The 57247-nt window shown below is 70.9% G+C and carries 49 protein-coding genes and 1 pseudogene (1 of these 50 cut by a window edge); 10 read left to right on the forward strand and 40 right to left on the reverse strand.

Annotation, left to right across the window (positions count from 1 at the left end):
• Positions 1-173: 173 nt before the first annotated feature.
• The 14 genes from ABZ858_RS12645 to ABZ858_RS12710 all read right to left on the reverse strand — a co-directional run bounded on the left by ABZ858_RS12645 (position 174) and on the right by ABZ858_RS12710 (position 13997).
• Positions 174-1457, reverse strand: a complete 1284-nt coding sequence (locus ABZ858_RS12645; protein ID WP_361375659.1) for a lytic murein transglycosylase — start codon at positions 1455-1457, stop codon at positions 174-176.
• Positions 1458-1543: 86 nt separating this feature from the next.
• Entirely contained in the window at positions 1544-2410 is an 867-nt protein-coding gene (locus tag ABZ858_RS12650; RefSeq protein ID WP_361375662.1) for a hypothetical protein, read from the reverse strand.
• 46 nt (positions 2411-2456) lie between these two features.
• Complete coding sequence (locus ABZ858_RS12655) at positions 2457-2999, reverse strand: nuclear transport factor 2 family protein (protein ID WP_361375665.1); 543 nt, start codon at positions 2997-2999, stop codon at positions 2457-2459.
• 26 nt (positions 3000-3025) lie between these two features.
• Positions 3026-3793 carry a hypothetical protein gene (locus ABZ858_RS12660; RefSeq protein ID WP_361375668.1) on the reverse strand — a complete coding sequence of 256 codons (768 nt, stop codon included), beginning with the start codon at positions 3791-3793 and terminating at the stop codon, positions 3026-3028.
• Positions 3790-4308: a hypothetical protein gene (locus ABZ858_RS12665; protein WP_361375671.1), complete on the reverse strand. Its 519-nt coding sequence runs from the start codon at positions 4306-4308 to the stop codon at positions 3790-3792. The genes ABZ858_RS12660 and ABZ858_RS12665 overlap by 4 nt, the downstream gene beginning before the upstream one ends.
• The gene (locus ABZ858_RS12670; RefSeq protein WP_361375674.1) at positions 4305-5597 is read right to left on the reverse strand and encodes an MlaD family protein; all 1293 of its coding nucleotides are present in this window, start codon (positions 5595-5597) and stop codon (positions 4305-4307) included. Before ABZ858_RS12670 ends, ABZ858_RS12665 begins: the two co-directional genes overlap by 4 nt.
• On the reverse strand, positions 5594-6835 hold the full coding sequence (locus tag ABZ858_RS12675) for an MCE family protein (protein WP_361376176.1): 1242 nt from the start codon (positions 6833-6835) through the stop codon (positions 5594-5596). Before ABZ858_RS12675 ends, ABZ858_RS12670 begins: the two co-directional genes overlap by 4 nt.
• 125 nt (positions 6836-6960) lie before the next feature.
• Positions 6961-7980: an MCE family protein gene (locus tag ABZ858_RS12680; RefSeq protein WP_361375677.1), complete on the reverse strand. Its 1020-nt coding sequence runs from the start codon at positions 7978-7980 to the stop codon at positions 6961-6963.
• Positions 7980-9080 carry an MCE family protein gene (locus ABZ858_RS12685; RefSeq protein ID WP_361375680.1) on the reverse strand — a complete coding sequence of 367 codons (1101 nt, stop codon included), beginning with the start codon at positions 9078-9080 and terminating at the stop codon, positions 7980-7982. The genes ABZ858_RS12680 and ABZ858_RS12685 overlap by 1 nt, the downstream gene beginning before the upstream one ends.
• The gene (locus tag ABZ858_RS12690; RefSeq protein WP_361375683.1) at positions 9077-10156 is read right to left on the reverse strand and encodes an MCE family protein; all 1080 of its coding nucleotides are present in this window, start codon (positions 10154-10156) and stop codon (positions 9077-9079) included. Before ABZ858_RS12690 ends, ABZ858_RS12685 begins: the two co-directional genes overlap by 4 nt.
• A complete protein-coding gene (locus ABZ858_RS12695) occupies positions 10153-11406 on the reverse strand; it encodes an MCE family protein (protein ID WP_361375686.1) in 1254 nt (417 codons plus the stop codon). Before ABZ858_RS12695 ends, ABZ858_RS12690 begins: the two co-directional genes overlap by 4 nt.
• A 1-nt stretch (position 11407) precedes the next feature.
• Positions 11408-12214, reverse strand: coding sequence for an ABC transporter permease (locus tag ABZ858_RS12700; RefSeq protein ID WP_361375689.1), 807 nt, complete (start codon positions 12212-12214; stop codon positions 11408-11410).
• A 5-nt stretch (positions 12215-12219) separates the two neighbouring features.
• Positions 12220-12984, reverse strand: a complete 765-nt coding sequence (locus ABZ858_RS12705) for an ABC transporter permease (protein ID WP_361375692.1) — start codon at positions 12982-12984, stop codon at positions 12220-12222.
• Positions 12981-13997: an ATP-binding cassette domain-containing protein gene (locus ABZ858_RS12710; RefSeq protein WP_361375695.1), complete on the reverse strand. Its 1017-nt coding sequence runs from the start codon at positions 13995-13997 to the stop codon at positions 12981-12983. The genes ABZ858_RS12705 and ABZ858_RS12710 overlap by 4 nt, the downstream gene beginning before the upstream one ends.
• A gap of 740 nt (positions 13998-14737) precedes the next feature.
• On the opposite strand from ABZ858_RS12710, the gene ABZ858_RS12715 reads away from it, so the two are divergent.
• The 5 genes from ABZ858_RS12715 to ABZ858_RS12735 all read left to right on the forward strand — a co-directional run bounded on the left by ABZ858_RS12715 (position 14738) and on the right by ABZ858_RS12735 (position 20272).
• Complete coding sequence (locus ABZ858_RS12715) at positions 14738-15370, forward strand: hypothetical protein (RefSeq protein ID WP_361375698.1); 633 nt, start codon at positions 14738-14740, stop codon at positions 15368-15370.
• 143 nt (positions 15371-15513) lie between these two features.
• Positions 15514-16146 (forward strand): hypothetical protein, encoded by a 633-nt coding sequence (locus ABZ858_RS12720; RefSeq protein WP_361375701.1) that lies wholly within the window; start codon positions 15514-15516, stop codon positions 16144-16146.
• A complete protein-coding gene (locus tag ABZ858_RS12725; RefSeq protein ID WP_361375704.1) occupies positions 16143-17786 on the forward strand; it encodes a DUF6801 domain-containing protein in 1644 nt (547 codons plus the stop codon). Before ABZ858_RS12720 ends, ABZ858_RS12725 begins: the two co-directional genes overlap by 4 nt.
• A gap of 79 nt (positions 17787-17865) precedes the next feature.
• Positions 17866-18816 carry a hypothetical protein gene (locus ABZ858_RS12730; RefSeq protein WP_361375707.1) on the forward strand — a complete coding sequence of 317 codons (951 nt, stop codon included), beginning with the start codon at positions 17866-17868 and terminating at the stop codon, positions 18814-18816.
• Between the two features lie 244 nt (positions 18817-19060).
• Positions 19061-20272, forward strand: a complete 1212-nt coding sequence (locus tag ABZ858_RS12735; RefSeq protein ID WP_361375710.1) for a helix-turn-helix domain-containing protein — start codon at positions 19061-19063, stop codon at positions 20270-20272.
• Positions 20273-20306: 34 nt separating this feature from the next.
• On the opposite strand, the gene ABZ858_RS12740 is transcribed toward ABZ858_RS12735, so the two are convergent.
• The 3 genes from ABZ858_RS12740 to ABZ858_RS12750 form a co-directional block, all read right to left on the reverse strand.
• Positions 20307-21023, reverse strand: coding sequence for an FAD binding domain-containing protein (locus ABZ858_RS12740; RefSeq protein ID WP_361375713.1), 717 nt, complete (start codon positions 21021-21023; stop codon positions 20307-20309).
• A 184-nt stretch (positions 21024-21207) separates the two neighbouring features.
• Positions 21208-22452, reverse strand: a complete 1245-nt coding sequence (locus tag ABZ858_RS12745; RefSeq protein WP_361375716.1) for a hypothetical protein — start codon at positions 22450-22452, stop codon at positions 21208-21210.
• Complete coding sequence (locus ABZ858_RS12750; protein WP_361375719.1) at positions 22449-23642, reverse strand: ThiF family adenylyltransferase; 1194 nt, start codon at positions 23640-23642, stop codon at positions 22449-22451. The genes ABZ858_RS12745 and ABZ858_RS12750 overlap by 4 nt, the downstream gene beginning before the upstream one ends.
• A gap of 288 nt (positions 23643-23930) precedes the next feature.
• On the opposite strand from ABZ858_RS12750, the gene ABZ858_RS12755 reads away from it, so the two are divergent.
• Positions 23931-25283, forward strand: coding sequence for a M14 family zinc carboxypeptidase (locus ABZ858_RS12755; RefSeq protein WP_361375722.1), 1353 nt, complete (start codon positions 23931-23933; stop codon positions 25281-25283).
• A gap of 104 nt (positions 25284-25387) precedes the next feature.
• On the opposite strand, the gene ABZ858_RS12760 is transcribed toward ABZ858_RS12755, so the two are convergent.
• From ABZ858_RS12760 to ABZ858_RS12790, 7 genes are all read right to left on the reverse strand, one after another.
• The gene (locus ABZ858_RS12760) at positions 25388-27568 is read right to left on the reverse strand and encodes an AarF/UbiB family protein (RefSeq protein WP_361375725.1); all 2181 of its coding nucleotides are present in this window, start codon (positions 27566-27568) and stop codon (positions 25388-25390) included.
• A 2-nt stretch (positions 27569-27570) separates the two neighbouring features.
• Positions 27571-28416: a hypothetical protein gene (locus ABZ858_RS12765; RefSeq protein ID WP_361375728.1), complete on the reverse strand. Its 846-nt coding sequence runs from the start codon at positions 28414-28416 to the stop codon at positions 27571-27573.
• Entirely contained in the window at positions 28413-29249 is an 837-nt protein-coding gene (locus tag ABZ858_RS12770) for a vWA domain-containing protein (protein ID WP_361375731.1), read from the reverse strand. The genes ABZ858_RS12765 and ABZ858_RS12770 overlap by 4 nt, the downstream gene beginning before the upstream one ends.
• 184 nt (positions 29250-29433) lie before the next feature.
• Positions 29434-33132: an AAA domain-containing protein gene (locus ABZ858_RS12775; RefSeq protein WP_361375734.1), complete on the reverse strand. Its 3699-nt coding sequence runs from the start codon at positions 33130-33132 to the stop codon at positions 29434-29436.
• The gene (locus ABZ858_RS12780) at positions 33129-33515 is read right to left on the reverse strand and encodes a hypothetical protein (RefSeq protein WP_361375737.1); all 387 of its coding nucleotides are present in this window, start codon (positions 33513-33515) and stop codon (positions 33129-33131) included. Before ABZ858_RS12780 ends, ABZ858_RS12775 begins: the two co-directional genes overlap by 4 nt.
• A gap of 34 nt (positions 33516-33549) precedes the next feature.
• Positions 33550-34203: a restriction endonuclease gene (locus tag ABZ858_RS12785; protein ID WP_361375740.1), complete on the reverse strand. Its 654-nt coding sequence runs from the start codon at positions 34201-34203 to the stop codon at positions 33550-33552.
• A gap of 56 nt (positions 34204-34259) precedes the next feature.
• Positions 34260-34481, reverse strand: coding sequence for a hypothetical protein (locus tag ABZ858_RS12790; RefSeq protein ID WP_361375743.1), 222 nt, complete (start codon positions 34479-34481; stop codon positions 34260-34262).
• A 444-nt stretch (positions 34482-34925) separates the two neighbouring features.
• Here ABZ858_RS12790 and ABZ858_RS12795 point away from each other — a divergent pair.
• Positions 34926-35672: pseudogene (locus ABZ858_RS12795) on the forward strand (transposase family protein).
• A 6-nt stretch (positions 35673-35678) separates the two neighbouring features.
• On the opposite strand, the gene ABZ858_RS12800 reads toward ABZ858_RS12795, so the two are convergent.
• From ABZ858_RS12800 to ABZ858_RS12830, 7 genes are all read right to left on the reverse strand, one after another.
• Positions 35679-37175, reverse strand: a complete 1497-nt coding sequence (locus ABZ858_RS12800) for an N-6 DNA methylase (protein WP_361375746.1) — start codon at positions 37173-37175, stop codon at positions 35679-35681.
• A 5-nt stretch (positions 37176-37180) separates the two neighbouring features.
• On the reverse strand, positions 37181-38374 hold the full coding sequence (locus ABZ858_RS12805) for a hypothetical protein (protein WP_361375749.1): 1194 nt from the start codon (positions 38372-38374) through the stop codon (positions 37181-37183).
• A complete protein-coding gene (locus tag ABZ858_RS12810) occupies positions 38371-39804 on the reverse strand; it encodes an N-6 DNA methylase (protein WP_361375752.1) in 1434 nt (477 codons plus the stop codon). Before ABZ858_RS12810 ends, ABZ858_RS12805 begins: the two co-directional genes overlap by 4 nt.
• Positions 39801-39986: a hypothetical protein gene (locus tag ABZ858_RS12815; RefSeq protein WP_361375755.1), complete on the reverse strand. Its 186-nt coding sequence runs from the start codon at positions 39984-39986 to the stop codon at positions 39801-39803. The genes ABZ858_RS12810 and ABZ858_RS12815 overlap by 4 nt, the downstream gene beginning before the upstream one ends.
• 277 nt (positions 39987-40263) lie before the next feature.
• A complete protein-coding gene (locus ABZ858_RS12820) occupies positions 40264-41610 on the reverse strand; it encodes a TRAM domain-containing protein (protein ID WP_361375758.1) in 1347 nt (448 codons plus the stop codon).
• Between the two features lie 231 nt (positions 41611-41841).
• Positions 41842-43899 (reverse strand): APC family permease, encoded by a 2058-nt coding sequence (locus tag ABZ858_RS12825; protein ID WP_361375761.1) that lies wholly within the window; start codon positions 43897-43899, stop codon positions 41842-41844.
• Positions 43900-44239: 340 nt separating this feature from the next.
• A complete protein-coding gene (locus ABZ858_RS12830; protein WP_361375764.1) occupies positions 44240-46372 on the reverse strand; it encodes a SpoIIE family protein phosphatase in 2133 nt (710 codons plus the stop codon).
• A gap of 282 nt (positions 46373-46654) precedes the next feature.
• On the opposite strand from ABZ858_RS12830, the gene ABZ858_RS12835 reads away from it, so the two are divergent.
• Both ABZ858_RS12835 and ABZ858_RS12840 read left to right on the forward strand, forming a co-directional pair.
• Positions 46655-47326 carry a TrkA family potassium uptake protein gene (locus tag ABZ858_RS12835; RefSeq protein WP_361375766.1) on the forward strand — a complete coding sequence of 224 codons (672 nt, stop codon included), beginning with the start codon at positions 46655-46657 and terminating at the stop codon, positions 47324-47326.
• Complete coding sequence (locus ABZ858_RS12840) at positions 47326-48003, forward strand: TrkA family potassium uptake protein (protein ID WP_361375769.1); 678 nt, start codon at positions 47326-47328, stop codon at positions 48001-48003. Before ABZ858_RS12835 ends, ABZ858_RS12840 begins: the two co-directional genes overlap by 1 nt.
• A 174-nt stretch (positions 48004-48177) precedes the next feature.
• On the opposite strand, the gene ABZ858_RS12845 is transcribed toward ABZ858_RS12840, so the two are convergent.
• From ABZ858_RS12845 to ABZ858_RS12880, 8 genes are all read right to left on the reverse strand, one after another.
• Positions 48178-48984 (reverse strand): DUF3159 domain-containing protein, encoded by an 807-nt coding sequence (locus ABZ858_RS12845; protein WP_361375772.1) that lies wholly within the window; start codon positions 48982-48984, stop codon positions 48178-48180.
• Between the two features lie 3 nt (positions 48985-48987).
• Positions 48988-49386, reverse strand: a complete 399-nt coding sequence (locus ABZ858_RS12850) for an OB-fold nucleic acid binding domain-containing protein (RefSeq protein WP_361375775.1) — start codon at positions 49384-49386, stop codon at positions 48988-48990.
• Between the two features lie 105 nt (positions 49387-49491).
• Positions 49492-50178: a response regulator gene (locus tag ABZ858_RS12855; protein ID WP_361375778.1), complete on the reverse strand. Its 687-nt coding sequence runs from the start codon at positions 50176-50178 to the stop codon at positions 49492-49494.
• A complete protein-coding gene (locus ABZ858_RS12860) occupies positions 50175-52754 on the reverse strand; it encodes a sensor histidine kinase KdpD (RefSeq protein ID WP_361375781.1) in 2580 nt (859 codons plus the stop codon). The genes ABZ858_RS12855 and ABZ858_RS12860 overlap by 4 nt, the downstream gene beginning before the upstream one ends.
• Positions 52755-52908: 154 nt before the next feature.
• Entirely contained in the window at positions 52909-53601 is a 693-nt protein-coding gene (locus tag ABZ858_RS12865; protein WP_361375784.1) for an ABC transporter ATP-binding protein, read from the reverse strand.
• 215 nt (positions 53602-53816) lie between these two features.
• A complete protein-coding gene (locus tag ABZ858_RS12870) occupies positions 53817-54578 on the reverse strand; it encodes a DUF3710 domain-containing protein (protein WP_361375787.1) in 762 nt (253 codons plus the stop codon).
• A gap of 1 nt (position 54579) precedes the next feature.
• Positions 54580-55158, reverse strand: coding sequence for a dUTP diphosphatase (gene dut, locus ABZ858_RS12875; protein ID WP_361375790.1), 579 nt, complete (start codon positions 55156-55158; stop codon positions 54580-54582).
• Positions 55155-55739 carry a PaaI family thioesterase gene (locus ABZ858_RS12880; protein WP_361375792.1) on the reverse strand — a complete coding sequence of 195 codons (585 nt, stop codon included), beginning with the start codon at positions 55737-55739 and terminating at the stop codon, positions 55155-55157. Before ABZ858_RS12880 ends, dut begins: the two co-directional genes overlap by 4 nt.
• 58 nt (positions 55740-55797) lie before the next feature.
• On the opposite strand from ABZ858_RS12880, the gene ABZ858_RS12885 reads away from it, so the two are divergent.
• Positions 55798-56277, forward strand: a complete 480-nt coding sequence (locus ABZ858_RS12885; RefSeq protein WP_361375795.1) for a DUF3093 domain-containing protein — start codon at positions 55798-55800, stop codon at positions 56275-56277.
• Between the two features lie 84 nt (positions 56278-56361).
• Here the strand turns inward: ABZ858_RS12885 and ABZ858_RS12890 are convergent, their stop codons facing one another.
• Positions 56362-57247, reverse strand: partial view of a hypothetical protein gene (locus tag ABZ858_RS12890; protein WP_361375798.1) — the 3' portion only. Its footprint extends 107 nt past the window's final position; 886 of the gene's 993 nt are visible here — the last part of the coding sequence; its start codon lies beyond the right edge, outside the window; its stop codon occupies positions 56362-56364.

Genomic DNA, 57247 nt, shown 5'->3' on the forward strand with positions numbered 1-57247 from the left:
CCACACGGCGAACCGGCCCGGACTCAGCGCCACACGGCGAACCGGCCCGGACTCAGCGCCACACGGCGAACCGGCCCGGACTCAGCGCCACACGGCGAACCGGCCCGGACTCAGCGCCACACGGCGGGCAGCGCCCGGCTGTCCCGCCGTACGAGCGCCGGGGCCGGGCCGTCTCACGCCGTCGGCTGTCCGGGGGGCGGGCACGTCGGGTCGTCGTCCGTGGCGGGGGTGCCGGTGGACGGGCCGGTGCCGGGCTCTCCGGTGGCGTCCGCGGAGGCGCTCGCCGAGGGGGACGCGCACGGCGTGGTGGTGGGCGAGCCGCTCGGGCCGGAGGTCGGTGAGCCGCCGGGGCTGCCCGTGGGCGACGGGCCGCCGGTCGGGGACCCGGACGGCGAGGTGGTCCCGCCCGAGGGTGACGGGCCGGTGCCCGGGGCGGTCGTCGAGCTGGACGGGGTGGGCGACGGGGCCGAGTGGGACGGCGCCGGGGTGACCGGGTCGGGGCCGATGACGATCCCGCCGCCGCCCTTGCCGCCGCTCCCGTGCCCGCCACCCCCGTGTCCGCCGTCCACGGGCTTCGTCGCCTGCCGGGGGCTGCCCGCGCCGGGCGACCGGGGGATGACGCCCTTGCCGTCGGGCACGCTGTGCACGCCCCGGCGGTAGAAGTCCAGCCAGTAGCGGACCAGTCGGAGGTAGGCGTCCGAGTCGTTGTAGCCGAGGACCGCCTGGTCGAGGTCCGCGGCCCGGCTCAGGTCCCGGCCGCCCGCGCACAGGTAGTGTCCGGCCGCGAGGGCCGCGTCGAAGACGTTGTCCGGGTCGGCGCGGTGGTCGCCGTTGCCGTCCACGCCCCACCGGGCCCAGGTCGAGGGCAGGAACTGCATCGGGCCCACCGCCCGGTCGTACACCTTGTCGCCGTCGAGGGCACCGCCGTCGGTGTCCCGGACCAGGGCGAAACCCCGGCCGTCGAGCGCCGGTCCGGCGATCCGGCCCAGTGTCGTGCCCTGCCGGTCGACCGCGCCGCCGCCCGCCTGGCCCGACTCCACCTTGCCGATGGCGGCGAGCAGTTGCCAGGGCAGCCGGCAGCCCGGGTCCGTGCGGGCGACGGACGCCTCGGCCGCGCGGTAGGCGCGCAGCACGGTGCCCGGGATGCCGGACTCGGCGCGGATCTCGGTGGCCTGCCGCGGGGTCGGCACGGTGCCCTGGGTGATCAGCGGCGGGATCTCGGTGTGGTACGAGCCGTCGCCGGGCGGGACGGACGCGGCGTCCGGGTCGCCCGCGGAGGGCGCGTCCCGCGTGTCGGCGGCCGGTCCGCCGGGCCCGCCGCCCCTGGCCTGCCCCGTCCCCGGCAGGCCGGGTCCCTGCGAGGCGGTGAGGGCCGCCACCGCCACCACGGCGACGGCGGTGGTGCGCAGGCCCTGCCGGGTCCGGACGCGCAGGCGTCGTGAGCGGCGTACGGGCATGGCGGTCACTTCCTGGGGTCGGGGGGTGGGGGGCGGGGTCGGGCGGCTCTGTGCGGAACGGGGCCGGTGCGGTGCCGCCGGGCCCCTCAGCGGCCGAAGGTGTCGATGCCGGAGACGAGCCAGTGCCCGCCCTGGCGTACGACGTCGACGGCGAACATGGCTCCGGCGTACGTGCCCTGGTCCTGCGCCTGTTGCTTGGCCTGGCCGCCGGCGGTGCTGACGCTGCTCTGGTCGGCGTAAACCAGGACCCGCGCCCGGTCGCCGTCGACGCGCTCGACCGCGCTGTCCGTGACGGTGGTGGTGATCACCGCCTTCTGCTGGTCGGCGCGGGTGCGGACGGCGTCGAGCAGGGCTCGGTGCTGGGCCACGGCCTTGCCCGTGAGCAGGGTCTTCGTGGCCTTGTCGTAGGCGTCGGGGTGGGCGTGGTCGTAGGAGAAGAGGGCGGCGACGGCCTTCTCCGTCTGGGTCTTGATCTCGCTGGTGCGGGCGGCGTCGGTCAGGGCGGTGTTGCGTACGGCGGGCCGGTCCCGCAGGCTCTCGGCCCGGGCGTGCGCCCAGCCGGCGAAGCCGCCGAGTACGAGGGTCAGCAGGCACAGCAGGGCGAGCACGACCGGACGGGACGGGCGGGAGCCGCGGGACGGGCGCCGCGAGCGGGTCGGCCGCTTCGCCGGTCCGGCCGCCTTCTCCGCCGTCACCCCCGCCCCCGCCCCCGCCTCCGCCGCCTTCTCCGTCGTCGTGTCGTCCGCGGTGGCGGGGCGGGAGCCGCGGGCCGGGCGGGGTGCGGGGGCGCGTGGGGGCAGGACCGCCAGGCCGGCGGTGCGGGTGGTCGCGGTCCCGGTGTCGTCGGACGCGTCGGTCGGACCGGTCCGGCTGCCGGGCGCGGGGGCCGCCGGGCGGATCTCCCGGGCCTGGCGGCGGCGCTGGCGGTTGATGTGGTGACGGGTCGTCGACATCGGGTGGGTTCCTCTCGTGCGGCCGGCTGCTGCGGGGCGGGACGGGTCAGCCGGTTGACGTGCCGCCCACGGGGGCCTGGGCCAGGGCGCTCAGCTTCCAGCGGCCGCCGGTACGGGTGAGTTCGCCGATCATGCGGCTGTCCTTGTCGGTGCCGGCGCCAGTGGCCGCCTTCACGGTCACCCGCAGCGCGACGAGCACCCGGGCGCGCCCGGCGCGGTCGTCGAGTTCGGTGACGGCGCCCGAGAGCACCCGGGCCGTGGTGACGGTCTTCGCCGCCTGCACCTGAGTGGTGAACTCCTTGCGCCCCGAGACCAGTTGGTCGTGCAGGTCACCGGTCGTGGAGGACTCCCACAGGTCGAGGCCGCGGTCGAGGTCGCGGTGGTCGAGGGTGTTGAGGTTCTGGACGGCCTGCTCGCCGACGGAGAGCACCGCGTCCCGCTGGACGGCGTACGCCGCCGAGTCGTCATGGGCCGCGGCGTACCAGCCCCAGCCCGTCCACGCCGCGAAGACGCCCGCGATCAGGGCGAGTGCGAGGGCCACGGCCGGCAGGGCCCGGAGTCCGGCGAGCGGGCGGACCGTGCGTGTCATGAACTGCTCCCGTCTGCGGCGCGCCGTCAGCGCGTCTGGATGTCGACGATCCGCCACTGGTCGTGCTCCTGCTGGGCGGTGACCGTGAGCTGCGCCGCCGCGGTGGTGGCGGCGGCCTTGCCGCGGCGCGAGGTCTGGTCGAGGAAGACCAGCAACCGGGCGGTGTCGCCGTGCAGTTCGATCACTCCGACGCGCACCGCCTGGGTGCTCAGGGTGACGCGCTGCCTGACGACCTCCGCGCGGATACGGCCGACCAGTTCGGTGTACTGGCGGGCCGCGCGCCCGGTGAGCACGGAGCGCGCGGAACGCTCGCCGGCGTCGAGACCGTCCGGTGTGTACGAGAAGACGCGGGCGAGGTCGTTGCCGACGTCCCCGGCGACCCGGGTGGTGGCTGTGTTGTCGGTCAGGGCGCGGTTCTCGGCCGAGGGCACCGAGCGGAGCTGATGGGAGCCGTAGAAGAAGCCGCAGCCGCCGAGCACGAGCACCGCCGCGGTCACGCCGACCGCGACCCGCCGCAGCACCACGCCCCGTAGGCGCCGCCCGGACGGCTCGTCCGCGTCGGCCCCGGCGCTCTCCGGCGCGCCGGTCTCTCCCGGCGACTCGCTGCCCGATGTGCCGGCCTCCCCCGGAGACTCGCTGCCCGATGCGTCGGCCTCCCCCGGCGACTCGCTGCCCGATGTGCCGGTCTCCCCCGGAGACTCCGCGTCCGGGGTGTGCTCCTCCGGGTCCGTCGTCGCGTCCGCCGGTTCGGCGGCGGTGTTCGCCGGGCTCTCCCCGCGCAGCAGCCGTGTCATCGGGCGTCGTCCTCCTGTGCCGTTCCCGCCATGGGCACCGCGTCCAGTGCCTTGACCTTCCACTGGCCCGCACCCGTGCGGGCCAGGACCGCTTCGAGGCGCTTGCGGTCCGTGGTCGGCGTCTTCGAACCGGCCGGGGTGACGTCCACCCGTACGGTCGCGATGAGTTCGGCCGTGCCGGCCCGGGTGTCCAGCGCGGTGACGGCGGCGTCGGTGACCGTGCCGCGCGCCGAGGCGCCCGCCTTGGCCGGGGTGCGGCCCAGTTCGTCCTGGAGGGGCCCGGTGGCGGCGGCGCTCCAGGCCCGGATGCCGGCCTGTGCCCGTGCCCGGGAGGAGGCGTCGAGCGTGGTGAGCACGGCGATGGCCCGGCGCCCGTCGGCGAGCGCCTCGTCGCGCTGATGGCCGTAGTCGAGCGAGTCGTCGCCGCGGGCCTCGGCGTACGTCCACGCGCCGGTGCCGCAGAACGCCAGCGCGAGTGCCAGCCCGGCCCCGGCGAGGACGCGGGCCCCCCTCATCGGGTGCCCCCGGTGGTTCCGGCGGCCGGGGACAGGAGCCCGGCGAGCCCGCCGGCGGCGGTGCCGCCCACGCCCGGCAGGGCGAGCGCGCCCGGCAGCGGCGCGGCCGGGGAGCCGGTCGCGGACCGCGCGCCGCTGCCCGAGGGCAGGGAGGCCGGCCGGGCCGGATCGGGCACGGGACCGCCCTTGGGCGCGTTCGCCGAGCCGCGTACGCCGACTCCGGTGGAGGCGGCCGCGGTGCAGGAGGCGTCGGTGTTCAGCGGTGGGGCGGTGCCCAGGTCGAGTCCGTTGCGGTAGCGGGTGGCGCCGTAACCGGCGGTGCAGGGCAGAGGTTTGAAGAAGGTGACGGCCATGCCGAGGTTCAGTTTTCCTCCGTCGACGGCGGTGGCCCCGGCGGCCACGGCCGCCGGGTACTTCACGAGGAGTTCCTGGATGCCGTGCTGCCGGGTGACGGCGATCTCGGAGGTGGTGAGCAGGTTGGCGAGGACGACGCCGAGGCTGGGGTCGAGGTCCCGCAGCAGGCCGCTGATCTGGTCGGCGGCGTCGGGGGCGACGGTGAGCAGCCGGCGCAGGTCGGTGTCGGAGCCCTTGAGAGTGGAGGCGAGCTGCTGGGCGCCGGTGGCGAAGTCGCGGACGGCCTGACCCTCCTCGGCCTGGGTGCGCAGCACGGTCTTGCCGTCGTCGATCAGCCGGGTGGTGGCCGGCAGGGAGCGGTCGGCGGCCTCGACGAACTCGCTGCTGTTGTCCAGCAGCACCTGGAGGTCGTCGCCATGGCCCTCGAACGCCTTGCCGAACTCGTCGACGACCGTGCGCAGGTCCTCCAGCGGTACCGACTTGGCGAGGGTGTCGACGCTGGTGAGGACGTCGGTGACGGGTGCGGGGACCTGGGTGTCGGCCTGCACGATCCGGGCGCCGTCACCGAGGTAGGGGCCGCTGTCGCTCTGCGGCCGCAGGTCGATGTACTGCTCGCCGACCGCGGACAGCCCGGCGACCACGGCGTGGGTGTCGGCGGGGATGTGCGGGGCGGACTTCTTGATGCGCAGTTCGGCGACGACACCGTCCGCGGTGAGGTCGATGGGCCCGACACGGCCGACCGACACCCCGCGGTAGGTGACGTCGGAGTGCGTGAACAGTCCGCCGGTGCTGGGGAGTTGGACGTTCACGGTGTAGTAGTCGGCGACCCCGATGTACCGGCCGAGGTCGGCGTAGCGGATGCCGACGTAGCCGAGGACGAGGACGGCGATGACGAGGAAGGCGAGGTTCTTCAGGCGTACGGCGAGGGTGATCACCGGTGCGGGCCTCCGTCCTGGGAGGGCGTGGGGACGGACGGCAGCGGCAGCGGCGGCGAGGCCGCGCCGGACCCGGCCGTACCGCTCGCCTTCCCGGACGGCTGCCTCCCGGACTGCTGCTTTCCTGACGGCTGCTTCCCGTTGGGCTGTCTGCGTGCGGCGGCTCCCGCGCCGGGTTGTGCGGAGGCGGAGGGGGACGGCGAGTTGCCGGCCTGCGGTACGAGCGCCGGGATGATCTGGGTGCCGGGGGTGGCGGCCATGTTCAGGTACACGTTGAGGTAGTCGCCTTTGACGCCGTTCAGCACCTCGTCGGTGAACGGGTAGGTCAGCAGCACCTGGAGCGAGTCGGGCAGGTCGGTGCCCGCGTCGGCGAGGGCTTTCAGGCTGGGCGCGAGGGCCTTGAGGTCGGCGACCATGTCGTCCTTGCTCGCGTTGACGGTGGAGACGGCGACGCCGGAGAGCGTGTCGAGGGAGCGGAGCATGGTGAGCAGGGCGCCGCGCTGCTCGTCCAGGGTCTTGAGGCCGGGCGAGAGGCCGTCGAGGACGGTCCGCACGTCCTCCTTGCGGTGGGCGAGCGTCGCGGAGAGCCGGTTGACGCCGTCGAGGGCGTCGGTGATGTCGCCGCGGTGCCGGTCGAGGTCGGTCACCAGGGTGTTGACCCGGTCGAGTGTGGAGCGGACCTCGGGCTCGCGTCCGCCGATGGCCGCGTTGAGTTCCTTGGTGATCGTCTTGAGCTGGTTGACGCCACCGCCGTTGAGCAGCAGGGACAGCGCGCCGAAGACCTCCTCGACCTCCGTGTTGCGGCCGGTGCGGGCGATCGGGATGACGCTGCCGTCGCGCAGCCGCGCGGTGGTGGTGTCCTTGTCGGGCGCGACGAGCTGGACGTACTTCTCGCCGAGCAGGCTGGACTGCTCCAGGCGGGCGCCGGCGTCGGCGGGCAGGCGCACATCACCGTTGATCTCCATGGTGACGCGGGCCTTCCAGCCGTCGAGGCGGATGGTGGTGACCCGGCCCACGGCGACGTCGTCGACCTTGACGGCGGCCTGCGGGACCAGGCTGAGCACGTCGGCGAGTTCGGCGGTGACGGTGTACGGGTGGGAGCCGAGGTCGGCGCCGCCGGGCAGCGGCAGGTTCTCGATCCCGTCGAAGTGCGGCAGGCCGGTGGAGAACGCGCCGACCGCCAGGGCGAACCCGAGGCCGAGCGCGATCACCCCGCCCACTCCGGCGCCGATCGCCATCCCGCCGGTGAGCAGCCCGCGCCGCACCGGAGCGGACTCCTCGGCCTCCTCCGCCGCGTCCGAGGGCTCCGCCGCGTCCGACGGCTCCGGCTCGGGGTCGTCCTTGGACCACCGTGTGCCGCGTCTCACCGGTCCCCCTCTCCGGAGGCGGCCGAACCCCCGCTGGCCGGCAGCGGCAGCAGCGAGGTGGCCGCGCTGATCTCGTTGAGGTTGGCGCGGCCGTCGATGGTGCGGTGGTCGGCGTCGTAGGCGCCGACGACGTTGCTCGCGGCCAGCGGACCCACGTCCAGTGCCTCGGCGAGCGAGGCCCGCTGCCGGACGAGGGTCTGGGTGATCGGCACCAGCTTGTCCACGTTCTTCTTCAGCTCGCCCCGGTTGTCCTTGATGAACTGCTTGACCTGGCCGAGCGCCTTGCCGAGTTCCGCGAGCGCGCCGGCCAGGTCGTCCTTGTTGTCGGCGAAGAAGCTGACCACGGTGTCCAGGCGTTCCTGGGCGGTGCGGACGTCGGTGTCCTTGTCCTTGAGCATGGTGGTGAAGGTCTGGAGCTGGCTGAGCGTGCTGAACAGGGTGTCGCTGGACCCGTTGAGGGTCTTGGCCGCCTTGCCGAACTGCTCGATGGTGTCGCCGATGGCCTTGCCGTTGCCGTCCAGGTTGGCGGCGCCGGTCTTCAGCAGGTCGGACAGGGCGCCGGTGGAGTTGGCGCCGTCGGGGCCGAGTGCCTTGCTGAGGTCGGTGATCGAGGAGTAGAGCTGGTCGATCTCGACCGGGGTGCGGTTGCCGGCGGCGGGCAGCACCGCGCCGTCGGAAAGGGCGGCCCCGCCGCGGTAGGCGGGGGTGAGCTGCACATAGCGGTCCGCGACGACGCTGGGGGCCACGATCACCGCGTGCGCCCCCTCGGGGACCTTCACGCCGTCGTCGACGTCGAGCTCCACCTTCACCTGGGTGCCCTGCGGGTGCACCGACTTCACCTCACCGACCCGCACCCCGAGGATGCGCAGGTCGGAGCCGGCGTAGATGCCGACGGTCCGGTCGAAGTAGGCGGTCAGGCGGGTGCCGCCGGAGTCCAGGACGCGCGCGACGGCCAGGCCGGCGGCGACCACCACCAGGGCGAGGACGCCCGCGAGGAGTCTTCTGCGCTTGGTCATCACTCACCGTCCCCCTTGGCCTGCGCCGACTGCTTCGGCGGCATGCATCCGGACGTGGGCTGGGACCGGGCGGGCAGGTAGTCGCGGGGCACGACCCCGCACAGATAGCTGTCGAACCAGCGCCCGTTGCCGAGGGTGTTGCCGACCAGGCGGTAGTACGGGCCGACCAGGGCCAGGGTCTTGTCGAGCTGGGTGCTGTTCTTCTGCAGGACGTCGGTGACCCGGCCGAGCGCCTTGAGGGTGGGGCCGAGCTGCTTGTCGTTGTCCGCGATCAGCCCGCTGAGCTGGGTGGAGAGCGCCTCGCTGCCGGTGAGCAGGGCACGGATGGCCTCGCGGCGGTCCTTGAGTTCGCCGAGCAGCGAGCCGCCGTCCTCGATGAGCGTCTCGAAGCTGGACTTCTTGTTCTGCAGCGTCCTGGTGAACCGGTCGCTGCCCTTGAGCAGCTGGGAGAGCTGCTGGTCGCGCTTGGAGACGGACCGGGACAGCGCGGACAGGCCGGTGGCGGCCTCGCGTACGTCGGGCGGCGAGTCCTTGAAAGTCTGCGAGATGGTCTCGAAGCTCTTGGCGAGCTGCTGGGTGTCGATGGCGTCGACGGTGGAGCCGAGGTCCTCGAACGCCTGCGTCACGTCGTACGGCGAGGTGGTGCGGGAGAGCGGGATGCGGCTGCCGGGGTCCTGGCGGGCGGTGCCGAGCGGGTCCAGGGCGAGGTACTTGTCGCCGAGCAGGGTCTTGATGGAGATGGCCGCGGTGGTGCGGTCGCCGATCCAGGCGCCCTCGGTCTCGAAGCTGACCTTGACCTTGTCGCGGTCCAGGGCGACGGCGGTGACCTGGCCGACCTTGACGCCGGCGACGCGTACCTCGTCGCCCTTGTGCAGGCCGGCCGCCTCGCTGAAGTCCGCGCTGTAGGTGGTGCCGCCGCCGATCAGGGGCAGCCGGTTCACGTTGTAGGCGACGACGGCGAGCAGGGCCAGCAGGAACAGGCCGACCAGGGCGACGGCGACCGGGTCGCGTTCCTTGACGGGCTTGAGGCGGGGCCGGCGGGTGGTGCGGGGGCGGGGTGCCGGGTCGTCGGTGCGGCCGGGCCGCAGCAGGAGGCTCATGCGCCGCACCTCGGCTGGGTGACGGCGATCCCGGTCGGCGGCTTCGAGCCGTCGGAGGTGGTCACTCCGCTCACGCGGGCCTCGCAGAGGTAGAGGTTGAACCATGATCCGTAGGAGGACAGGCGGGCCAGGGCCGTCAGCTTGGCGGGGGACTTGGCCAGGAAGTTCTCGATCTGCGGGGTGCCGTCGGCGAGATTGCCGGAGAGCCTGCCCAGTTCGCTGATGTCCTGCTTGAGGGGGGCGCGGCCGTCCTGGAGGAGGCCGGCGGTGACGGTGGTCAGGTCGCCCATGGCGGCGACGGCCCGGCCCAGCGGCTTGCGGTCCTCGTTGAAGCCGCTGACCAGACCGCGCAGGGTGTCGACGAGGTCGTTGAAGCCGGCCTCGCGGTCGTTGAGGGTGGTCAGGACGGTGTTGAGGTTCGTCACGACCTCGCCGATGACCTTGTCCTTGGCGGCGACCGTGGTGCTGAGCGAGCCGATGTGGGTGAGCAGGCTGTCGACGGTGCCGCCCTCGCCCTGGAGGACCTGCACGATGGAGCCGGCCAGTTCGTTGACGTCCTTCGGGGAGAGCCCTTCGAACAGCGGCTTGAACCCGTTGAAGAGCAGGGTCAGGTCGAGGGCGGGCGTGGTGCGGGCCAGCGGGATGGTGTCGCCGGCCGCGAGGGTGCCGGTGAGGTCACCGCTGCCGCGGTCCAGGGCGACGTAGCGCTGGCCGACCATGTTGAGGTACTTCACCGCGGCGGTCGTCGAGCGGGGCAGGTCGCGGTCCTTCTGGACCGTGAAGGTGACCTGGGCGGTGCGCCGGTTCACCACGCGGACGTCGGTGACCTCGCCGACCTTCACGCCCGAGACGCGCACGCTGTCGCCGTCGACGAGGCCGGTGACGTCGGTGAACAGGGCCTTGTAGGAGCGGGTGCCGTCGCCGACGCCGGTGTTGGCGACGCTCAGGCCGAGCACGGTGGTGGCCAGCGCGGTCACCACCAGGAAGACGAGCGACTTCAGCACGGGCCCGGTCAGCGGGCGGCGGCGCGTGTACGCGCTGTCCGGGTGCTTCGTCGCGCGGTCGCGGCTGCTCATCGCACGGTCACCTCCGTGCCGCGCAGCGCGGGTCCGGCGAGCAGGCTGCTCCACTGCGGCAGGTCACCGGGCTGCTTGCCGGCGCCCGGCGCGAGCAACTCGTTGACCAGCTCGTTCTCCTGCGGGGAGTTGGCGGGCCCGAGGTTCTGGCCGGCCGTGGCCGGGACCTGCGCGGCCGGTTTCACGGGGACGCCGAGGTAGGGCACGGGGTAGCACCGCGGGCCGCCGGAGGCGTCGTAGACCGGGGTGTCCCTGCCGGGGACGTAGGCGCCGCGCGAGGGCACGGTGGTCACGTCGACGTGCAGGCCCGGCTGCCCGGTGCCCTTGCCGAGCGCCTGGTCCATCCGGGGCACGAAGTCGGCGAGGGTGCGCAGGGTGCAGGGGAAGGACGAGGAGTACTCGGCGAGCAGGCGCAGGGTGGGCTTCGAGGTGGCGCTCAGCCGGATGATGTCGTCCTTGTTCTGCCGCAGGAAGCTGGTCAGGTCCTGGGCGGTGTGGGTGGTGGCGCCGAAGGTCGCGGCCAGCTGTCCGTCCTTCTCGGCGAGGGTGCCGCTGGTGGTGGTGAAGTCGGTGAGCGCCGTGATGATGTCGGGTGCGGCGTCGGCGTAGACCTGGCTGACCTTCACGAGTTCTTTCAGATCGTCGTTGAGGGCGGGCAGCTCGGGGTTGAACTTGCGCAGGTGGGCGTCGAGTCGGGTGAGGGTCTCGCCGAGCTTGTCGCCGCGTCCGGACAGGGCCTGGGAGACGGCGGACAAGGTGGCGGAGAGCTTCTGCGGCTGGACGGCGGTGAGCATCGGCAGCAGGTTGTCCAGCACCTGCTGGAGTTCGACGGCGTTGGCGGAGCGGTCCTGCGGGATGACGGCTCCGGAGGCCAGCGTCCCCGCGGCGGGGTGCGCGGGCGGCACCAGGGCCACGAACCGCTCGCCGAACAGGGTGGTCGGCAGCATCTGCGCGCTCACGTCGGCCGGGATGTGGCCGAGGGCGCCGGGCTGGAGCGCGAGGGTGAGCCGGGCGCCGTGGTCGGTGGCGTCGATGCGGCGGACCTCGCCGACGACCACGCCGCGCAGCTTGACCTCGGCGCCCAGGTGCATCTCGTTGCCGACGGTGCCGGTCTCCACGACCACCGGGTCGCTGTCGGTGAACTTCTTGTCGTAGACGGCGACGGCGAGCCAGATCAGCAGGACGGGCACGAGCACGAAGGCCACTCCCGCGAGCCGGCGGCGTACCCTCTCGCCTCTTGGATCGCTCATCTCACCCCGCCACCTTCACGGTCGTGGTGGCGCCCCACAGGGCGAGCGACAGGAAGAAGTCGGTGACGCTGATCAGCACGATGGCGTTGCGCACCGAGCGGCCCACGGCGACGCCGACGCCGGCCGGGCCGCCGGTGGCGTGGTAGCCGTGGTAGCAGTGGGCGATGATCACAATCACGCTGAAGATCAGCACCTTGAGCACGGACAGCAGGACGTCGGTGGGCGACAGGAACAGGTTGAAGTAGTGGTCGTAGGTGCCGCTGGACTGCCCCTTGAACAGGACGGTCACGGCGCGGGAGGCCACGAAGGAGGAGAGCAGCCCGATCGCGTACATCGGGACGATGGCGACGAACCCGGCGATGATGCGGGTGGTGACCAGATACGGCAGGGAGCGGATGCCCATGCTCTCCAGGGCGTCCACCTCCTCGTTGATGCGCATGGCACCGAGCTGGGCGGTGAAGCCGGCGCCGACGGTGGCCGACAGGGCCAGTCCGGCGACGAGGGGCGCGATCTCGCGGGTGTTGAAGTAGGCGGAGACGAAGCCGGTGAACGCGGCGGTGCCGATCTGGTCCAGGGCCGCGTAGCCCTGGAGCCCGACGACGGTGCCGGTGAACAGCGTCATGCCGATCATCACGCCGATGGTGCCGCCGATGACGCCGAGGCCGCCGGAGCCGAAGGCCACCTCGGCCAGCAGCCGCCGCACCTCCTTGAGGTAGCGGCGCAGGGTGCGCGGCACCCACAGCAGCGAGCGGACGTAGAAGATCAGTCGTTCGCCGGAGCGGTCGAGCCAGACGAGTGGGGAGGCCACGGGCCTCAGCCTCCCTTCGGCGGGACGATCTGGAGGTAGACGCCCGTCATCACCATGTTGACGAAGAAGAGCAGGAGGAAGGTGATGACGACGGACTGGTTGACGGCGTCGCCCACGCCCTTGGGGCCGCCGCGCGGGTTCAGCCCGCGGTAGGCGGCGACGATGCCCGCGATGAACCCGAAGACCAGCGCCTTGAGTTCGCTGACGTACAGGTCGGGCAGCTGGGCGAGGGCGGAGAAGCTGGACAGGTAGGCGCCGGGGGTGCCGTGCTGGAGGTAGATGTTGAAGAAATAGCCGCCGAGGATGCCGACCACGGACACCAGTCCGTTGAGCAGCACCGCCACCCCCATGGCGGCCAGCACCCGGGGCACGACCAGGCGCTGCACCGGCGAGACGCCCATGACCTCCATCGCGTCCAGTTCCTCGCGGATGGTGCGCGAGCCGAGGTCGGCGCAGATGGCGGAGCCGGCCGCGCCGGAGATCAGCAGGGCGACGATGAGCGGGCTGGCCTGCTGCACCACGGCGAGCACGCTGGCGCCGCCGGTGAAGGACTGGGCGCCGAGCTGCTGGGTGAGCGAGCCGACCTGGAGCGCGATCACCGCGCCGAAGGGGATGGAGACGAACGCGGCGGGCAGGATGGTGACGCCGGCGATGAACCAGAACTGCTCGATGAACTCGCGGAACTGGAAGGGCCGTCGGAAGATGGCCCGGCCGACCTCGGCGGCGAGCGCGAAGAGGCGCCCGGTCTGCCGCAGCGCGCCAGTGATCATGCGCCGCTCCCGGCGGCGGGCATCGGCAGCGTGGGCGATCCGGTGCCGTGCGCGGCGTAGGTGCGCTCGATGGCGGCGCGGGCGGCGGGCGGCAGCCGGTCCAGCATCCCCATGACCCGCTCGCGGCGCCGGGCGACGGCCTGCCGCTCGGGCAGGCCCGGGGAGGGTTCGAGCTGTGGGACGATCTCGCGGGGCAGGTCAGCGCCCCGGGCGCCCGGCCCGGCGGCCTCGGCGGCCAGGGTGGCGGCGTCCTTCTCCTCCGACATGCCGATGGGCCCCTGGCGGCGGCCGGCGAGGAACTGGGCCACGACCGGTTCGTCGCTGGTGAGCAGCACCTCGCGCGGGCCGAAGGTGACCAGTTCGCGCCGGAAGAGCATGCCCATGTTGTCGGGGACCGTGGCGGCGATGTCGAGGTTGTGGGTGACGATCAGCATCGTCGCGTCGATCTGCGCGTTCAGGTCGATCAGCAGCTGGGAGAGGTAGGCGGTGCGCACCGGGTCGAGCCCGGAGTCCGGTTCGTCGCACAGGATGATCTGCGGGTCGAGCACCAGGGCCCGGGCCAGGCCGGCCCGCTTGCGCATCCCGCCGCTGATCTCGCCGGGCAGCTTGCCCTCGGCGCCCAGCAGGCCGACGACCTCGATCCGCTCCATGACGGTGCGGCGGATCTCGGACTCCTTCTTGCGGGTGTGCTCGCGCAGCGGAAAGGCGATGTTGTCGAAGAGCGACATGGAGCCGAAAAGGGCCCCGTCCTGGAACATGAGCCCGAAGAGCTTCCGCGTCTCGTAAATGTCGCGCTCGGGGCTGCTCACCATGTCCACCCCATTGATGAGGACACGGCCGCGCTCCGGTTTGAGGAGCCCGATGAGCGACTTCAGGAACACGGTCTTTCCGGTCCCGGACGGACCGAGCATGACGCTGACCTCACCGGCCGGAAGGGTGAGGGTCACATCCTGCCAGATGTTCTGCTTGCCGAAGGACTTGGTCAGGCCCTCGACCACCACTTCGATTCCCATATCACCTCCGACAAGGATGGGTCAGGCGTGCGCTGAGGAGCGCACGTTAAGTCGGTGCCCGGTTCACTGACAATAGGCGGGCACCGGCTTCCTGTGGCACTTTCCGACTTTGTCACCGCGCAGACAAAAAGCGGTCCGGCACTTGTCTCCGTGCGACAGGGCAGGGCCTCGCGCCTCCGGGGGGAGTGGATCCGCGGGCCCTGCCTGCGGACGACCGGCCCGGAAGGAGGGCAAGGGCCGGAAATCGTCCGTCGCGTCTCCGGCCGGCGGGGGCCCACCGACCTGGAGATCAGTACCGTCCCCGGAACGCTACGGCTCGGTAACCTCGGCAGGCAATAGCGGACCAGCAGTTTTCCGCGATATTGAGTTCGGCCATCGACGACCTGTCAGGGTGCAGATAAAACAGGGCTCTCTTTTTATCGCCAGGTGAGCACCCGGCCCCTTGCGCAGGTATACGGCAGCTTCGTCCGAAAAGATCGCTGGACCGGTCCCGGGCCTGCCCGGTAGCGTCCCGCTTAGCACCGGGTGACTAATCCGGGTGCGTGGACTGCTCACGCCACGGACAGATGGTTCACTTCTTCAAAGAATCATGGTCAGCGGCATTGTTCGGCCAAGTTTCCCGCAAGTAACGTCGGTGCTCGCGGTCGAGTTGTTCCCCGCCGCGGGCCGCCGCGTCCCGCTCCATCAGTTCCGTCGCGGCCCACCTCTGCCGGTCAATCCCCAAGGAGAGTCCCAGAGTCATGAACAAGTCCCTCAGAAGGATCGCCGTCGTGGCGGGTGCGGGCGCGGCAGCGTTCGGCATCGCCGTCGCCCCCGCCTCCGCGAACGCCTCCACGGTCTGGACCGTCAGCCCGTCGCCGGCCAGCTTCACCGCCACCAACAGCGGCAACATCCTGCTGACCGCCAACATCCCGATGACGTGTACGACGTCGAGCGCGTCGGGCACCATGGCGAGCACCACCGGCAACCCGGCGACGGTGGCCAGTATCAGCGCCATCAACTTCGGCACCGCCACCTCGCCGTGCACCAGCCTCCTGGGCAACGTCACGACCGTGGCCACCACCCCCTGGAACATCGTCGCGAAGGACTACAACCCTTCGACCGGCGTCACCACCGGCTACGTCAGCAACATCAGCGCCAAGGTCAGCGCCGGCGCCTGCGTCTTCACCGTGACCGGGAAGGCGTCGGGCACGTACACCAACTCCACCGGCATCCTGGCCGTCAACAGCGTCTCCGGTGAACTGACCGTCACCTCGGCCACCAACTGCGGCACGGTCGTCACGACTTCCACCAAGCCCACCTTCAAGGGCAACTACGCCGTGAAGGTGAAGGGGACCACCACCATCCCGACGATCGTCGGCTCCAACCCGTAAGCCGGACACGCCTGTTCGCGACCGCCTGGCCGGGCCACCCCCGGCCGGGCGGTTGCCGCCGGTCCGGGGCGTATCGCCACGGCGGGTCCCGGGCCGGCACCGCCCCGGCCGGCACCGTCCGGAAGAAGGAGAGTCACCCAGTCATGAAGAGGTCCCTCGGCAGGGCCGCCGTCGCGGTGGGCGCGGGCGCGGCAGCGGCCGGCATCGCCGTCGCCCCCGCCGCCGCGAACCCGTCCACGGTCTGGACCGTCAGCCCGTCGCCGGCCGGCTTCACGGCGGTCAACAGCGGGAATGTCGTCCTGGTCACCGGCGTCCCGATGACGTGCACGGCGTCCGGCGCGTCCGGCACCCTGACCGGCGGCAGCGGCAATCCGGCCGAGGTGGGGAGCATCAGGGCCGCGACCATCGGCACCGGCACGTCACCCTGCAGCAGCCTCCTGGGAAACTTCACGATCACCCCCAGCACCCCTTGGTCGGTGGTCGCCCAGGACCACCACCCCTCGACCGGTGTCACCACCGGCTACGTCGACGACATCAACGCCCGCGTGTCGGTGGGCGCCTGTGTCTTCACCATGGCCGGCAAGGCGTCCAGCTCGTACACCAACTCCACCGGCGTCCTGTCCGTCGCCAACGCGCCCGGCGAACTGACCGTCACCTGGGCCTCCAACTGCGGCACCCTCATCACGACCGCCACCAAGCCCACCTTCAAGGGCAACTACACCGTCAGGGTGACCGGCACGGACACCATCCCGACGATCACCGGCACCAACCCGTGAGGCGCCCCTCCACAGCCCCTTCCGGGACGAGCCGGGCGGAGCAGCGGACGACGGTCCCCCGCGCGGCCGCACGGCGCACTCCGCGCCTGCGCGCCCGGACCGCGACGACCGCCGCGTTCGTCGTGCTCGCCGCCATGGTCCCGGCCGCGGTCGCCACCGCCGGCACCCAGCACGTCGATACCGCGCTGCCCTATGTGTGCGCGCTCCCGTCCGGGCCGCAGAAGGCGACGGTACGGGTCTCGGCGGCCTTCCCGGACCGGGTGGCGCCCGGCGAGGCGATCCGGCCCGCGGACGTCACCACCACCGTGGAACTCCCGGCGGCGGCGGTGGCGGATCTCAAGGTGCCGAAGGGGTCCGGGATCCAGGCCGCCACCCGTCTCATCGTCGGGGTCGCCCAGAACGACGCCACGGCCGAGGCGACCTGGCGCGGCACGGCCGCCGCGGTCACCGTCCCCGAGTCGGGTCCGCTCACCCTGACCGCGACCGGTGACGTCCCCTCGGTGACCGGGCAGAGCGCCGGCGACCTGACGCTCTCCGCCGGGAACCTGGCCGTCGACCTCGCCGTGACCACGCCCGACGGTACGACCACGGGCACCACCACCGGTACCGCCCCCGCTCCCGCCCCGCTCACGGTCGCCTGCGCCCTCGACAAGGACGCGGCCGGACACGGCCTGCTGGCCACCGTGCCGGTCGGGCCCGCGTCGAGCGGCTCACCGTCCGCCTCCCCCGCCGGCTCCGGTACGCCGTCCACGTCGTCCGCGCCCTCCGGACAGCCGTCCGGGCAGCCCGGCGCTCCACCGCACGGGCGCGCCCCGAAGGTCGCCGGGGACACCCCCGGCAGCACCACGGACCGCAGCGGCGTACCACCGTGCCGGTACGACGAGCACCATCCGGCGACGTCGAAGTCGTTGAACGCGTACATCACGGGCTACACCAACGTAAGGAAGCAGAAGGCCGCGGCACTGCTCCCGGTGTCCTGCACCTTCGTCGAACAGGGCGACGCGCTGATCGACATGTCACCGGACGGCCGCCCCATCCTCACGCAGCACTCCGAGGGCCAGCTCTACTACCAGGGCAAGGCGCAGAGCCCGCCGTTCAAGGCGACGTTCCTGACCTTCGACTTCGTCCCGGCGACAGCCACCATGGTGCTGGAGCAGACGGGTCCGCTGGCCGTCGATTCCCTCGGTTACCTGGACACTTCCCCCCTGTATCTGGACAGCTACATCCGGGTCCCGCTGGTGCTCCACATCACCTCCCTGACGGTCAACGGCACGCCCCTGGACGTGGGACCGTCCTGCCGGACCCGCACGCCGCTCGCCTCGAAGGACCCGGAACCGGCCAACCACCCCGGAGACCATCTCGTGCTGCACGGCAGGACGGAGATGGGCTCCGGCGAGAACGCCACGGGCTATCTCCTGCTCAGCGGCGGTCCGCTCTACGGCTCGATGACCGTCCCCGCGTTCACCGGCTGCGGTAGCGGCGGCGAGGACCTCGACCCCTTGCTGACGGCTTCGGTCTCCGGGCCGGACAACTACATCAAGCAGATCCAGGGCCAGACGTGCGGCCAGGCCGAGCCCCAGTACGGCACCGAATGCACCGACGACAAGCAGCCGATCAAGATCCCCGTTCCCCAGCGCTGAGCCCCGCCACCGCCCCGCGCCCTCCACCCTCGGCCCTCCGCCCCCGACCCTCCGCCCCGACCTCTCAGGGAAGGCACCCATGACCAGATTCTCCCGCCGCGCCGGACTCGTCACCACCGTCACCGCGCTCGGCACCGCCCTCGGCTCGTTCGCCGCCGTGGGCACGGCCACCGCCGCGACCACCCAGCTCAACGGCGAGTGGGCGCCCTTCACCCGCTGTCCCGTGGACGCCCCCGCGATGCTGGCCGCGGACGGCCTGGCCCAGACCCCGCAGTGCGTGGTGTCCACCTCGGCGAGCGGTTCCATCAAGCTGGGCAACACCACGGTGACCACGGGCCGCACCGACCTCCAGATAGGGGTGGTGCAGAACTCGGACGGCACCAGCAGTGTCGTGGCCCCGGCCGCCGGTGCGCTGATCGCGGACTCGGCGACCGTGCCCGGCGGGCTCCTTGGCCTGATGTGCCCGAGCAACATCCCCGCGGTCACGGTGATCTGCAATCAGATCGCGGGCAGCAGCCTCAACAAGATCACGGCCACCGTGGAGTCCATCGGCTCGCCCAGCGACTTCGACCAGACCGCGGGCATCCTCACCGACAAGCCGATCGTCTCCATCCCGGTCCGCATCCACCTGCAGAACCCGTTCCTGGGCTCCAACTGCTACATCGGCTCCAAGTCGAACCCGATCGTGCTGCGCCCGAAGAACCTGAACCTGCCCGACTTCGGCATGACGTTCTTCAAGGGCGACGGGACCGTGGCCGACGACGGTGACATGAGCCGGATCAACCTCACCGGCGCCACCCAGAGCGACAGCACCTTCGCGGTGCCCGGCGCGAGCGGCTGCGGCCTCGGCCTGTTCGGGCTGATCGACGCGGCGGTCAACCTCAAGACGGGCCTGCCGTCGGCCGCCGGCAAGAACAGCCTCACGCTCAACGACACGCAGACCTCGCTGGCGGGCCTGCTGGCTCCCGGCACGGTCGCGCCGGACGCCGGCAAGGACCTCGCCCAGGCCTGGCACTCCGCCGTCAGGTAGGCCCGGCACCCCGCCGACCAGTAATGGCCGCACGGGAGCGATTATCAGCCGTCCCGGCAGCCCGCACCCGCCCCGCGGCACCAATGTGTGCTCAACCTGTGTACGTATCAAGGAAGTTGATTTAGCTTCACCTTTCACACAGGTCTGCACCTGACGACCGGCCGTCCGTCACCCGCCATCGCCGCGGGCGGCGGACGGCCGGTCCCCCCACCGGGCGCGTCGGAGAGCGAGGGACGACCAACTCATGCCGTCAACCGTACGGACGCCGGAGGTCGGAGAGCCGCTCGACCCCCTGCCCAAGGAGTTCGCGGCCTTCATGCGCCCGGAATTACCCGGGCTCATGAAGGAGATACGCATCGAGGTCACCCGCGCCTATCCGGTCTACGGCCGCCTGCTCGACGGCCCCAACGCGGACGCCATCCGGCAGGGCGTCGAACAGGCCCTGTCCGCCTTCGTGGACCGGGTCGCCGACCCCGGCCGGAACTCGGTACTCCGCGACGAACTGCTGCGCAAGTTCGGCCGCGTCGAGGCGTACGAGGGCCGGGAACTCGACACCCTCCAGGGGGCGTACCGGCTCGGCGCCCGGATCGCGCTGCGCCGCGCCAAGGCGGTGGGCCGGCAGTACAACCTCTCCCCCACCGTCATCCTCGCCTTCGCCGACGCCCTGTTCGCCTACGTCGAGGAGCTGGAGGCGGTCTCCCGCGAGGGCTACCTGGAGGTGCAGTCACGGGCCTCCACCGAGGTGTCCGCGCTGCGCAGGCAACTGCTGCACCTCATCCTCGCCGCCCCGCCGCTGCCCCAGTCGACCGTGTCCGGGCTGTGCGAGGCCGCCGCCTGGCCGCTGCCCGCCACCGCCACGCTCGTCGCGCTGCGCTCACCGGCCCCCGACCACCTGGAGGCGGCTCTCGCCGGGGACGTCCTCGCGGATCTGGACATCCCGCAGCCGCATCTGCTCGTCCCCGGGGAGCTGACCGCGGAACGCCGCACCATGCTGGACGCGGCCCTGGCCGGCGCGCACGCCGTGGCGGGCCTGACCGTACCGCTCGCCCAGGCCGCCGACTCCATCCGCTGGGCGCGCCGCGTCCTCCAGCTGATCGACGAGGGCGTGGTCCCGGACGCTCCCCTGGTGCGCTGCGAGGACCACATGGTGACGCTGTGGCTGCTGTCCGACCCGGCCCTGGTGGGCCACCTGGCGGCCCGGGAACTGGCCCCGCTCGACACCGTGCCCGCCAACCGGCGCGAGCGGCTGGTGGAGACGCTGCGCGTGCACGTCTCCACCCGGGCACCGGCCGAGCAGGTCGGGGAGATCCTGGGTGTGCACGCCCAGACCGTCCGCTACCGGCTGCGCAACCTGGACTCCCGGCTCGGTGACCGGCTCGCCGACCCCGACCACCGCTTCGCCCTGGAGGCGGCCCTGCGGTTCCTGCACCTGCGGGGCCGCGACGGCGAGGAGTGAGACGCGGCGAGGCGCCGCCCGGTGACCTGGGGTGTCAGAAGTCCATGCCCCCGGCCTCCTGCCCCACGACCTCCCACGCGGCCCCGGAAAGCTCGCTGAACACCGAGGCGCGCAGGGTGCGCAGCGCCTGCCCCACGCCCCGCACGCCGGGGTCGCAGCCGGTGCTGCCGCTGAGCACGTCGTAACCGTCGCGGACGGCGACGTGCAGCCGATGCCGGCCGGTGCCGTCGGTGTGCACGGCCAGCGCCACGACCAGGGGCGGCGGCCCGCCCGCCGCGCCGGGCAGCTTGCGGTACGCGTCGGCGACGGGCGTATGCCAGCGCAGGCCGAGCAGCACGGGACCCTTGGCCGTCACCTCGGCCAGGTCGGTGTCGTGCACGCCGTCGGCGTCCAGCACGAGCGCCCGGGCGTCGAGCACCAGCGCGGCGGGCAGCAGGCAGCGCAGTGAGCTGCCCACGAGGTTGCCGCCGACCGTCGCCGCCCGGCGCACGGCCCCGGTGCCCACCGTGGCGGCGGCCCGGCGCAGCACGCCCGGCACCCGCTCGTCGATCCGGTGCAGCACCACCGCGGCGCCCAGTTCCTCCGGGCCGAGGACGTTGGCCTCGGGGAGTTCGCGCAGCGACATGGCCTGGTCGGGGAAGCCGTCCCGTTGCCAGGTGGCCCACACGAGCGTGGCCCCGCCGACCGGGACCGCCCCCTCGGCCAGGCACTCCTGCGCTTCGGACACGGACCTGGGCAGACGTAGCAGCACCGCGGCCGACCTGCCTTCCTGGAAAGTGAGCGGTGGGCGGCGGAACCTCTCGCCCGCCCGCCCGTCCGACACGGCGCATTCTCGCCGCACGACGGGGGGCGCGTACAGGGCTCGTACGCGCATGCCGGGAGGACGGCCCACCGGTGCCGCCCGCGTCCTCCCCGGCGTGCGGGCACCGCCCCTCTCAGGCCGTGCCCGCGGACCGGCGTGACCGGTGGTCGCGCCACCGGGTCACCGCCCACAGGACGTTGACCCCGCCCAGGACGATCAGCACCGCCGCCGAGTCGGCGCTGCCCGCGAGGCCGTGCCCCGGCCCCAGCCCCCGCGCCGCGCGGACCAGCAGGGTGACGTCGGCGGGAAGGGTGACGGCGGCCATGAACGCCAGGCACACCACCGTGCCGGCCGCCAGGACGACGCTGTAGAGGCGGACCGCCCGGCGCTCGTGGGCCGGCAGCCGGGCGCTCGGATCGCCGGTCCCGCCGGCCGGCCCGGGGCGCGGCGATCGCACCGCCCGCCGGACCGCGTACCGGGCGTAGGCGAGGCCGTCGCCGTACAGGTCCCGGCAGCCGGTGAGGTCCTGGAGGACGAAGTACAGGTCCGTGCGGGTGAACACCATGAGCTGGAAGGGCAGCGGCAGCAGGGCCAGCAGCAGGGCCGCGCTGAGCAGCCGGTGGGCCGTCGCGCCGGGGTCCGTCCCGGCGAGCAGGAGGACCAGGGCCGAGGCGACGGACAGGTCGAGGGCGATACCGGCCAGGTAGGCCGTCAGCCGATGGCGCAGCGGCGCGAGTTCGATGCCGCTGATGTCGGTCTGCATGACGAGGAACTGCAGCCGGGTGCCCAGCCGCATCCGTCCCGGCACGCCCGCGGCACGGGCGGTGACGAGGTGCGCCAGCTCATGGGCCAGCAGCAGCGCCCACCCGGCCGCGGCCCCGGTGAGCAGCACCAGGCCGCCATGCGGACTCCACAACAGGTCGCGATAGCCCGGCAGCAGGGCGGGACGGCGGATCAGGACGGCCACGGCGGCCGCCAGCAGCGCTCCGGCGAGCACGGGGAGCGCCGGGTGCAGGGCGAACCGGGCGTGGCGCGGACGCAGCCACGGCAGGGAGGCGCGCGGTGGCTCGCCGTCCGGCACCGGCACGTCCCCGATGCGTGCCACGAACCCGAGGGCGGCCAAGTCCCCGACGAAGTCCGCGACGTCGAACTCCTCGCCGGTCTCGTCACACAGCGTCCACGCCGTGCGGGCCACGCTGAGCCCCGCGCCCAGGAGTTCCACCGCCCGTGCCCCGGCCGCCGGCAGGGCGACGAAGGTACGGGTGGCCATGCGACCCACGATCCATTCGTCCCGGTCACGCCGCACCGCCAGGCCGTGCAGCAGGACGCGGGTGGACGGCTCGATCCGGGGGCTCCCGTCCGCCGCGGTGCCCGTCATGCGGGGGTGCCCGCTCCCGCGGCCTCGGCCTCGGTCTCGGCCGATTCCGCTCGGCAGGCGGGGCAGTCGGGGCGACGGCCCGAGCGCTGCTCGATCGCCTCCCCGGGCACCATGAGGTTCAGGCCGAACCGGTATCCGGGATCGACCGGCGGGATGCCGCACAGCAGCGAGACGGCGGCATGGGCCAGCAGGCTTCCGGACAGGCCCGCGGTCATGGCGTTGACCGGGTTCCACGGCATACGGGGCGAGGCGGCGTCCTCGTCCTGGCCGGGCGCGAGCCGCAGATCACGCCGCTCCGTCTCGGCGCTGCGCAGGCACTCCCAACAGGCGCCCCGGCCGGGCGTGAAGACCCCGACACTCACCAGCGGGCCGCGGTAGCCCGCTTCGGCCCACGGTGTACCGGCGGCCAGGCAGACCCGGTTGGCCCATCTGCGGATCACGGCGGGGCGGTCGGCGGCCAGCAGCAGCACGTCGTACGCGGGCCCGTCGCCGCGGCCACCGGCGCCGGCCAGCAGGGCTTCGAGGTCCTCGGGACCGCGTACCTCCCGGCGCTCGCCGGTGACCGTCGTGTCCGAGTTCAGGGCACGCAACGCCGCCAGCGCCGCGTCGATCTTGGGCCTGCCGAGGTCGTGCTCGCGGAAGAGCGTCTGCCGGTTGAGGTTGGACAGCTCGACGACATCCGGGTCGACGCAGTGCAGCAGCCCCACTCCGGAGGCCACCAGATCCCGTGCCGCGGTGCCACCGGTACCGCCGACGCCGACCAGCAGGACGCGGGCGCGCCGCAGCCGCAGCTGCGGCTCCCACGCGCTCTGCCTGGGCCGCAGATCCATCCAGCGCAGCAGCGTCATGCCCCGGCTGTAGCGCTCGCGTTCCCGCTCGGACAGTTCCACCGGCGGCGCGGCACCGGCGTCCTCGACGAACCCGGCGGTGGTCAGGTCCGTCATCGCCTGGACGATGTCCGCGGCCGGCAGCCGCGGTCCGGGGTGGCGGCGGGACACCTCGGCGACGATCTCCGCGGTGTCCCGGGTGCCGTCCATGGCCTCGACCAGCGTCCACACCCAGCCGTCGGGGTCCTTGACCTCGGAGCCGATGCCGTGGACGACGCTGCCGATCCGCACATGGCCGTCCACCGTCCGATAGGCCCGGTGTTCCGGCTTGATCCGGGGCCGTCGCATCTCTCGCACCGTCATCTTCGCGCCAATCTCGTCAGCACCGGGCCCTCCGGCGGCACCAGTCGTTGACAACCGTCACTCCCGGCACGAACTCTGGCAAGGGCGCGCCCCATTCAAGAGCACGCCCAGTTCCCGCACGCCCCGCTCAGCACCGGAAGGACACGGTATGCCGAAGAAGATCGAGATCCGTCCGTTGGACAAGAAGGAGACCACCGGCGAGAGCGGCGGCAACGGCGGCTCCTGACCCGGACGCAGACTCTGCCCCTGACTCGGACTCGGACTCGGACTCGGACTCGGACTCGGACGATGGAGCGTTACCCCACGGTCGCGGAGGTCACCGATGCGGCGCGCCGGCTGGTCGCCCGCTTCCCCGCGACGGCCGTTCTGCGCCCGGTGGGCACGTCCCGGGCCGGCCGCCCGGTCCTGATGCTGTCCGTGGGACACGGCCCGCACCACGTCCTGGTGGTCGCCGGCCCGCACCCGGACGAGCCGGTCGGCGGCGCGAGCGCGCTGGCGCTGGCGGAGCGGGTGGCGCGCGGCGAGAGCCTGTCCGCGGCGACCGACCCCGCCCTGGTCACCTGGGACATCATCCTGTGCCTGGACCCGGACGGCGCGGCACTGAGCGAAGCGGGACAAGAGGGAGAAGCGGGAGAAGCGGGAGAAGCGGGAGAAGCGGACAGCGAGGGAGCACCCCCTGCCCCCACCCCCACCCTCAAGTCGTACTACGGCACCACCTACCGTCCGATCGCCGCGGAGCAGCCGGAGTGGGCGCCGATCGTCGGGCATCATCTCCCGGAGAGCCAGGCGCTGTTCGACGTCATCGACGACCTGCGCCCGGTCCTCCAGTGCTCCCTGCACAGCACCGATGTGGGCGGCACATGGGTCCAGTTGACCGGCGACCTCCCCGGACTCGCCGCTCCTTTCGAGAAGTCCGCCGCAGACCTCGGCATCCCCCTCCAGCACGGCACGTACGACGCCCTGTACTGGGAGAACCCCAGCCCGGCGGTCTACGTCCTGCCGCCCCCGGACAGCACCGGCCGGCTGGCGGCCGGCTCGGAGAACATCGGCCGCTCCACCTGGTGCGCCCCGCAGCGTTACGGCGGCGTCACAGCCATCGTCGAGGTACCCCTGTGGGCGGCGGACCCGACCGAGGACCTGTCCCCGTACCCCCGGCCCCACCAGGCCCTGCGCGACCTGACCGAACTGGTCCTGACCGGTGGCCGCCAGGTGACCGCGGTCCTCGACCGGGCCCGCCCCTTCCTGCCACCGGCCGAGGAGAACCCCCTCAGACGCGTGGTGGAGTGGATGTCCGACGGCCTCTACGCCCTGGTCGCCGAATCCTGGGCACCCCTGGCCCGGCAAATCGCCTCGGCACCACCCACCGAGCACCCCTTGACCACGGCCCACATCACCGCCCTGAACATCGTCGCCCGCCGCCAGCCACTCCGCGCGGCCGGCCTCCTGCTCCGCCTGCTGAAGGCATCGGACGCCCCCGCCGCCGGCCCCCTGCACACCGAACTCGACGACCTCTTCACCACGTGGTGCACGGATTTCGAGCGGTCCCTGGGACTGCGCCCGGTGCCCATCCCCCACCAGGTGGAACACCAGACGCGGACGGTGCTGGCTTGCGCTGAGAGTGCGCTGAAGGCCGCTCGGTGAAGGCCTTCCAGCTTCCGGGCATGTGCGGCAGCTGTCACCAACGCAACGCGTGATGCCAGACGCCACCATCTCCACACCGCTGTTGTCCGCGATCGAGCATGTGCTCAGCGGCCGATGTAGAGGAAACGCAGGTAGCGTGCCAATGACAGCCCGCGCTGACGGAGCTTGGCAGCCTCGACAGTCTCGCTCAGTGTCCTGTGGAGAGCGCTGTCCTGCTGGAGAGCGATCGTGCGCCGACTGAACTCCTGTTGCTGCTGTCGCGCCTGATCGCAGGCGAGAGCATGCTCTCGCCTGAGCCGCTCCTGATCTTCTTCCATCTGCTTCCGCGCTTTCACGCGCAACGCCTCGGTCTCCGTCTCCACAGCCCGGCGCTGAGCGCCGAACTGAGCCTGGCGGCGGGCGGCTCCCTGCTCGATCAGCTGTCGCTCTGATGTGCTGAGCGCGGTAGGCTGCCGAGCCTGGGCCGAGGTGACCAGGCGTTTCCGCCAGGCATCGAGGGCGATGGCCTTGGTCTCGCCGATGCCGTGTACGTCGATGACACGGCCGCTGCTCAACACGAGCGCGGCGCCCGTACTGTTGTAGTGCGTATTTTGCACAGGCCGGTAGCCGGTGAAGTCAGCTGCTGTACGGATGCCCGCCGCGGCCAGCCGGGCGGCAAGCTTCGGTCCGATGCCATGCGGCGGAGACTGGACGATCAGCCGTCGGCTGAGCTGATCCCGCACATACGCGGACTGCTTGTCGGTGAGTGCCTTGGCCAAGCTCCTACGGAGTTCGTCCGACAGCTCGTCGATCTTCTTGTCCATGTCGCGCTGCTTGCGGACCCGGCGCTTCTCGGCCTCCTTGAGCTCACCGTGGTACCGGGCTGTGAGCCTGTCCTGAGCTCGTGGATAGGCCGCGGTCCGCTTGGCCTCCGCCGCGTCGAATTTCGCCCGGTCCTTGCGCAGCTTCTCGCCCGCCTTGGCCGGGTCGTCCAGCTGGGCCAGTTCGTTCGTCAGCTTGGCCAGAAAGGCCCGTGACTGCGTCTGCTCCGTTCGACGGCCTCGGGCGAATGCCGTGAGCGCGATGGCGGCGAGGACGGGCACACCCGACCCGATCAGTGATACCGAGAACCCGGCGAGGACCATCAGGACGGTCGCAGCCAGCATGAATGGCCAGAACACAGCTGTGGTCACATCCAAAGGCCCCCGGGTACGAAAGCCAGCTGGTGCGGTGTCCGAAGAGGCGGTCGGGGTCGCCGCGGTCTGCGCGGGGACGTGCCCGGTCATCCATCCGGGCAGTCCGCCTGTGCCAGGAGGGGAGGCTGTGCCAGAGGCCGATATCCCTGAGGCCGCTGTTGTGGCGGTCTGTTGTCTGGTCACGGCTGGGGCGAGCGGAGGCAGCACGTCCAACGGCTGGCAGGCGAAGGACCGGACTTGGCCGGCGAGCCCACTCACCATCCGGTCAGGGTGCGCCAGCAGCGCCTGCAGCCTCGTGGAGCCACCGGGATTCTTGAAGTCTTCCTCGGTGAGCAGCAGGAACTCGCCACTGGGATCATGCAGCCCATTCCACAGCGCGGGATCGGTGGCGATCGCCTTGAGCGACAAGAAGATCACCCAAGCGGAAAACCGGTCCAGCGTCGCTCCGAAATCATCATTGCCTCGTAAGGGGGACTGGTAGTTGCGGTGTCCCCGCTCAGTGCCGCTCATACCGGCCAGCGCCGGGACATACATGCCGTCGTAGTCGACCAGGCGCAGCGTGTCATCACTGGCGACGAGCAGGTTGCCGTGCTGGAGGTCGCCGTGCGCTATCTCGTGGGCCGCCAGGTCACGGATCAGGGCCTCGAACCGGTCAGCCAGACGTTCGACGGCGAAACGGTGGCTGTGGTTGTCGTCGAGCCAGGAGGACAGGGTGACACCCTCGACCCAATCCATCTTCAGGACCGGGTAGCGGTCCTGCCCGACGCTGATGGCGTCGGGCAGGTACTCGAATCCCAGATTCCACGGTTGTGAGAGTTCGGCCGGGTTCAGCTGCGCGAGTCGGGAGCTGATGGCCTGATAGCGAAGTTCCTGGTCCGGGACATGACGAGTGAAGCATTTGATCGCGTACCGCTGGCCCGATGTGACCGAGGTCAGCGAGAAGACGCTCGCGAAGGCCCCGGAGACGGCACGGGGCAGACCAAGCTTGGTCAGCTCCGGCTGTGCGCCTCTCAGTTCGGGGTGATGGAAGCACAGCTGGGTATGCTGCAGCGCCTCCGCGTAGGCGGCGCCTGTGGGAAACTGACGCTGCGCGCCAGTGGCCGAACCCACGCTTACCGCCCCTCGAAATCGATGCGCACGAACGCGACGTCGTCGTTGCGCAGACGCCGGCAGCCCCGCAAACCGTTCAGCCAGTCCTTGAACCCGTCCAGGTCGTCGGGCCCGGTGAATTCCAGCAACTGTTTCACGGCGTCATCCTGGTCCCCAGCCGACAGGAGCCATGCGGCCAGGGCATCGGTCATCAGGAGCAGCCGATCGCCCGCTTCGCACCGGCCCTCCGTGAACCTTGTGCGGCGGGCCAGCAATGCCGCGTCGTGGTTACGGCTGCCGAAGAGGTCGGGGCTCGTGCCGAATTCCTCGACGGCCGCCACCGGAAAGGCCCGCACCAACCGGTTCTCATGCAAATGGAACAGGCAGCTGTCCCCCAGGGCGGCGGCACGCCAGTGCCAAGTCGGTTCGGTTGCATCGGCGTGGGAATCATCCGGATCGACGCGCACCGTCAGCAGCGTCGCGTAGGCACCGTCTGCGATCTTGGTGTGCTCGTACCACTTCAACGGACGCCCCTCCGCATGGCGCGCCTGTGTGTACCACACGAGCCAGGGCTCCCACCGAGCCACTACCGACGACGCGAACTCCTCGAAGGCCGTTCCGCCTGTCAGCACGTCCGGTAGTTCCATCGCGTGTTCGGCCGCCGTGCGGGACAGCAGACGGGCCCAGTCCTTGGCCAGCGCGCTCTCTGTCGCCCCGTCGCAGACGCCCGCGGTGAGCGGCTCCCGCAGCATGTGGTCGTGTGAGCAGCCGGGAAACACAGCGACGGCGTCCTCACATTCCGCGTCCGTGCTTCCGAGTTTGGGGGCCACGAGGTGCGTGACGTACACGCATGAGGTGGACGTCGTCACCGCAGCTCGGTGGCGCGGGTTCCGATGTCCAGGAACTGCACGACCGTGGTGATGTCCGCGTTGTAGACGAAGCCACGGGTGGTCTCACTGACCCGCTGACCCTGCGAGGCGGCGTAGGAACGCATGTGGCTGGGCAGCGGGCTCGACATGGCGAACAGCGTTCGGGCGTAGTTGTCGGGCAGGCCGTCGGGTGAGTCGGGGAAAGCCGTGGGAGTTCCGCCCGCGGCGGACACGTGCAGGTTGAACAGCAGCGCCGCTCCGTCGGCCGTGGCGTGCGCGGTGATGGCCTCGGCGGCCGCGGTGGGATCACCGTCGGTCGATTCGCCGTCGGTCAAGTTGATGACGATGGGGGGAAAGCCTGCCGGGTAACGCTCGGTCCAGGCGGCCACAAGGCTCTCGGCGTACTGAAGCGCACGGTTCATCGGGGTCCCGCCGTGGGCGACCGGGTCCATCCACAAGGGGAAGCTGACCGCGGTCTCCACCAGGCCACCGGCGCCGTCGGGCACCTTCTTGCTTCGCTCGTCGACGCGAGCCGGATTGTCCGCCACCTCGCTCAGGGGGACGATGTCCCGGCCGGCGAGCGAGCCGGCGAACGCCGAGCCCACGGTGGCGCCGTAGCCGATGACGGCGACGTGGAAGTAGTCGCGGACGCCTTCTTCCTTCGCGCATTTGACCGAGAGCTCAGTGAGGAGCCGGTTGATGGCGTCGGCGACAACATCGGCTTTCTGCTGGGGTACTTCGCCGCCGATGGGGTCGCTCATGGACGTCGACTGATCGACCAGAAAGATGATGCTCGTCGGATTGCTGCGGCTGATCTCTGCCGTGTAGGGCACGTCGGGCTCCTGCGGACTGCGAAGAAATCGGTCGTCGGAGAAGCTCGCACGACATGCTGGCGTGCCGGCCTTCAGCGCGCGGGCTGAGGCACCGAGATCCCCCGACCCCATGCTAATGCGAGGTCCTTGGCTTATGGAGGCATACTGCGTTACCGCCTTCTTCCGGCCTGTCCCGCGCAGTCCCTCATCCATCGCTGAGCCGGGCGGTCACTCGCTCCGGCCGGTCGGCCCACACGTGCCAGGCAGGCAGCCGCACGCCGTTCGGCAGCAAGGCCGCGTGGACGAGCGCGAGCCGCAGGTGACGGGCGCTTTCCGCGCCGGCGGTCGCCCCGTGGTCCAGGCGAACCTGTGCGACGCCCGTGCCTCGGCGGACGTCGAAGTCGTAGGGGTAGCCGTCAGCCGTGACGTTCCGGTCCAGCAGGATCCCGGGGATCGTGTCGGCCAGCATGAGTTGGAGCCGGTCACCGACAAGCTCATCCTGCTGTCCGGAGGTCACGGCCGAAGGCAGCGTGGCTTTGGCCTCAGCAGCATCCAGCAACGCACGGGGCATGCCCGCACGGAGCGACCAGAAGTCGCGGTCGCCGAAGACGATGAGATGCGAGCGAGCGCGAGTGATGGCCACGTTCCACAGGTTGACCTCGCGGCAGAGCCAGTTGACCGCACTCGGGCGCATGCTCGCGCTCGCGACGAGTGACAGGAGGATCACGTCCTGCTGCCCTCCTTGGAATGTGTGCACCGTCCCCACCCGCACACGCGGTTCGTGTTTCCAGCGCACGGCGATCAGATCCTTCTGGGCCCGGAAGGGGGTGACGACCCCTACCGTCGAACCTTCGGGAAGCCGCATCAGCAGCCGCTCCACCGAGAGACAGACGCGATCCGCCTCCTCCTGATTCACCCACGACCCGTTGCTGCCCTTGCGGGCCGTTCCCGTCACATCGAGCCACTGGACGGCCTCGACTCCGTCGAGGCGTCGCAGCGATCGCGGCTCGGTGAGGATGGTCAGCCGTTCACCGTAACAATGCCGATTGGAAATCCCGGCGATGTCCGGGTGACAACGGAAGTGCTCGTCCAGCAGCAGAGTCTTCCCGGCTGCCTGGGCAGCCGCGTGAAACGCGGAGTAGCGGCGATGCTCGAGCCGGTGCTCTTCGATCCAGCTTGCTCGCAATCCCGCTCCACGGTGTGCCTCCGCCTCCTGCCGAGGCTGCAGCGTCGTGATGTGCCGCAACTGCATGGGGTCGCCGATCACGAGTGCACGGCGGGCGCGAAAGAGCAAGGGCAGCACATCCGCCGTGGCGCACTGGCTGGCCTCGTCGATGATGACAAGGTCGAAGAGGGCGGCTCTGTCCCGGAATCGCCGTGGAGACCTCGCGGTGACAGCCCACCCCGACACCTGGGGCAGGATCCGTTCCAGGGAGGACCACTGCCGCGGAGACCGTGACTTCACGGCTTCGACGCGCTCATGGATGGCCGCTCGCGCGGCCATCGCCTGCTCGGCCACCAACGCCCGCAGCAGATCCGCCGCAGTCTGCCGGACCTGTCGATCGGTCTCCCTGAGCATCGTCAGCAGTTGGGAGTCGTCCGTCGCCGCATCGGCTTCCGCGCTCTTCCGCCGCCAGGCGACTTCGGCCTCCACGAAAGACAGCAGGTCGGCGAAGTTTTGGCCTTCTGGGGCAGCTTGCGCAGACAGCGGCGCGAGGCCGCGCACACACCGGCTTCGCAGCCACCCGCCGAAGATGCCTAGGCGGGCCGCCGTGCGAGCTCGGCGCAGCCACCGGCCGAGGGACACCTCGTCGCCCAGTGCCGTACTGAGTGCCATGAGATCGCTGTGGTGTCGGTCGGCGTAGGAGAAGCGCAGCCGACCGAGATCGGCCAGTTCCCGCTCCCGACCGGCGATCTCGGCGAATCGACGCCGCAGGGCCTCCTGCCTCCGCAGGTGGTTCCGCAGTTCGCCCCGGCACAACGGGGAGGACTGGTGTGGCTGTGCACTGCGGGTCAGCTGCTCCAGCGTCCGCACTTCATGCTCGACGGCGGCCTGGTTCCCCGTGCGTACCAGCAGTCCCGGCGCCAGGGCCTCGCAGCGCTCCCAGACCTCGTCCACCGCCTTGTTGTTGGTCGACGCGACAAGGACTGTCTGGCCTGCCGCTCTGGCCGTGGCGACCGCGTTGACGATGAGCTGGCTCTTCCCGGTTCCAGGCGGACCGGTGGCGACCGTGAGCTTACGGACCATGGCGGCCCGGATGACCGCCTCCTGTCCTTCGTTCAGTTCGAGCGGAGCGACGACCTGCACGTCCTGCTCGCCGCCCGCGTCCGCTTCCGGGTCCGTCGGCGCGGTGAATGCTCCGAGTGCGGTGCCCGCGAACTGCTCGACGCTGTGTCGCAGCGTTCTGTGGTCCTTCATCAGCTGAGCAGTGGCGGCGGAGTCCGTCCGTGCGGCGAAGACGATCGCCACATTGCGGGCGCCTTCGTGCGCGGCGTACAGCGATCCGCCATCGCCGAGCGATCCCGGATCGAGGTGCTCCGTGTCGGGCAGTCCCAGCTCCTGCAGCAGGCTGCGCAGGTCTCGGACCATGTCCTCCCGGAACCCCGGCCGCCAGTTGGGCTGGTACGCGGCAAGCAGTTCGTTGCCTTCGTCCTTTCCGAGCCGGTCGAGGACGAGTTTGGGATGCAGGACGATCGGTCCCGTGGGTGTGACCACACTGCGCCCCTGGGGACCGCGTTCGACCTCGATCTGGCGCATGGCGAGTGGGGCGCACACCTGCCGCTTGCCCTCGTAGAGGACAGCGACCGGGTACCCGTACCAGAGGTCGGTGCCTTCCTTGCGGGCGCGCTCGGCGAGGTCCGCGACGCGCTCCGGCGCTTGCACCGTGGTCTGTACGCCGGACAGCAGGACTTCCTCTCCCGTCGGCCAGACCACCCGTGGGGGTTCGCTGCCCACCAGTGGCAGCAGTTCGTCGGTCGCGTTCTCCGCCTCCAGGCAGTGCTGGTAGTACGCCAGCAGCCGCGTCCATTCGACAGGGGTGAAAACGGAGTCGTCGTGTGCTGCCTCGGTGGCTTTGACCGGCGCCGGTGTCATCACTCCGGCACCGTCGTCGACTGCGGTGAGCCCGGAAGGCAGTGGCTTGAGGGCCGGGATCTGACGGCCGGCGGCGGCCCGGGCAAGATAGATGTCGCCCGTCACATGGAGGCTGGACTGAGTCGGGGTCTGCCGACGTCCGTCTGGTGCCTTCTGCAAGTCACGGCTGATGTACCGGAACAGGTCGTTGGCGGACACCTGTCCGTCGCCGTCGAGGTCTGCCTGTCCCGTGTGCAGCCCCTCGACGATGGCTCTGGTGAACTGCGAGGGCTGGTCCGCATCGGTGGTGAATGCCTGCTCCCAGTGCTGTGACGCGGTGATGACATGCACTCCGCCGGCTTCGACGACCGGCGAGGAGCCCGAGTGCGTGCCGCCCTTGCTACGGAAGCCCTGCACGGCGCTGCCGCTGAAACAGCAGTCGAGCAACAGGACTTTGCGCCGAGCCGCGCACTTCTCCAACTGGTCGGTCACGAAGGAGGCTTCGAGGGCGGTCTGCTGCAGTCGGTCGGCTTCGGTGTCCGTGGTGATGTAGTACAGCTGACCGTCCTCACGGTCGTAGGCCCCGTGGCCGCTGAGATAGAGCACTACCAGTTCGTCCGGCTCGCGTTCCGCCAGGAACCGCTCGACCGCCTGCTTGATCGCCGCCTTCGACGAGTCCTCGACCTGTTCGCACTCCTCGTACCCTCCGACGGCGGGCATCTCCAGGACCTGACTCAGGTAGTGAACATCCGCCCGCACGGAGGGCAGGCCCGGAAAGGTCACGTCCTCGTAAGCGGCAGTGCCCACTAGCAGGGCATGTTTACGGCTCATCGCGCATCTCCCGGGCCGGTGCCCGGACTGTCCCGCAACGCCTTCACCTCACGCCCGGACACTCCGCCCTGGAACTCCATGACCGTCCCGTCGGAATGCACGACGCGTACCTTGCGGCTCTTGCGGACCTCGACCCACGCTCTGATGGCGGTCCTCGCCAGGGCAAGGGTGCCCGTGGTGAGAATGAGCACCACCTCCGGGGTCACCAATTGCGACCCTTTCGCGCCCTCCGTGCCTCGTCGCGGTGCTTCAGGCGGAGCAAAGCGCGCCTCGGCGCCGTCCAGCCGGTTCAGCACCTCACGGAGCTCCTTCGCTTCGAGCTCTGCGTGCTGCGGGTCGGCCCCGAACACCTGGATCCGAGTGGACCCGATCTCGTCGGACATGTTCTCCCTCGTACCGACAACTTGTCTGTGTGGATCACGGACGATGCTGAGGCGACGACACACTGGTGACGCCTCCTGCCCACCCCGATCCAAGCGCCCAGCGCCTTCGCTTGGCACCTTGGTCCGCGATCTGCAGGATGCCGTACAACGGCTCGCCCAGGTCCGCCCATCTCTCCAGAGCGTCCCGGTCCACCAGGTGAATTCCGTAACGTGGGCCGCTGGCTCTTGCCGCTGACGTGAAGCCTCCGGTGGTGACGATCACCGCGAAATGGGCCCCATGGTCGTGGCGATACGTGCCGTTGACCCGCTGCACGTCCTGGTCCCCGACCCTTCGATCCGGTCGCAGCCGCTTGCACTGAACGACGACCCGTCGTCGTGAACGATCGACGACGAGCACGTCGGCGCCTTTGTCACCCGCCCTGCCCACATGCTCCGCCGCCAGTCCGTCTCTGCGCAGCAAGGAGCAGACCGCCAACTCGAACGCCTGGGGATCCAAGCCATCGAGATGCGCCAGTGAGTAGCGCACGAGTCCCGCGGGAAGCTCCGACCGGCCGAACCATCTCCGTGCGGTCGGCCAGCCCGCTTTCAGCCCCAGTGCCAGGGCTACCACGGTCAGCATCAGCCCCGTGCGTACTGGCCACTGCTGGGCCGCCCGCCACAGACCGGCTACCCCGGCGAAGGCGACCACGCCCCACACCCCCCGAGGAACCGCGGCCCATCCCCCTTGGCTTCGTCGGCGCCGCATCAGACGGTCGCCCCGAAGAGGACCCACACACCAAAGGCCAGACCGAACAGCGCGAGTCCGGCCCAGTCGGTGATCGTGACCAAAGTGAAGGCGTGATCTCGGCAGCGCGCGAACAAGCCCCTGCGTCTGCGGCGACATGGCCGATGGAAGGTCGTCGGCCCCCCACAGCGCGACACCAGCGCGATCCCGCTGACCACCAGCGACGCTATGACGAGCAGCACCGGATCCCCCGTTCCCCGAGCAAGCCTCAATAAGTACCTGTCAAGCTCACACCGCGACCAGTACTTCTTCAGCCGAACTGGTCGAAAAGCAGGGCGCATAGGCGCGATGACGACCGACTTGCTCTCCTCGTGAGCCCCTGTGGTGCACCGCAGCGACCCCACGACAGCGCGAACGTCGCCTGCCGTGGCGAGGAGCCCAGGTGCGCCTTATGAACGCCTGCACGAGCTGCCAGATCTCGTGCCCTTCGGCTACGCTGCTGTACGCATCCGATGCCGTTCCGGTCAACGCAGGTCTGCGGCCGGACTCATAGATCACTGAGCGTTTTCAGCGTGGCCGCTGATTGGGTGACGCCGGTGAGGTTGAGGTGAGGGCCGCAACGTACGAAGTCCCCGTGCCGTTGGGGGAGGTGTGCGAAGCCTCAACCCCCCGGCACAGGAGCCTCGTTGGCTCCCTATACTGCCGCACTCGACCTGCATGCCCTCGTCGAGTGGGTCACGATGCTCATCGTCACGCGTGAGAGGTGACCGACGGTGCAAACTCCCGCCACACCAGCGTGCTCTCGTCGCTCTGGTGTACCCACACCGTCACGACACCCTCACCCGGATCGCATCCGGCTTCGCGATATCCGGCGGCACCGCCCACGCGTATGTCACCGCCGTGACCGGCCTGCTCGCCGAACGGGCACCTGGCCTGCTCAAGACTCTGCGCGAGCACGCTCCGGAGTCCGTCCTGCTGGACGGGACCCCGGCCGAGTGCGACTGCGTCGGCGACAGCCGAGCCGACTACTCGGCCAAGCACCGCCGGCACGGAGTGAACGTCCAGGTCGTCACCGACCCCACCAGTGAGGTCCTGTGGATCTCGCCCGCGCTGCCGGGCCGCATCCATGACCTGACCGCAGCCCGCACCCACCGCATCATCCGGATCTGCGAGCGTCAGGGCATCCCGACCCTCGCCGACCGCGCCTACCAGGGCGCCGGTCGCCGGGTCACCACCGGACTCAAACGGCCACCGGGCGGTGAACTCACCCTCACCCAGCACACCGTCAACCGAGCCCTGGCCGTGGCGAGGGCACCGGTCGAACACGGTATGGCACGGCTGAAGTCCTGGCAGGTCTTCCGCAGGTCACGCATCAGCCCCAGCCGCATGACCGTCATCGCCAAGCTGTCCTCACCCTGGAGAGGCAACGCTGAAAAGGCTCACTGATCCAGATGCCGTCGCATCTCCCGCGTAAGGCCATCCGATCTGTCCAAAAGCTCAAGAAGATCCCTTGCCAATAGGTCAATGCGCGCATGACACTTGCCATCATGCCCAGTCTGCTGTTCCGCCACTCGAACATAGCGGCCGGGCGTGAGGATGTACTGATTCTGCTGAATTTCATCAAGCCCCGAGGAGTGGCAGAAATCGGCCACATTCAGATATTCCTCACTCTGGCGACCAGTTCCGCGCCATACATGATACGTGCGGGCGATCTCAGAAACTTCCAGGTCTGTCAGCCGACGATGCGATCGCCCCGCCATCTCCCCCATAGCCCGCGCGTCGATGAAGAGTGTCTGGCCACGCCGATCAGTCAATCCTTCCGCGCCCCGTGGTGACTTGTCCTTGGTCAGTAACCAGATGCAGGCAGGAATCGCTGTGGAAGCGAAAAGCTGGGGCGGGAGAGCCACAATGCAGGCAACAAAGTCAGCGTCCACCAGGGCTTTGCGGATCTTGTCCTCGCCCTTCTGCTTCGACGACAGCGACCCGTTGGCCAGGACCACGCCGGCGCTACCGTGGTCGCTCAGCTTGTGGACGGCGTGCTGCAACCATGCGAAATTCGCGTTGGTACGCGGAGGAGTCCCGTACCGCCAGCGCGGGTCACCCTCCCGAAAAGCCCAATCGGACACGTTGAAAGGCGGATTGGCCAGCACGACGTCCGCACTGAGTGTCGGCCGCCGGTCCCACGCCAGTGTGTCGGCGCACCCAAGGTCCACTGAAATCTCTTGGAGATCGAGATTCATCCGGGCCAATCGCCAACTGCCGACGTTGACCTCCTGCCCATACAATGCGAGGTCGGCAGCCGGCTCCCCGCCTCGGTCCTTCACGAACTTCGCTGCTTGCGCCAGCATGCCGCCTGAGCCACAGCAGGGGTCATACACACGTCCTCGCTGTGGTTGCAGTGTCTCGACGAGCAGCCGTACCACGCTCTTGGGGGTATGGAACCCACCCCCTTTCCTGCCCTCGAATCGGGAGAACTCTGCGAGCAGTTCCTCGTAGATAGCGGGGTTTCGGACGTCGTCGAAGAGCGTGAGGAGTTCACTGATGCGCTGGCGGTCCATGCCTGACAAAAGGACGCCGGCCTGCGGGAACAGATCCTCAAGGCTCCGATCGCTGTGTCTCAGCGCGTTCAGGGCCTCGTCGATCACCGTGACTGGATCGATGTCGCGATCCCGAGTGCGTCGGACAAGAGTGTCCCAGCGAGCCACCAACGGAATCCACCTCAGTCCGTAGGCGCCATAAGCCATTTCCTCCTCACCCAAGCCGTCCACTTCCAGCTGCCGTCGTACCTGCTCAAAGGCAAGAGACAGGAAGCGAAGGTAAATCAGCGTCAGCACGGTGCTCTTGTACTGCGCCGCGTCCATGGCGCCGCGCAGCTTGTCCGCGGCTTTCCACAACAGGTCGGCGGCTGTCGTCGGCTGTGTCCTGTGCGGAGACACATTCATCACCTCTCACCGTTCGCTCGTCCGGTCATTTCGGCGACGACCAGCTTCCGGAGCGCGTGGTTCTCCTTGATAGCTGCGAGGACGCGCGCGTGGAGCGGGACTGCCACTTGGGCGAAGCGCTCTCGTACATCCTCCACAGGCCAGGACAGAGAGAACTTCGGGAACTTCTTACGGCTCATCGCGCGTGCCTGTTCTCCCTGCGTCGTAGCGATTAGCTCTCCGCTCCTGGAGCGCAGTTCGTGCAGGAGCCACATCCGGTCCGCCTCGCTCTCCGTACGCAGTGCGAGCATGCCGTTACCTGGAACGACCGGGATCGCGGCTGCCACCGTCTTCACTGCGCCCCGTCGGGGGGCGACCAACAGCGTTCCGGAGCCGCAGGCCATCTCGCGTGCCGCCCAGGTGATCTGCGCTGTCTGGTCCAGTTGCGGCGTCTTGCTGTTCAGTACCTCCTTGGGCGCCGCCCATGCGATGGCTGCCGTGCCCTCTGTCTGTTCTCTTCGAGGGAACCCGCCTATCACCTGGCACACGTCAGCAATCGGCACTCTTGACCATTGCGTCAGGCCTGTGTCGCCGGCAAAGCGGTCGAAATAAGCGTCCGCGAGTTCCGTGGCTCGCGTCGCGATGCGCGTGTTCAGCGCGATCTTCTGTTCCGCGAGGCTCATCGTCTGCAGGAGCCGTGTGCGGAGGTGGTAGGGCGGAAGGGAGACTCGAAGCTGCTTTAGGTCGGTGAGCGAGAGAGTCGCGTGTTCCTCGCCTGCGGAGCCGACCCGAAGCAGGTCGCGGGTCTCGGGCGCGGCGAGCCACCAACGGATCCAAGTGCTGATTCTGTTGGCCAGTCCAGCCGAGGTGAACCGAATGACGGCGACCGACCGGGCGGCATTCCAACCATGGTGGCGCGGCCTGGTGACCGCCGTATCCCCGATCCGACCGACCAGTACGACGAGGAGATCGTCCGTCCGCAGCGACGTACGCCGATTCTGGCTGTCCACGTCGGAAGCGATCCGAGCGAGATCACTCTCATTCACAGCCCCGTCAACGATATCGCCCGCCCGGATCATGGGTACTCCCCCCGGATCGTGCCGGCCTGGCCGCACGACGCCGTAGGACACCGATTCGATCCCTGGCATGCCGGCCAGTTCAGTGGTGATCCATCCTGGCTTCTCCACCCGCTTGGGCTCATACAGAGGGTTCATGTGTCCGCGCGCCCCATCGATTCCGCTCCGAGCACATGCCGCAGTTGCCGACTGATGGTCACGGCGTGATCGAAGCACTCGTACAACTCGTTCACCGGGCGTTCGGGGGCCTCCTCAGGCACCGAGACTCCACTGTCCACAGCCATCTGCCGGACGTAGCTGCCCGGCCCGAGGTCGAAGTCTCGCCGTGCGATGCCATCCGTACTCGCTGAATACCACCAGCTCGCGTCCTTGACTGCACTGTCACTGACCGCCTGGAAGGCCGGGGCCCCGCGCCAGCTCGCAAACACGCCGCAGACCTGGTCGATCTCCTCGTCCACTAGTCGGTAGCCCCCTTGATCGGCGCGGCCGCTCAACCACCGCGCATCGGCGAAGAGCACCTCCCCGACTCTGGAGTTCCGACCCCAGTAAGGGTTCGCGCTCTTGTCCTTGGCGAGCAGCCACAGCGTTGTGCCTGTTCGGGTATGCGGGAAGAATCGCGGGGGCAAGGCCACGATTCCGGCAAGCAGATCTCTTTCGATCAACCGCCGTCGGATGTGCCACTCCTGGGCATTGGGTCGTCTCGTGGCACTGTCAGGAAGGAGCACTACGGCCCGCCCCTGAGACGAGAGCTCGCTCAGGGCATGTTGGACCCAGGCAAAATTCGCGTTCCCCTTCGGCGGAGGGCCAAGACTCCAGCGTGAGTCCCCACTCAGCTCCTGGTGCCCCCAGTCCTTGGCGTTCAGTGGGGGGTTGGCCAATACGACGTCGGCGGACAGCTGGGTGGGCCCGGCGCACAGGCTGTCGATCGCCCTGTCACCAAGGTCGTGGCACAGTCCATTGAGCATCAGATTCATCGCCGCGACTCGGCGGGCCTCTGGGCGGATGTCCCTGCCGTGGAGATGGAGTGCACCGGTCGCACTACCGGGTTCGCGTGCCCTCCGCTCGGCAGCAACCAGGAGCCGTCCGCTTCCGCAGACCGGGTCCAGAACACGCTCACCGGTGCGGGGCACGGCCAGCCCCGCCATGAGCCGGGCCAATGGGCGCGATGTGTAATAGTCACCGCCCGAACCGAGTTGGGCCGAGTACCTGTCGAGGCAGGCGTCGAACAGACCGCCGGGCTCCTCAACCCCGGCCACTTCTCTGATCAGCACTGCCAGTGAGCGATCGGCGTCGCCACACAGCAGACGGGCCTGACCACCCTTCGGGGCCCCCTGTCCCATCGAACGGTCAAGTCCCAAGCGAGTCCACGCCGCTCTCAGAGCAGGTTCGACGGGCCCGAAGCTTCTGGGAAGGCCGTCGCCGTTCGGCCTCGGCCATGACCTCAAGAAGATCGCTTGATGAGCGAGCTGGTAGGCGAGTTCTGGCGTGGCGGTGCGACTCAGGGCGTTCAGGGCCCGCCAGACTCCCCTGAACGCCTCTGTGTCTTGGCCTGCGGTCACAGTCGTCATGAAGGCTTCAGCCAGGTGACCGCCGAGATGCCCAGCCCCATAGCACCAGCGAACGCGACGCCCCCGTACTTGATCGCCCCCATCAACTGCCCTCCGTCAGCGAACTGGACGATACCGGCCAGTAAGCCGGTGATCACTGCAGTCTGAACAACCATGATGAACAGCAGTGCTCGATGCTGCATGCTGCGACTCCTCTCGGTCCATCCGAGCAGCAGAGCTCGTGACGAGACGAAGGTAACCGTGCGCAGGCATGCGAGGCGCGCAGCATGAGATTTTGTTTTTGCCCACTCTCAATGAGCAGCTGAGTCGGCAGGACGGCTCAGCTCACCCCTGGCAACGGTCCCACCGTGGGACACGGCCCCGGTCCCTATCAGAGAGTCATCAACTCAGCGTCTAAGACATCGTTCGGGACGCCCGCTGTCACAAGAGACGCATCCGTGAAACCGCAAACCAGGCACCCTACTTACTCGGCTCCAGGATGGCGACACACTCCACATGCGAAGTCATCGGAAACAGATCAAACGCCCGAAGCATCCGCACCCGATACCCCCCCTCCCGGAAATACCCCAGATCCCGCGCCAGCGCGGCCGGGTCGCAGGCGACGTAGGCGATGCGGCGGGCCGAGAGGGACGCGAGGTGGGCGACCGTGGCGCGGCCGGCGCCTGCGCGGGGCGGGTCGAGGACGATGAGGTCGACCTCGGTGATGCCGGTGCGCGGGAGGACGGAGTCGACCTTGCCCTGTTCGATGCGGACGCGGGGGAAGTCGGCGAGGTTGTGGCGGGCGTCCTCGACGGCGCGCTTGCCGGACTCGATGCCGAGGACGGCGCCCTTGTCGCCGATGCGGTCGGCGAGCGCGCCGGCGAAGAGGCCGACGCCGCAGTACAGGTCGAGGGCCATGTCGCCCTTGCGCGGCAGCAGGCCCTGCATCACGGCGGTCACCAAGGTGTCGGCCGCCTTGGGGTGGACCTGCCAGAAGCCGCCGGCGCCCACGCGGTGGGTGCGGCCGTCGGCGCGTTCGCGGACGAAGGGGCGGCCGTGCACGCGGTGCACGCCGCCGGTCTTCTCGTCGACGCGCAGGACGGAGACCGGCTTGTCCAGTTCGACCAGCGGGAGGCGGCCGCCGGGGCGCGGGGTCAGCACGACCTGGCGGTCCTGGGAGCCGGTGGCGGCGATCGCCTCGACCGTCTCCATGCCCGTCCAGTCGCGCTGCTCGATGCCGAGTTCGCTGACACCCTCGGCCGCGATCATGCAGTGTTCGATCGGCTCGACCTCGTGCGAGCGGTGGCGGCGCAGGCCGGCCCTGCCCGTGGCCGGGTCGACCGCGTACTGGACGCGGGTGCGCCACTGCGGGACCTCGCCGGCCGGCAGCTTGTCGCCCTCGGCGGGCATCACCGTGCCGTCCCAGCCGGCCTCCTCCGGGGTGAGGCCCGCGAGCCGCTCCAGCTGCTCGGCGATCACCTCGCCCTTCAGGCGGCGCTGGGCGCCCGGCTTGGCGTGCTGCCAGTCGCAGCCGCCGCAGCGGCCGGGGCCGGCGTACGGGCAGGGGGCCTCGACCCGGTCCTTGGACGCCTCAAGGACCCGTACCGCGTCCGCGCGCAGGAAACGGGCGCCCTCCTCGCCCTCGGTGACCCGGGCCACCACCCGCTCGCCGGGCAGCGCGTGCCTCACGAAGAGCACCTGGCCCTCGGCGGTGCGAGCGATGCAGTGGCCGCCGTGCGCCACCGGGCCGATCTCGACCTCGTACTCCTGGCCCACCAGCGAGTCCGTCTCCGGTCCCACCTGCGAGTTCTTCGGTTCTGCCTGCATGGTGGGGTGACTCCAGATCGAGAACGGGGGAACGAGAACGGCGAAACGGCCGGACAACAGCCCACCAGTCTACGTGGGTGTCGTCCGGCCGTTCACCACGAGGCCGGAGCCGTACGAGGCCGGGGCTGTACGACGTCGGGGCTGTACGACGTCGGGGCTGTACGACGTCGGGGCTGTACGACGTCGGGGCTGTACGACGTCGGGGCCGAAGGGCTGAGGCTGCGCGCAGCCTCAGCCCTTCGGCGCCGAAGACTCCTTCGGCTCCTTGCGCACCTGCGCCGGACCGCGCCGGACCGCGCCCGGCGCGCTCCACTCCTGGCGCCTGCGGGCCCGCAGCTTCGCCGCCTCGGAGGAGGCGAGCTGGTAGGGCACCGAGGTGACCATGACGCCCGGCGTGAACAGCAGCCTGCCCTTCAGGCGCAGCGCGCTCTGGTTGTGCAGCAGGTGCTCGTACCAGTGACCGACGACGTACTCGGGGATGATCACCGAGACGGCGTCGCGCGGGGACTCCTTGCGCAGGCTCTTGACGTACTCGATGACGGGCCGGGTGACCTCGCGGTAGGGCGAGTCGAGGACCTTCAGCGGGACGTCGATGCCGCGCCGCTCCCACTCCCCGCGCAGTGCCTTGGTCTCGGCCGGGTCGACGTTGACGGTGAGCGCCTCCAGGCTGTCGGAGCGCATCAGCTTGGCGTAGGCCAGGGCCCGCAGGGTGGGGCGGTGGATCTTGGAGATGAGGACCACGGAGTGGATCCGGGAGGGGCGCGCGAGGTCGTCGTCCGGTTCCTCGGGCGCGGCGATCTCCTCGGAGACCCGGTCGTAGTGCTTGCGGATCGCCGTCATCGTCGCGAAGAAGATGCACATGCCCAGCAGGGCCACCCACGCGCCGTGCGTGAACTTGGTGAGCAGCACGACGACCAGCACCAGGCCGGTGAGGAAGGCGCCGAAGGCGTTGATGGCGCGCGAGCGGATCATGCGCCGGCGCTTGGCCTGGTCCCGCTCGGTGGCCAGGTGGCGGTTCCAGTGCCGGACCATGCCGATCTGGCTGAGCGTGAAGGACACGAACACGCCGACGATGTACAGCTGGATCAGCCGGGTGGAGTCGGCGCCGTAGACGACGGTCAGCAGGGTCGCCGTGCCCGCGAGCAGCACGATGCCGTTGGAGAAGGCGAGCCGGTCGCCGCGGGTGTGCAGCTGGCGGGGCAGGTAGCGGTCCTGGGCGAGGATCGAGCCGAGCAGCGGGAAGCCGTTGTACGCCGTGTTCGCCGCGAGGAAGAGGACCAGTGCGGTGGCGGCCGCGAGGACCACGAACAGGAAGCTGCCCTTGCCGAAGACGGCCTCGGCGACCTGGGAGATCACCGGGTTCTGGACGTATCCGGAACCGATCGGGGAGCCGTTGCGCAGGAGGTCGGTGGCCGGGTTCTCGGCCATGTGGACCTTGGTGGTCATGGCCAGCACGATGATGCCGCAGAACATCGTCACGGCCAGCAGGCCCATCATCGCCAGCGTGGTCGCCGCGTTCTTGGACTTGGGCTTGCGGAAGGCCGGGACGCCGTTGGAGATCGCCTCGACGCCGGTGAGGGCGGCACAGCCGGAGGAGAAGGCGCGCAGCAGCAGGAAGACGAGGGCGAAGCCGGCCAGTCCCTGGTGCTCGGCCTTGATGTGGAAGCCGGCGGTGGGCGCCCGCATGGTGTCGCCGAGGGCCAGGCCGCGGAACGCACCCCAGATGATCATGACGAAGACGCCGGCCACGAAGACGTACGTCGGGATCGCGAACAGCGTGCCCGACTCCCTGACGCCGCGCAGGTTCATCACCGTCAGCAGCAGGATCACCACGACCGCGCAGAGCACCTTGTGCTGCACCACGAAGGGCACCGCGGAGCCGAGGTTCTCGATGCCGGAGGAGATCGAGACGGCGACGGTCATGACGTAGTCGACGAGCAGTGCGCTGGCCACCGTCAGGCCCGCCTTGGGGCCGAGGTTGGTGGTGGCGACCTCGTAGTCGCCGCCGCCGCTCGGGTAGGCGTGCACGTTCTGCCGGTAGGAGGCGACCACGGTGAACATCAGCACCACGACCGCGAGGGCGATCCAGGGGCTGAAGTGGTACGCCGACACGCCCGCGATGGACAGGACCAGCAGCACCTCGCCGGGCGCGTACGCCACGGAGGACAGCGGGTCGGAGGCGAAGACAGGGAGAGCGATGCGCTTCGGCAGCAGGGTCTCCCCCAGCCGGTCGCTGCGCAGTGCGCGCCCGATCAGAATCCGTTTGGGCACGTCGGTCAGTTTGGACACAACAGAGGATCGTAGAGCGTCGAACTGCGGGTCGCCCACCTGCCGTCCGAGATCTGCCTCACGAGTGAAATCGCGAGCGGCGGCCGCTGCGGATTCCGCAGGTGAGGGGGTTGCCGTGCCTAGATGGCTGAACTCCGCCGAACTTCGCCGATTCCCTGCCCGTTCCCCGGCCCTCGCCGCCCCCGGAGGTCCCATGCCCCCGACCGCGGAGCTGATCGGCGCCGTCGCGGCGCTGCTCGGCCTCGGATTCCTCACCGCGTGCAGCGTGCGCAGCATCACTCGGCGTGGACCCTCACAAGTGGAATAAGTCCCTCATCGGCGCTCTCGGGTGTGGCGCGGCTCACCTCCCGCCCGGTTCCCGCTCGCCCTCCCGCGGGGGGCCGACCGGGCGGGCCTGGGCGATGAGGAGGGCCACGTCGTCGTGGTCGTCGGGGTGGCGCAGGGCCCGCAGGAGCCACTGGCAGGTCTCGTCGAGCGGGCGGGGCGGTTCGCCGAGGACGCGTGGTTCGTCGAGGATGCGCAGCAAGGTGGCCAGGCGCTCGTCGATGGGGTGGTGGCGGGTCTCCACGAGACCGTCGGTGTAGAGGACCAGCCGGTCGCCGGGGCGCAGGTCGAAGGCGGTGGTGCTGAACGGCACCCCGCCGACGCCGAGGGGAGCACCGGTGGGCAGGTCCAGGAGCGCGGGGCGCTGTCCGGCGCGGATCAGGACGGGGGGCAGGTGGCCGGCGTTGGCGATGTCGCACTGGTGGCGGTGGGGGTCGTGGACGGCGTAGAGGCAGGTGGCGATGTAGCGCTCAAGGCCGCAGGTGATCTTGTCCAGGTGCCGCAGCACCTCGTCGGGGACCAGGCCGAGATCGGCGTAGGCGCAGGTCACCGTGCGCAGCCGGCCCATGGCCGCGGCGGCGTCGATGCCGTTGCCCATGACGTCACCGACGACCAGGGCGGTCCGGTCGCCGGCCAGCGGGATGACGTCGTACCAGTCGCCGCCGATCTCGCTGGACGCCTGGGCGGGCTGGTAGTGGGAGACGACCTCCAGGCCGGTGAGCCGGGGCGGGATGCCGGGCAGCAGGGAGCGCTGGAGGGTCTCGGCGGAGTTGCGCACGCTCTGGTGCCAGCGGGCGTTGTCGATGGCCACCGCCGCCCGGGCGGCCAGTTCGCCGGCGAGGATCACGTCGTCCTCGTCGAAGGGCAGCGGGTTGCGGGTGCGCAGCAGGTCGAAGGCGCCGAGGACCTCGTTGTGGGCGATCAGCGGCACCGCCAGGTAGGAGTGCACACCGGCCCGGGCGAAGGCGGCCGCGGCGGCCGGGTCGCGGGCGATGTGCAGCAGGTCGTCCTGCCCGGTGTGGGCGACCACGACCGGCTGGCCCGTGTGGACGCACCGGGTGATCAGCCGGTCCGGGCCGTAGGCGGCGAGGTCACCGGCCTCGTCCGCGGCGGCGAGGTCCTCGGCGGGGTGGGCGCCGGCCACGGCGAGCGCGCGGAACAGTTCCGGGCCCTCGTGCGAGGCGGTGGTGCGGCGGAAGGCCAGGACGGCGTCGAGCACGTCGACCGCGGCGACGTCGGCCAGGTCGGGCACGGCGGCGTTGGCCAGCTCCTGCGCGGTCTGCTCCACCTCCAGGGTGGTCCCGACCCGGGCGGAGGCGTCCGCGATCAGCGCGAGCCGGCGCCGGGCCCGGTCCGCCTCGGTCGCGGCCCGGTGGCGCTCGGTGACGTCGACGACCGAGTGCGCCACGCCGATCACCCGCCCGCCGGCCCCTTCGATCCGGTAGTACGACACCGACCAGGCGTGATCCTCGTCCGGGTCGGCCTCGGTGCGGCCGACGATGTACTGGTCGATCAGCGGGGTGCCGGTGACCAGGACCTGCCGCAGGGCGGACTCGATGGTGTCGATGGCGGCGAACGGGAGGATGTCGTGCGGGCGGCGGCCGATGTGGTCGGCCGCGGAGATGCCGTCGATCCGTTCCAGCGCGGGGTTGACCAGGACGTAGCGCAGGTCGGCGTCGAGCAGCGCGATGCCGATGGGTGACTGGGAGACCAGGCGTTCGGACAGCGCCAGCTCGGTCTCGATCCGGTCCAGCGTGCCCCGGTCGGCGGCGATGCCCAGGGCGTAGACGTCGCCGAGGTCGTCGAGGAGGCGCATGTTCCGGAACTCCACCAGGCGGGTGCCGCCGTCCTTGTGCCGGACGGGGAACGCGCCGGCCCAGCTCGTACCGGTGCCCAGCACCTCGGCGAACAGCTGGGTGACCAGTTCGCGGTGCTCCTCGTGGACCAGCAGCCGGGCCGCGTACCGGCCCAGCGCCTCCTCGGCGGTGTAGCCGAACACCTCGCTCGCCTGCGGGCTCCAGAACACGATCCGGCCGCCGCTGTCCAGCACCACCGCCGACACGCTGAGCAGGTCGAGCAGCCCGCCCGGCGGCGTCGGCTCCGCCTGGTGCGTCCGCGCTTCCTCCCCGAACGACGCGTCGGTGGCCATCTGACTCAGCTCCCTCCTCGCCCGGGCCCGGAGGCTGCGACTGCCGAGGGCCGTCCCCTCCATGCTGCTCCCGGAACGGCACGTCCCCCACCCGACCGCGCGGACCTGGCGTGCCCGTCCTTGCGCACGCCGGTGGACCTGTGGGCGCCGTGGCCGCTTAAGCTCGTGTCCTGGCAACGCCCCGAGCCGTTGCCCGGTTGTTGCCCAGCAGACTGAGAGAGAAGAGTGAGCAGGGTGTTTTCGCAGGTCATCGGCTTGACCAGGACTGCGGGGTAGGGCCAGGTGCACATCGTCATCATGGGCTGCGGGAGAGTGGGCTCCGCTCTCGCCCAGACCCTGGAGCAACAGGGGCACACGGTCGCCGTGATCGACCAGGACCCCACCGCCTTCCGCCGGCTGGGACCCGGCTTCGGCGGTCGCCGCGTCACCGGGATCGGCTTCGACCAGGACACCCTGCGCGAGGCGGGCATCGAGGAGGCCGGCGCGTTCGCGGCCGTCTCCAGCGGCGACAACTCGAACATCATCTCCGCGCGGGTGGCCCGGGAGATGTTCGGTGTGCAGAACGTCGCCGCCCGCATCTACGACCCCCGGCGCGCCGAGGTCTACCAGCGCCTCGGCATCCCGACCGTGGCCACGGTCCGCTGGACGGCCGACCAGATGCTGCGCCGGCTGCTGCCCTCGGGCGCGGAGCCGCTGTGGCGCGACCCCACCGGCGGCGTCCAGCTCGCCGAGGTGCACGCCTCACCGCGGTGGGTCGGCCACAAGATCAGCCGGCTGCAGGAGGAGACGGGCGTCCGGGTGGCGTTCCTGACCCGCCTCGGTGAGGCGATGCTGCCCACCTCGCAGACCGTGCTGCAGGAGGGCGACCTCGTGCACGTGATGATGCGGACGGACGACGTGGACAAGGTCGAGGCGGCGTTCGCCGAGGGCCCCGAAGAGGAGAGCGGTCACTGATGAGGGTCGCCATTGCCGGTGCCGGCGCGGTCGGTCGCTCGATCGCGGGTGAGCTGCTGGAGAACGGCCACGAGGTCCTTCTCGTCGACAAGGCGCCGACCGCCATCTCGGTCGAGCGCGTCCCGCAGGCCGAGTGGCTGCTCGCCGACGCCTGCGAGATCACGTCCCTGGACGAGGCGGCGCTGCAGCGCTGCAACGTGGTGATCGCCGCGACGGGCGACGACAAGGTGAACCTCGTCGTCTCCCTGCTGGCGAAGACCGAGTACGGCGTGCCGCGCGTCGTCGCCCGGGTGAACAACCCGAAGAACGAGTGGCTGTTCAACGAGGCGTGGGGCGTGGACGTCGCCGTGTCCACCCCGCGCCTGATGTCGGCCCTGGTGGAGGAGGCGGTGAGCGTCGGCGATCTGGTGCGGCTGCTGCGCTTCAGCCACGGCGACGCCAACCTCGTCGAGCTGACCCTGCCGGAGGAGTCGGCGCTGGCCGGCACCCAGGTCGGGGACGTCGAATGGCCCGAGGACACCTCCCTGGTCACCATCATCCGCGGGACCCGGGTCCTCACTCCCTCCCAGGAGGACTCGCTGGAGGCGGGCGACGAACTGCTGTTCGTGGCCGCACAGGCCCGCGAGGAGCAGCTGGAGGACCTGCTGTCGGTGCGGCGGCCGGACACGGAGGGCTGAGCCCTTCGCCTCGCGTACGCCGATGGGGGCGCCCGGAGATCTCCGGGCGCCCCCATCGGCGTACGCGGGCCGTACGCGAGTTCTGCGGCGGCCGTGCGAGGGTCCTGCGGCGGACCGTACGCGCGTCTCCTGCGGCGGGCCGCACGCGGGCCCTGTGGCGGGCCGTGCGGGCGGCTAGGCCCCGCGGCGGTGCCGGCCGGCCGCCGGACCCGCCGAGCCGTCCAGGCCGCCGCCGGTCGCAGCGTCCGGGCCCTCGCCGCGCTCGGCCGCGAGGGCGGCCTTGCGCTCCTCCTCGGCCTTCTCCTCCGCCTCCATCTCCGCGAACACGTCGATGGGCGCGGGCGCCTTCGCCAGGAACACCCAGGTCAGCCAGACCGCCAGCAGGAACGGCGGGATCTTGAGGGCGACCAGGACCCAGCCGAGCTGCGCGGTGTTCGCCCACCAGTACAGCGGGAAGAGGATCGCGCACTTGGCGAGCAGGATCAGGCCCCAGGCCCAGCTGGCCTTGGCGTACGCCTTCTTGCGGCCCGGGTTGCGGGTGCGCCAGGAGAGGTTCTCCTTGAAGACCGGGCCGAGGATCAGGCCGATCAGCGGGACCCCGGCGAGCGTGGTCACGATGTACGCCAGCGCCAGGCCCAGCGTGTACAGCATGCCCGGCAGGTAGAAGTCCTTGGCGTTGCCGGTCATCATCGCGAAGACGACGCCGAAGGCCACGCCGAAGACGCCGCTGAAGGCGTGCTTGACGGTGTCCCGCATCACCAGCCGCACCGCGACCAGCGCCAGGGACACCACCAGGGCGGCGATCGCCGACCAGTGCAGGTCCTTGTTGATCGTGAAGATGGTGACGAAGAGCAGCCCGGGGAGCACGGTCTCGACCATGCCGCGCACCCCGCCGAACGCCTCGAAGAGCGCGGCCTCCGTCACCGCCCTGGCGCCGTCGTCGGCGGCCGTCTCTTCGGCCGGCTTGTCGAGTGACGTCACGGGCTACTCCCGTCCGAGGGGTCGCAGTTCGTACTTGGGGTTGAACAGCACCCGGCGGCCCCGGCTCATGGAGATCCGCCCCGATGCGATCAGCTTGCGCCCCGGTTCTATACCCACGATGGAGCGCCTGCCGAGCCACACCACGTCCAGGGCGGCGGAACCGTCGAACAACTCCGCCTCCAGGGCCGGGACTCCGGCGCGCGGGCGCAGGGTGACCGTGCGCAAGGTACCAGTTACCGACACGATCTGCCGGTCGTGGCAGTCACCGATCCGGGTGCAGCCCGCGGTCTCGGAGTCCTCGCGCAGCTCCTCCGACTCCAGGTCCTCCTGCGAGGTCGAGAGCCGGTCGAGCATGCGCCGGAACCGGCCCGCCGGCTTTTCGGGACGAGGAACAGCACTCATGCCTGAAGCGTACCGGGGGACACCGACAGGCCCGTAACGCGCTCACCCCCCGCCCCTGCCGCACCACCGCCGGCACTGCCGGCACCGCCATCACCGCCCTCCCCGTCATCTTTCGAAGCGGTAACCCATCCCGGGCTCGGTGACGAAGTGCTTGGGGTGCGAGGGGTCGGCCTCCAGCTTGCGGCGCAGCTGGGCCATGTAGACGCGCAGGTAGTTGGTCTCGGTCCCGTACGACGGCCCCCACACCTCCTGCAGCAGCTGCTTCTGGCTGACCAGCCGGCCGGTGTTGCGCACCAGCACCTCCAACAGGTGCCACTCGGTCGGGGTCAGGCGGACGTCCCGGCCGTCCCGGTTGACCTTCTTCGCGGCCAGGTCGACGGTGAACTCGTCGGTCTCCACCGTCGTCACGTCGTCGTCGCCGGTGCCGACGGGCTCGGCGCGGCGGACCGCGGCGCGCAGCCGGGCCAGCAGTTCGTCCATGCCGAAGGGCTTGGTGACGTAGTCGTCGGCGCCCGCGTCCAGCGCCTCGACCTTCTCGTCGGAGGAGTGCCGGGCGGAGAGCACCAGGATCGGCACCCGGGTCCAGCCGCGCAGGCCCCGGATGACCTCGACGCCGTCCATGTCGGGCAGGCCCAGGTCGAGGACGACGACGTCCGGATGGCGGGAGGCGGCCAGGTCGAGGGCGGTCCGGCCGTCGTGCGCGGCGTCGACCTCGTACTTGCGTGCCTTGAGGTTGATCACGAGGGCGCGCACGATCTGCGGCTCGTCGTCGACCACCAGCACCCTGGTCATGAAACCTGCCTCTCCGGTTGTACGGGTCGTACGGGTCGGTCCGGCCGGGAGCCGGTCTCCGGCGGGGGCGGCTCGGTGTGCGCGGTCGCCGCGCGGAGGCTGAGCACCATGGTGAGACCGCCGCCGGGGGTGTCCTCGGCGGCGAGGGTGCCGTTCATGGCCTCGGCGAAGCCGCGCGCCACCGCGAGCCCGAGGCCGACGCCCGCCCCGCGCGGGGCGTCGCCGTGCCGCTGGAAGGGCTCGAAGATGCGGTCCTTGGCCTCGTCCGGCACGCCCGGGCCGCGGTCGACGACCCGGACCTCGACGCGGTCGGCGATGGCGCTGGCCGACACGAGGACGGGCGCGCGCCGCGGGCTGTACTTCACGGCGTTCTCGATGATGTTGGCCATCGCGCGCTCCAGCAGCCCGGCGTCCACGGCGACCATCGGCAGCGTCTCGGGGACGTCCAGGTCCACGCTGTCCTCCGGTACGCCGCCCAGCGCCATCGGCACCACCTCGTCGAGGTCGATCTCGCGGATCAGCGGGGTGACGGTGCCGGTCTGCAGGCGGGACATGTCCAGCAGGTTGCCCACCAGGTGGTCGAGCCGGTCGGCGCCCTCCTCGATGCCTTCGAGCAGTTCGGCGCGGTCCTCCTCGGACCATTCGACGTCCTCGGAGCGGAGCGAGGAGACGGCCGCCTTGATCGCGGCGAGCGGGGTGCGCAGGTCGTGGCTGACGGCGGCGAGCAGCGCGGTGCGGATGCGGTTGCCCTCGGCGAGGGCGCGGGCCCGGTCGGCCTCCTCCTGGAGGCGGCGGCGGTCCAGGACGACGGCGGCCTGCGCGGCGAAGGCGGCGAGTACGCGGCGGTCGGAGGCGGGCAGCACGCGGCCGGTCAGCGCCAGCGCCATGTGGTCGCCGACGGGCATGTCCACGTCGGCCTCCTCGGGGCGCTGGAGGGGGCGGTCGGTGCCGACCCGGCCGGCGCAGGTCCACGGGTCGACGTCGCTCTGCCGTTCCAGGAGGGCCACGGACTCCATGCCGAAGGTCTCCCGGACCCGTTCGAGGAGCGCTTCCAGGCTGGTCTCGCCGCGCAGGACGCTGCCGGCGAGGAAGGACAGTATCTCGGCCTCGGCGCGCAGCCGGGCGGCCTGGTGGGTGCGGCGGGCCGCCAGGTCGACCACCGAGGCGACCGAGACGGCGACCCCGACGAAGATCGCGATGGCGACGATGTTCTTGGGGTCGGCGATGGTCAGCCGGTGCAGCGGGGGTGTGTAGAAGTAGTTCAGCAGGAACGATCCGACGGCCGCCGAGGCGAGGGCGGGCAGCAGGCCGCCCAGCAGGGCCGCCGCGACCGTCAGGGCGAGGAAGAGCAGCATGTCGTTGGCGAGACCGAGGTCCACGGCGCTGAGCAGCAGCGCGAGGACGACGGGGCCGGCGACCGCCATCGCCCATCCCCAGACGATCCGGGCCCGCCCGAGCCGGGCGCCCCGGGCCACGGGCAGTCCGCGGCCCTTGGCGATCTGCCCGTGGGTGACGATGTGCACGTCGAGGTCGGGGCCGGACTCGCGGGCGACCGTCGCGCCGACGCCGGGCCCGAAGACGTACTGCCAGGTCTTGCGGCGCGAGGAGCCCAGCACGATCTGGGTGGCGTTGACGCCGCGCGCGAAGTCGAGCAGCGCGGCGGGTATGTCGTCGCCGATGACGTGGTGGAACGTTCCGCCGAGGTCTTCGACCAGGGTGCGCTGGAGGGCCAGTTCCTTCGGGGAGGCGGCGGTCAGGCCGTCGCTGCGGGCGATGTAGACGGCCATGACCTCGCCGCCCGCGCCCTTCTCCGCCAGGCGGGCCGCGCGGCGGATCAGGGTGCGTCCCTCGGGGCCGCCGGTCAGGCCGACCACGATCCGCTCGCGCGAGCCCCAGATCTTCGACACCCGGTGCTCGCTGCGGTACTGCTGGAGGTACTCGTCGACCCGGTCGGCCACCCACAGCAGGGCCAGCTCGCGCAGCGCGGTGAGGTTGCCGGGGCGGAAGTAGTTGGACAGGGCGGCGTCGACCTTGTCCGGCTGGTAGATGTTGCCGTGCGCCATCCGGCGGCGCAGGGCCTCGGGCGACATGTCGACCAGCTCGATCTGGTCCGCCCGCCGGACGACCTCGTCCGGGACGGTCTCCCGCTGCCGGACCCCGGTGATCGACTCGACGACGTCGCCGAGTGATTCCAGGTGCTGGATGTTGACGGTGGAGACGACGTCGATGCCGGCGGCGAGCAGTTCCTCGACGTCCTGCCAGCGCTTGGCGTTGCGGGAGCCGGGCACGTTGGTGTGGGCGAGTTCGTCCACCAGGGCGACCGCCGGGGCGCGGCGCAGCACGGCGTCCACGTCCATCTCGGTGAAGACGGACCCCCGGTGCTCCAGTTCCCTGCGCGGCGTCTGCTCCAGGCCGTGCAGCATCACCTCGGTGCGCGTCCGGCCGTGGTGCTCGACGAACGCGACGACGCAGTCGGTCCCCCGCTCCACCCGGCGGTGCGCCTCGGACAGCATCGCGTACGTCTTGCCGACTCCCGGTGCCGCGCCGAGGTAGATCCGAAGCTTGCCGCGTCCCATGGCCTCATTGTCTTCCCGTCACACCTGTGCACGCAGCGTCGACCCTACGACCCGCAAGGACGGCAAATGGGGCGGGGTGGGGGTGAGGGGATCACTTTGACGCAACTCTGACGCGAGGGAGGGGGTGGGGCCGGGCCGAGTCGGCAAGCCGCCCTCAGTGTTCGGCTATCTCGCCGTCGCGCAGCTCCAGGACCCGGTCGGCGAGGTCCAGCAGGGTCAGGTCGTGGGTGGCGACGAGGGCGGTGACCTGCCGGCTGTGGACGACGGCGCGCAGCAGTTCCATCACGGCGAGCCCGGTCTCCGCGTCGAGCCGGCCGGTGGGCTCGTCGGCGATCAGCAGTGCGGGATCGTTGGCGAGGGCGCGGGCGATGGCGACGCGCTGCTGCTGGCCGCCGGACAGCTCGCCGGGCCGCTGCCGGGCGTGGCCGGCGAGGCCGACGAGGGACAGCAGCAGCTCCACGCGCTCCTCGCGTTCGCGCGGGTCGGCGCGGCGCATCCGCAGCGGCACGCCGACGTTCTCCGCGGCAGTGAGGATGGGGATGAGTCCGAAGCTCTGGAAGACGAAGCCGACGCGGTCCCGGCGCAGCGCGAGCAGCCCGTCCTCGCCCAGCTGCGTCAGGTCGCTGCCGTCGACCTGGACGCGGCCCTCGTCCGGCTGGTCGAGTCCGCCCACGATGTTGAGCAGGGTGGTCTTGCCGGATCCTGAGCGCCCCTTGAGGGCGACCAGCTCGCCGCGCGGCACCTCGAAGGAGACCCCGCGCAGGGCGTGCACGGCGGCGGCCGCCTGCCCGTAGGACTTGTGCACGTTCTCGACGCGCACCATCGTCCCGGTGGCGACCTGGCACATGTGCCCTCCCCGCTGTGCTCCCCCGTGGACCGTGCGCGCCGGGATCACGACCGGCGGCCGTCCCTTCCATCCCCCGCTCCCCCAACGCGCGGGGCCCGGCAATGGTTCCACCTGCGACACCCAGCACCCAGCACCCAGCACCCAGCACCGCGAAGGGCCGCACCCCCGCGGAGGTACGGCCCTGTGCCCCATCGGGCGCATCCTGCGAGCAGCGGTCAGCGGACCTCGGTGATCTCCGGGCCGCGCTGCAACTGGCCCATGCCGCCGGAGAAGCGGGACTGGCCCTCGTCCTGCTGGACGCTCTCGGGCACCATCTGGGCGTCGTTCGGCAGTTGCAGGACGATCGGGTCGCGCGGCGCCATCGGGCCCTCGCCGCGCACCACCACGGTGTCCCGGAAGATCTGCTCCAGCAGCCCGGCCGCCTGCGGCTGCACCGCGCCCTGGCCCGAGATCACCCCGCGCAGGAACCAGCGGGGCCCGTCCACGCCGACGAACCGCACGACCTGGAAGCCGCCCGTGCCGTCCGGCAGCTGCACCGGCACCTGGGCGCGCAGCTCCCAGCCGAGCGGCCCCTCGGCCTCGTCGACGATGCCGCCCTGCTGGGTGATGCCGGACGCGATCTCCTCGCGCACCTCGCCCCAGATGCCCTCGCGCTTGGGGGCGGCGAAGGCCTGCAACTGGACGGCGCTGTCGCCCAGGACGACGGTCGCCGCGACGATCGCGTCGCCCGCGACCTCGACCCGCAGTTCCATGCCGTCGACGCCGGGGACGAACAGACCGCCCAGGTCCACCCGCCCCTCGTTCGCGTCGCGCACCTCGGAGCTGTCCCAGGGCCCGTCGGGCCGCGGCTCGGGTTCGAGCCGCACCCGACCGGACCCGTCCTCGTCGTCCGCCTCGGTGTCGACGTTGTCGACGACCTGCTCGGCCTCGCCGGCCGCGTCCTCGGCGGCACCCTTCTTGTTGCGACGTCCGAACACGTCACTGTCCTTCCCGGTCGGATACGACCGAAGCGTATCGATTCCCACCCGTCTGACCGCCCAGGGCGGCCCGACCGTCTGTGCCGCTCCCGGCGTCCACCGCGGCATGGCCACCGGTGGACCCGAAGCCCCCCTCGGCCCGTGCCGATGCGGGAAGTTCCGCGACCTCCTGGAAGCGGACCCTCTCGACCTGCTGGACGACCAGTTGGGCAATCCGGTCGAAGCGCTCGAACCGCACCGACTCGCGCGGGTCGAGATTCACCACGATCACCTTGATCTCCCCACGGTACCCGGCATCAACCGTCCCTGGGGCATTCACCAGGGCGACACCGCACCGGGCGGCCAGGCCGGACCGGGGGTGCACGAACGCCGCGTACCCCTCGGGCAGCGCGACGGCCACCCCCGTGGGCAGTACGGCCCGCTCACCGGGTGCCAGTTCGCAGGCGACGGTGGTGCGCAGATCGGCGCCCGCGTCACCGGGGAGCGCGTACGCCGGAAGCGGTACGTCGGCGTCGACCCGGCGGATCAGTACGTCCAGGGGGGCACGGCCCACCGGCCCCGCGCCGGCCCCGGGGGTCACGGGTTCACCTCGAAGGCGCGGGCCCGGCGGATCTGGTCCGGGTCGCTCATGGCGGCCTGGATCTCCTCCTCGCGCCCGTGGTGCACGAAGTGATCGACCTTGACCTCGATGAACAGCGCGTCCGCGCGGACGGCGACAGGGCCGTCGGGGCCGCCGACGCGACCGGTGGCCGTCGAGTAGATCTTCCGCCCGGCCACCGCGGTGACCTCGGCCTCCAGGTGGAGCGTCGTACCGACCGGGACCGGGCGCACGAAGTCGGTCTCCAGGCGTCCGGTCACGGCGATGGTCCGCAGCAGCCAGTTCAGCGAGCCGAGGGTCTCGTCGAGGGCGCTGGCGAGGACACCGCCGTGCGCGAGGCCGGGCGCGCCCTGGTGGGCGGGCCGCACGGTGAACTCGGCGGTGATGCGCACGCCCTCCCCCGCGCGGGCCTGGAGGCGCAGGCCGTGCGGCTGCCGGCCGCCGCACCCGAAATACTCGCCGTAGTGCGCGCCGAGGAGTTCGCCGGGCGCGGGCGCGTCGGGATGCCGTACGGGCGCCACGGCGTCGGCGGGGGGCTGAAGGGCTGCGGGACTACCACTCACAGGCGCAGACCTTACCCGCGCGTCGGCGTGGACCGGGCACCGTGCCAAGCTTGGTTTCATGCAGCTCTCCGCCCAGCCGTACGAAGAACGTCTCACCGCGCCCCGCTCCTGGTGGCTGATCAGCTTCCTGATCGGTGTCTCGTTCGCCCTGGTCCTGCTCCCGTTCGGCATCCTGCCGATGCTCGGCGGCCTGGTCGGCGGCACCGCGGTCGCCGCGGTGGTGGCCAGCTCCTACGGGTCGGTGCGCATCCGGATCGTGAACGGCTCGCTGATCGCGGGCGAGGCGAAGGTGCCGGTCACGGCCCTGGGCGAGAGCGAGATCCTGGACGCGGAGGAAGCGCGTGCCTGGCGCACGTACAAGGCCGACACCCGCGCCTTCCTGCTGCTGCGGGCCTACATCCCCACGGCGCTGCGCGTGATGGTCACCGACCCGGAGGACCCGACGCCGTACCTGTACCTGTCCACGCGCGAGCCGGAGCGGCTGGCGGAGGCCCTGCGGACGGCCCGGGAGGCCGCCGCACCGGGCGCGAACGCATAGCCTTCCGAGCGGACGCGTAGCTTTCCGGGCGTACGTACGCCTGTGCGCGTGTACGCCCCTCGCGCACGTGGGCCTGTGCGCGTGTCAGCGACCGGGGTCCTGGGGGCCGTCGTCCATCGGCAGCGGGTTCTCCGGGGCGTCCAGGGGCGGCAGCGCGGGCAGTTCCTCCCACGGCACCTGGATCTTGCGCAGGTCCGCGCGGACCCGGCCCGCGAGCTTCTTGGTGTCGCGCCGGTTGACGACCGCGCCGACGGCGGCGCCCACCAGGAACGGCATCAGGCTCGGCAGGTCCCGCACCATGCGCTTCATGATCTGCTGGCGCAGCCGGCGTTTCATCTGGCCGCCGAGGGCCGAGTCGATCGTCGACGGTTTCATCACGTCGATCCCGCGCTCCCCCGACCAGGAGGACAGGTACGCGACGCTGCGGACCTTGAGGTGGCCGGGCGGCCGTACCCCGTAGACCTCGTGGAGCTCGGCGATCAGCTTGAGTTCGATGGCGGCCACACCGGTGATCTCCGCGGCCAGTTCGGTGGGCATCGCGGGCGGCACGGGCAGCATCGCGGCGGCGCCGATCCCGGCACCGACCGTGGAGGTCGCGTTCGCGGCGCCGGTGACGAGCTTGTCCGCGAGCTGTTCGGGATCGAGGCCCGGGAACTGCCGGCGCAGGGTGGCCAGGTCGCGGACCGGGAGCCGGGGGGCGATGTCGATGATCCGGTCGGCGAGGTGGGACAGTGCCGCCCGGGCCCGGCTGCCGCTGCCGCGGACGCCGCTCCTGGCGGCCTTGCCCGCCCTCTCGCGGATCGCGGCCGCCCGGCCCCGGGCGGTCTGCCCCGCGTGGCCGGGAGCGGCCTTCTCGCGGGCGTCGGGCGTGGGCCCTTCCGCCGGGGCGGCGGGGTCACCACGCCCGGACACCGGTTCGAGCGAGGCCGGTCCCGCCGACGCTGTCGCATCCGTCCCTTCGGACGGGCGG

The organism is Streptomyces sp. NPDC047017, assembly GCF_040644175.1.
Classification (GTDB): Bacteria; Actinomycetota; Actinomycetes; order Streptomycetales; family Streptomycetaceae; genus Streptomyces.

What these genes read in the sequence shown, in the direction of transcription:
- ABZ858_RS12755 (WP_361375722.1), top strand. Translation starts at nt 23,931, where the DNA reads ATGGAGCGTTACCCCACGGTCGCGGAGGTCACCGATGCGGCGCGCCGG.
- ABZ858_RS12715 (WP_361375698.1), top strand. Translation starts at nt 14,738, where the DNA reads ATGAACAAGTCCCTCAGAAGGATCGCCGTCGTGGCGGGTGCGGGCGCG.
- ABZ858_RS12655 (WP_361375665.1), bottom strand. Translation starts at nt 2,999, where the DNA reads ATGACACGCACGGTCCGCCCGCTCGCCGGACTCCGGGCCCTGCCGGCC.
- ABZ858_RS12705 (WP_361375692.1), bottom strand. Translation starts at nt 12,984, where the DNA reads ATGATCACTGGCGCGCTGCGGCAGACCGGGCGCCTCTTCGCGCTCGCC.
- ABZ858_RS12855 (WP_361375778.1), bottom strand. Translation starts at nt 50,178, where the DNA reads ATGACCAGGGTGCTGGTGGTCGACGACGAGCCGCAGATCGTGCGCGCC.
- ABZ858_RS12775 (WP_361375734.1), bottom strand. Translation starts at nt 33,132, where the DNA reads ATGAGCCGTAAACATGCCCTGCTAGTGGGCACTGCCGCTTACGAGGAC.
- ABZ858_RS12850 (WP_361375775.1), bottom strand. Translation starts at nt 49,386, where the DNA reads ATGAGTGCTGTTCCTCGTCCCGAAAAGCCGGCGGGCCGGTTCCGGCGC.
- ABZ858_RS12730 (WP_361375707.1), top strand. Translation starts at nt 17,866, where the DNA reads ATGACCAGATTCTCCCGCCGCGCCGGACTCGTCACCACCGTCACCGCG.
- ABZ858_RS12840 (WP_361375769.1), top strand. Translation starts at nt 47,326, where the DNA reads ATGAGGGTCGCCATTGCCGGTGCCGGCGCGGTCGGTCGCTCGATCGCG.
- ABZ858_RS12720 (WP_361375701.1), top strand. Translation starts at nt 15,514, where the DNA reads ATGAAGAGGTCCCTCGGCAGGGCCGCCGTCGCGGTGGGCGCGGGCGCG.
- ABZ858_RS12680 (WP_361375677.1), bottom strand. Translation starts at nt 7,980, where the DNA reads ATGACCAAGCGCAGAAGACTCCTCGCGGGCGTCCTCGCCCTGGTGGTG.
- ABZ858_RS12750 (WP_361375719.1), bottom strand. Translation starts at nt 23,642, where the DNA reads ATGACGGTGCGAGAGATGCGACGGCCCCGGATCAAGCCGGAACACCGG.
- ABZ858_RS12805 (WP_361375749.1), bottom strand. Translation starts at nt 38,374, where the DNA reads ATGAACCCTCTGTATGAGCCCAAGCGGGTGGAGAAGCCAGGATGGATC.
- ABZ858_RS12865 (WP_361375784.1), bottom strand. Translation starts at nt 53,601, where the DNA reads ATGTGCCAGGTCGCCACCGGGACGATGGTGCGCGTCGAGAACGTGCAC.
- ABZ858_RS12650 (WP_361375662.1), bottom strand. Translation starts at nt 2,410, where the DNA reads ATGTCGACGACCCGTCACCACATCAACCGCCAGCGCCGCCGCCAGGCC.
- ABZ858_RS12780 (WP_361375737.1), bottom strand. Translation starts at nt 33,515, where the DNA reads ATGTCCGACGAGATCGGGTCCACTCGGATCCAGGTGTTCGGGGCCGAC.
- ABZ858_RS12645 (WP_361375659.1), bottom strand. Translation starts at nt 1,457, where the DNA reads ATGCCCGTACGCCGCTCACGACGCCTGCGCGTCCGGACCCGGCAGGGC.
- ABZ858_RS12675 (WP_361376176.1), bottom strand. Translation starts at nt 6,835, where the DNA reads ATGGCGATCGGCGCCGGAGTGGGCGGGGTGATCGCGCTCGGCCTCGGG.
- ABZ858_RS12695 (WP_361375686.1), bottom strand. Translation starts at nt 11,406, where the DNA reads ATGAGCGATCCAAGAGGCGAGAGGGTACGCCGCCGGCTCGCGGGAGTG.
- ABZ858_RS12685 (WP_361375680.1), bottom strand. Translation starts at nt 9,080, where the DNA reads ATGAGCCTCCTGCTGCGGCCCGGCCGCACCGACGACCCGGCACCCCGC.
- ABZ858_RS12885 (WP_361375795.1), top strand. Translation starts at nt 55,798, where the DNA reads ATGCAGCTCTCCGCCCAGCCGTACGAAGAACGTCTCACCGCGCCCCGC.
- ABZ858_RS12710 (WP_361375695.1), bottom strand. Translation starts at nt 13,997, where the DNA reads ATGGGAATCGAAGTGGTGGTCGAGGGCCTGACCAAGTCCTTCGGCAAG.
- ABZ858_RS12830 (WP_361375764.1), bottom strand. Translation starts at nt 46,372, where the DNA reads ATGGCCACCGACGCGTCGTTCGGGGAGGAAGCGCGGACGCACCAGGCG.
- ABZ858_RS12860 (WP_361375781.1), bottom strand. Translation starts at nt 52,754, where the DNA reads ATGGGACGCGGCAAGCTTCGGATCTACCTCGGCGCGGCACCGGGAGTC.
- ABZ858_RS12810 (WP_361375752.1), bottom strand. Translation starts at nt 39,804, where the DNA reads ATGACGACTGTGACCGCAGGCCAAGACACAGAGGCGTTCAGGGGAGTC.
- ABZ858_RS12660 (WP_361375668.1), bottom strand. Translation starts at nt 3,793, where the DNA reads ATGACACGGCTGCTGCGCGGGGAGAGCCCGGCGAACACCGCCGCCGAA.
- ABZ858_RS12665 (WP_361375671.1), bottom strand. Translation starts at nt 4,308, where the DNA reads ATGAGGGGGGCCCGCGTCCTCGCCGGGGCCGGGCTGGCACTCGCGCTG.
- ABZ858_RS12745 (WP_361375716.1), bottom strand. Translation starts at nt 22,452, where the DNA reads ATGACGGGCACCGCGGCGGACGGGAGCCCCCGGATCGAGCCGTCCACC.
- ABZ858_RS12815 (WP_361375755.1), bottom strand. Translation starts at nt 39,986, where the DNA reads ATGCAGCATCGAGCACTGCTGTTCATCATGGTTGTTCAGACTGCAGTG.
- ABZ858_RS12735 (WP_361375710.1), top strand. Translation starts at nt 19,061, where the DNA reads ATGCCGTCAACCGTACGGACGCCGGAGGTCGGAGAGCCGCTCGACCCC.
- ABZ858_RS12690 (WP_361375683.1), bottom strand. Translation starts at nt 10,156, where the DNA reads ATGAGCAGCCGCGACCGCGCGACGAAGCACCCGGACAGCGCGTACACG.
- ABZ858_RS12820 (WP_361375758.1), bottom strand. Translation starts at nt 41,610, where the DNA reads ATGCAGGCAGAACCGAAGAACTCGCAGGTGGGACCGGAGACGGACTCG.